The 57,671-nt window shown below is 45.5% G+C and carries 44 protein-coding genes (1 of these 44 running past the window's edge); 14 read left to right on the top strand and 30 right to left on the bottom strand.

Annotation, left to right across the window (positions count from 1 at the left end; genetic code table 11):
* From WCK19_RS10495 to WCK19_RS10485, 3 genes are all read right to left on the bottom strand, one after another.
* Positions 1-363 carry the beginning of an FAD-linked oxidase C-terminal domain-containing protein gene (locus WCK19_RS10495; protein WP_342397328.1) on the bottom strand. Its footprint begins 1,089 nt before the window's first position, so 363 of the gene's 1,452 nt are visible here — the first part of the coding sequence; the start codon lies at positions 361-363; its stop codon lies beyond the left edge, outside the window.
* A 182-nt stretch (positions 364-545) separates the two neighbouring features.
* The gene (locus tag WCK19_RS10490; RefSeq protein ID WP_342397327.1) at positions 546-2,249 is read right to left on the bottom strand and encodes an MFS transporter; all 1,704 of its coding nucleotides are present in this window, start codon (positions 2,247-2,249) and stop codon (positions 546-548) included.
* 42 nt (positions 2,250-2,291) lie between these two features.
* Positions 2,292-2,846, bottom strand: a complete 555-nt coding sequence (locus tag WCK19_RS10485; RefSeq protein WP_342397326.1) for a PadR family transcriptional regulator — start codon at positions 2,844-2,846, stop codon at positions 2,292-2,294.
* A 179-nt stretch (positions 2,847-3,025) separates the two neighbouring features.
* Here WCK19_RS10485 and WCK19_RS10480 point away from each other — a divergent pair, with 179 nt between their 5' ends.
* From WCK19_RS10480 to WCK19_RS10450, 7 genes are all read left to right on the top strand, one after another.
* Entirely contained in the window at positions 3,026-3,325 is a 300-nt protein-coding gene (locus WCK19_RS10480; RefSeq protein ID WP_342397325.1) for an acylphosphatase, read from the top strand.
* A gap of 243 nt (positions 3,326-3,568) precedes the next feature.
* The gene (locus tag WCK19_RS10475) at positions 3,569-6,898 is read left to right on the top strand and encodes a tetratricopeptide repeat protein (protein WP_342397324.1); all 3,330 of its coding nucleotides are present in this window, start codon (positions 3,569-3,571) and stop codon (positions 6,896-6,898) included.
* 52 nt (positions 6,899-6,950) lie between these two features.
* Positions 6,951-7,922, top strand: a complete 972-nt coding sequence (gene cdaA, locus WCK19_RS10470) for a diadenylate cyclase CdaA (RefSeq protein WP_342397323.1) — start codon at positions 6,951-6,953, stop codon at positions 7,920-7,922.
* A gap of 11 nt (positions 7,923-7,933) precedes the next feature.
* Positions 7,934-9,337 carry a CdaR family protein gene (locus WCK19_RS10465; RefSeq protein WP_342397322.1) on the top strand — a complete coding sequence of 468 codons (1,404 nt, stop codon included), beginning with the start codon at positions 7,934-7,936 and terminating at the stop codon, positions 9,335-9,337.
* Between the two features lie 198 nt (positions 9,338-9,535).
* Positions 9,536-10,960 carry a DUF4388 domain-containing protein gene (locus tag WCK19_RS10460; protein WP_342397321.1) on the top strand — a complete coding sequence of 475 codons (1,425 nt, stop codon included), beginning with the start codon at positions 9,536-9,538 and terminating at the stop codon, positions 10,958-10,960.
* Positions 10,961-10,973: 13 nt separating this feature from the next.
* The gene (locus WCK19_RS10455; protein ID WP_342397320.1) at positions 10,974-11,417 is read left to right on the top strand and encodes a cyclic nucleotide-binding domain-containing protein; all 444 of its coding nucleotides are present in this window, start codon (positions 10,974-10,976) and stop codon (positions 11,415-11,417) included.
* A gap of 60 nt (positions 11,418-11,477) precedes the next feature.
* Positions 11,478-12,647 (top strand): histone deacetylase, encoded by a 1,170-nt coding sequence (locus tag WCK19_RS10450; protein ID WP_342397319.1) that lies wholly within the window; start codon positions 11,478-11,480, stop codon positions 12,645-12,647.
* Between the two features lie 3 nt (positions 12,648-12,650).
* Here the strand turns inward: WCK19_RS10450 and WCK19_RS10445 are convergent, their stop codons facing one another.
* From WCK19_RS10445 to WCK19_RS10415, 7 genes are all read right to left on the bottom strand, one after another.
* Complete coding sequence (locus WCK19_RS10445; RefSeq protein ID WP_342397318.1) at positions 12,651-13,742, bottom strand: caspase family protein; 1,092 nt, start codon at positions 13,740-13,742, stop codon at positions 12,651-12,653.
* A gap of 240 nt (positions 13,743-13,982) precedes the next feature.
* Positions 13,983-14,513, bottom strand: coding sequence for a gamma carbonic anhydrase family protein (locus WCK19_RS10440; RefSeq protein WP_342397317.1), 531 nt, complete (start codon positions 14,511-14,513; stop codon positions 13,983-13,985).
* 15 nt (positions 14,514-14,528) lie between these two features.
* The gene (gene plsY / locus WCK19_RS10435; protein WP_342397316.1) at positions 14,529-15,197 is read right to left on the bottom strand and encodes a glycerol-3-phosphate 1-O-acyltransferase PlsY; all 669 of its coding nucleotides are present in this window, start codon (positions 15,195-15,197) and stop codon (positions 14,529-14,531) included.
* Positions 15,198-15,216: 19 nt separating this feature from the next.
* Positions 15,217-16,584, bottom strand: a complete 1,368-nt coding sequence (gene der / locus WCK19_RS10430) for a ribosome biogenesis GTPase Der (RefSeq protein WP_342397315.1) — start codon at positions 16,582-16,584, stop codon at positions 15,217-15,219.
* A 218-nt stretch (positions 16,585-16,802) separates the two neighbouring features.
* Positions 16,803-18,065: an EAL domain-containing protein gene (locus tag WCK19_RS10425; RefSeq protein WP_342397314.1), complete on the bottom strand. Its 1,263-nt coding sequence runs from the start codon at positions 18,063-18,065 to the stop codon at positions 16,803-16,805.
* Between the two features lie 286 nt (positions 18,066-18,351).
* Positions 18,352-20,079, bottom strand: a complete 1,728-nt coding sequence (locus WCK19_RS10420) for an EAL domain-containing protein (protein ID WP_342397313.1) — start codon at positions 20,077-20,079, stop codon at positions 18,352-18,354.
* A 36-nt stretch (positions 20,080-20,115) separates the two neighbouring features.
* Positions 20,116-21,312: a HAMP domain-containing sensor histidine kinase gene (locus tag WCK19_RS10415; protein WP_342397312.1), complete on the bottom strand. Its 1,197-nt coding sequence runs from the start codon at positions 21,310-21,312 to the stop codon at positions 20,116-20,118.
* 372 nt (positions 21,313-21,684) lie between these two features.
* On the opposite strand from WCK19_RS10415, the gene WCK19_RS10410 reads away from it, so the two are divergent.
* Positions 21,685-24,612 (top strand): ADP-ribosylglycohydrolase family protein, encoded by a 2,928-nt coding sequence (locus tag WCK19_RS10410; RefSeq protein WP_342397311.1) that lies wholly within the window; start codon positions 21,685-21,687, stop codon positions 24,610-24,612.
* Positions 24,613-24,658: 46 nt separating this feature from the next.
* A complete protein-coding gene (locus WCK19_RS10405; protein WP_342397310.1) occupies positions 24,659-25,105 on the top strand; it encodes a hypothetical protein in 447 nt (148 codons plus the stop codon).
* 99 nt (positions 25,106-25,204) lie between these two features.
* On the opposite strand, the gene WCK19_RS10400 is transcribed toward WCK19_RS10405, so the two are convergent.
* Genes WCK19_RS10400 through mfd form a run of 3 tightly spaced genes read right to left on the bottom strand, consistent with a single transcriptional unit; the run spans position 25,205 to position 29,925 of the window.
* Positions 25,205-25,990, bottom strand: a complete 786-nt coding sequence (locus WCK19_RS10400) for a hypothetical protein (protein ID WP_342397309.1) — start codon at positions 25,988-25,990, stop codon at positions 25,205-25,207.
* 15 nt (positions 25,991-26,005) lie between these two features.
* On the bottom strand, positions 26,006-26,200 hold the full coding sequence (locus WCK19_RS10395; protein WP_342397308.1) for a hypothetical protein: 195 nt from the start codon (positions 26,198-26,200) through the stop codon (positions 26,006-26,008).
* A 47-nt stretch (positions 26,201-26,247) separates the two neighbouring features.
* Positions 26,248-29,925 carry a transcription-repair coupling factor gene (gene mfd / locus WCK19_RS10390; RefSeq protein ID WP_342397307.1) on the bottom strand — a complete coding sequence of 1,226 codons (3,678 nt, stop codon included), beginning with the start codon at positions 29,923-29,925 and terminating at the stop codon, positions 26,248-26,250.
* A gap of 338 nt (positions 29,926-30,263) precedes the next feature.
* On the opposite strand from mfd, the gene WCK19_RS10385 reads away from it, so the two are divergent.
* Positions 30,264-30,722 (top strand): hypothetical protein, encoded by a 459-nt coding sequence (locus WCK19_RS10385; protein WP_342397306.1) that lies wholly within the window; start codon positions 30,264-30,266, stop codon positions 30,720-30,722.
* A 3-nt stretch (positions 30,723-30,725) separates the two neighbouring features.
* Here the strand turns inward: WCK19_RS10385 and WCK19_RS10380 are convergent, their stop codons facing one another.
* A complete protein-coding gene (locus WCK19_RS10380; RefSeq protein ID WP_342397305.1) occupies positions 30,726-31,250 on the bottom strand; it encodes a hypothetical protein in 525 nt (174 codons plus the stop codon).
* Positions 31,251-31,642: 392 nt separating this feature from the next.
* Positions 31,643-34,375, bottom strand: a complete 2,733-nt coding sequence (locus tag WCK19_RS10375) for a S8 family peptidase (RefSeq protein WP_342397304.1) — start codon at positions 34,373-34,375, stop codon at positions 31,643-31,645.
* A gap of 316 nt (positions 34,376-34,691) precedes the next feature.
* Between WCK19_RS10375 and WCK19_RS10370 the strand changes: the two genes are divergently transcribed.
* From WCK19_RS10370 to WCK19_RS10355, 4 genes are all read left to right on the top strand, one after another.
* On the top strand, positions 34,692-35,168 hold the full coding sequence (locus WCK19_RS10370; RefSeq protein WP_342397303.1) for a CoA-binding protein: 477 nt from the start codon (positions 34,692-34,694) through the stop codon (positions 35,166-35,168).
* 4 nt (positions 35,169-35,172) lie between these two features.
* The gene (locus tag WCK19_RS10365; protein WP_342397302.1) at positions 35,173-37,314 is read left to right on the top strand and encodes a hypothetical protein; all 2,142 of its coding nucleotides are present in this window, start codon (positions 35,173-35,175) and stop codon (positions 37,312-37,314) included.
* A gap of 75 nt (positions 37,315-37,389) precedes the next feature.
* On the top strand, positions 37,390-38,382 hold the full coding sequence (locus WCK19_RS10360; RefSeq protein ID WP_342397301.1) for an alpha/beta fold hydrolase: 993 nt from the start codon (positions 37,390-37,392) through the stop codon (positions 38,380-38,382).
* A gap of 10 nt (positions 38,383-38,392) precedes the next feature.
* On the top strand, positions 38,393-38,833 hold the full coding sequence (locus WCK19_RS10355) for an RpiB/LacA/LacB family sugar-phosphate isomerase (protein WP_342397300.1): 441 nt from the start codon (positions 38,393-38,395) through the stop codon (positions 38,831-38,833).
* On the opposite strand, the gene WCK19_RS10350 is transcribed toward WCK19_RS10355, so the two are convergent.
* The 15 genes from WCK19_RS10350 to WCK19_RS10280 form a co-directional block, all read right to left on the bottom strand.
* Positions 38,830-40,668, bottom strand: a complete 1,839-nt coding sequence (locus WCK19_RS10350; RefSeq protein ID WP_342397299.1) for a hypothetical protein — start codon at positions 40,666-40,668, stop codon at positions 38,830-38,832. The genes WCK19_RS10355 and WCK19_RS10350 overlap by 4 nt on opposite strands.
* Positions 40,669-40,900: 232 nt before the next feature.
* Positions 40,901-42,112, bottom strand: coding sequence for an MFS transporter (locus tag WCK19_RS10345; protein ID WP_342397298.1), 1,212 nt, complete (start codon positions 42,110-42,112; stop codon positions 40,901-40,903).
* Positions 42,113-42,275: 163 nt separating this feature from the next.
* A complete protein-coding gene (gene pth, locus WCK19_RS10340) occupies positions 42,276-42,842 on the bottom strand; it encodes an aminoacyl-tRNA hydrolase (protein ID WP_342397297.1) in 567 nt (188 codons plus the stop codon).
* On the bottom strand, positions 42,839-44,053 hold the full coding sequence (locus WCK19_RS10335) for a glycosyltransferase family 1 protein (RefSeq protein WP_342397296.1): 1,215 nt from the start codon (positions 44,051-44,053) through the stop codon (positions 42,839-42,841). Before WCK19_RS10335 ends, pth begins: the two co-directional genes overlap by 4 nt.
* Positions 44,031-44,954 carry a hypothetical protein gene (locus WCK19_RS10330; RefSeq protein WP_342397295.1) on the bottom strand — a complete coding sequence of 308 codons (924 nt, stop codon included), beginning with the start codon at positions 44,952-44,954 and terminating at the stop codon, positions 44,031-44,033. The genes WCK19_RS10335 and WCK19_RS10330 overlap by 23 nt, the downstream gene beginning before the upstream one ends.
* Positions 44,955-44,957: 3 nt before the next feature.
* Positions 44,958-46,970 (bottom strand): hypothetical protein, encoded by a 2,013-nt coding sequence (locus tag WCK19_RS10325; RefSeq protein ID WP_342397294.1) that lies wholly within the window; start codon positions 46,968-46,970, stop codon positions 44,958-44,960.
* A gap of 42 nt (positions 46,971-47,012) precedes the next feature.
* Positions 47,013-48,167 (bottom strand): cystathionine gamma-synthase, encoded by a 1,155-nt coding sequence (locus WCK19_RS10320; RefSeq protein ID WP_342397293.1) that lies wholly within the window; start codon positions 48,165-48,167, stop codon positions 47,013-47,015.
* Between the two features lie 134 nt (positions 48,168-48,301).
* Positions 48,302-50,992: a hypothetical protein gene (locus WCK19_RS10315; RefSeq protein ID WP_342397292.1), complete on the bottom strand. Its 2,691-nt coding sequence runs from the start codon at positions 50,990-50,992 to the stop codon at positions 48,302-48,304.
* Between the two features lie 94 nt (positions 50,993-51,086).
* A complete protein-coding gene (gene tgt / locus WCK19_RS10310) occupies positions 51,087-52,274 on the bottom strand; it encodes a tRNA guanosine(34) transglycosylase Tgt (RefSeq protein ID WP_342397291.1) in 1,188 nt (395 codons plus the stop codon).
* 12 nt (positions 52,275-52,286) lie between these two features.
* Complete coding sequence (locus WCK19_RS10305) at positions 52,287-53,021, bottom strand: SDR family NAD(P)-dependent oxidoreductase (RefSeq protein ID WP_342397290.1); 735 nt, start codon at positions 53,019-53,021, stop codon at positions 52,287-52,289.
* 7 nt (positions 53,022-53,028) lie between these two features.
* Complete coding sequence (gene queA, locus WCK19_RS10300; protein WP_342397289.1) at positions 53,029-54,093, bottom strand: tRNA preQ1(34) S-adenosylmethionine ribosyltransferase-isomerase QueA; 1,065 nt, start codon at positions 54,091-54,093, stop codon at positions 53,029-53,031.
* 3 nt (positions 54,094-54,096) lie between these two features.
* Entirely contained in the window at positions 54,097-54,597 is a 501-nt protein-coding gene (locus tag WCK19_RS10295; protein ID WP_342397288.1) for a DinB family protein, read from the bottom strand.
* A 95-nt stretch (positions 54,598-54,692) separates the two neighbouring features.
* A complete protein-coding gene (locus WCK19_RS10290) occupies positions 54,693-55,223 on the bottom strand; it encodes a bifunctional nuclease family protein (protein ID WP_342397287.1) in 531 nt (176 codons plus the stop codon).
* Positions 55,224-55,328: 105 nt separating this feature from the next.
* On the bottom strand, positions 55,329-56,138 hold the full coding sequence (gene lepB / locus WCK19_RS10285) for a signal peptidase I (RefSeq protein WP_342397286.1): 810 nt from the start codon (positions 56,136-56,138) through the stop codon (positions 55,329-55,331).
* Positions 56,139-56,296: 158 nt separating this feature from the next.
* Complete coding sequence (locus tag WCK19_RS10280; protein ID WP_342397285.1) at positions 56,297-57,127, bottom strand: class I SAM-dependent methyltransferase; 831 nt, start codon at positions 57,125-57,127, stop codon at positions 56,297-56,299.
* Between the last annotated feature and the right edge of the window lie 544 nt (positions 57,128-57,671).

Raw genomic sequence — 57,671 nt, 5'->3', positions numbered from 1 at the left:
AATTTCGTTGCTCAAATCAATATTAACCATGCCGGGTTCAACTACTGCATAGCGGTTTTTAGGCTCATGTTTTACCAACTTCTTCATACGTGCCAGTGAAACCACTATCCCGCCACGCACCGGAATACTACCGCCATTCAAACCGGTTCCCGCTCCTCGTGGTACCACTGGAATTTTATTTTTTTCGCATAAGTCCATGAGTTGGGAAATCTGTTCGGTGTTGCGGGGCAAAACCACCGCTTCCGGGCGATTGCTGTCAATGGAGAAATCATACTCATACACCATAATATCTTCTACATGGTGCAAGACGCTATCTTCGCCGAAAATCTTGATAAGCTCTTTAACCAGTTGTGCTTTATTCATTGGGTTAAGAGACTCCTTCGTCAGTTTCTATTGCAGAATGAAGGTGAAGTTGTCGTCATTTTACCACAGTACCGATTATTTTAGAAGTGAAAAAAAATCTAACACTTCTATTCTAGCTTTTACAAAGAGCAAAGGTATAGCCCTCGCTACACCCTTGCTCGGAGAAAGGAGAAAAATTATGTTTATGCGCCTGAACTTGCTTCAGGCTTCGCATTTTTTAGGTGTCGAGCGAATGAAGCCGGTATCACGCCTAGCAGGATAAATATACCGCCTAACAGCCAAGTATAACGGAAAGCATCAACGCTGGCTTTATTGAACTCGTTACCAATTTTGGTGTTCAAAACTGCAAGTTGCGGTTGTATTGCTTCCATTCCCGGCATTCCCTTCGACATTGTTACCAAGTCAAAAGCTTGAGATTTACCGCTTTGCATGCTTGCACCGCCTTGTGCGCCCATTTTATCAAATTGTTGAACAATCATAGTACGCGCAATTTCGGGTATAGTAGCATCGCTGCGTATTATTTCTACCACTCTTGCCTTTGCATCAACCATGTTGTCTTTGACCTGTCCGGCAAAGAAACTAATCATAATTGCTACGCCCAACGCAAAGCCGATTTGACGGAAAGTGTTGAACACACCACTCCCCACCCCTGCTTTAGAATGTGGCACTTCCGATAGTACGATATTTGAGAAGGTCATGAAACTGGTGCCAAGCCCGATACCTACCAGTACACCGCGCCATATGACCTGAATATACTCCGAGTTGTAATCCAAGCTAAAGAAGCTCAATAAACCTACACCGGATACTATTAACCCACCCATTGCTACGTAACGCAAGTTGGCTTTACGGCTGAACATCCCAAACACGCCGGAGGTGATGAAGCCTGCAATCGGCATTGGCAAGAGCGCGTAAGCGGCTTCAAGCTCGTTGTAGCCTCTGGAAGTAATAAAGTATAGCACTAGCATTAACATACCGGCTTGAATACCGATGCCAAACAGGAACATTGCAAAGTTAGAGGCAATGAAGCTACGTATCCTGAAAAGGCTAAAATCAATAATAGGGTGTTTTTCCTTTAGCTCCACTATGATGAAAAGAGCCATTGCCAGCACAGAGCCAACGAACATCCCAATAATTCCTGCTGAACCCCAACCCCAACTATTGCCGTTAATGATTGCCAGTACCAAACAGAGCAGAGAGACGCTAAGCAAAATCATACCCGGCAAATCAATTGCACTGGATGTATTAGGGTCACGATTTTCCGGCACATTGCGCCACACCATAAATAATGCCACTATGCACACCGGGATATTGACAAAGAATATAGAACGCCAATCATAATTATCTACCAAGAAGCCGCCAATAATCGGACCTAACGCCATCGCCATACCGGTTATTGCTCCCCATATACCGATAGCCGCACCACGTTTTTCGGGTGGGAACACAATGGTGATAATGGCAAGGCTTATAGGATTTAACGCCGCCGCGCCGATGCCCTGTACTGCCCGGAAGCCGATTAGCCACTCAATGCTAGGAGCAACCGCACAAAGCAATGAACCGATTGTGAACAGCACCATACCGCTCATAAAAACCCGCTTGCGCCCGAATTGGTCGGCAAGTCTGCCCATTGTGACCAATAACACTGCGAAAACGAGATTGTAGGCATTTAATACCCAACTGGTGGTAATAGTATCCGATTTTAGCTCTGTAGAAATGGCGTTGTAAGCGATATTTACGATTGTTCCATCCAGTAACGCCATAAATAGTCCCATTACCAGCGAGACCAACACCAACCAAGGGTTAATTGGTCTGCCGTCTGGGAAGCGCATAACCGCTTGATTTTCTGATTCAGCGCTTGTCACGGGTTTATGCTTATTTGTAACCTGCATTTTAACTCTCCTGCTTTTATTGGGGTAAGCTCAACCCCAGATTCACTGTTCGACTAACTCTTGTTGCTTTAAACTGACACCCCATTCCAATTCGCGTTGCCAATGTACCGCCCGATGTTCAATGGCATGGACAATTGAGTAGCGATGTTGAGGAATTTCTTGGCTAGATAAGCCATGTTTTAATTCCTCACATTTGGCTTTCAAGTAAAGAACATGCGCTTGGCAATAATTGATGTAATGCTCAATCAAAAATAGGCGCTCATCGGGAGAAAGGGTGTCCATCATTGCGGCTTTTAGCCAGAAAATTTTCTGGTAATCTCCGGGATTTGAGGAGGTATCCAGCATTAACCGCCGGAATAGCTGAGACCCCTTAGCGGTTATCCGGTAAGCGTTGGTTTGCCGCCCACTTTCTTTTTGAGTTAAATCCGGCTCAATGGCTTCGATTGCGCCTTCTTTTTCTAATTTAGCCAGTAGCGGGTATAGCCTCCCACTATTTACTTTTGCGTAAGGTCCCAACACATTATTGACTATCTTGGCTATCAGGTAGCCATGTGCCGGGGTTCCTAACAGTATTGAGAGTATTATTAGTTCATACATAGCATCTTATCTCATTCTGATATATCACACTGATATATTATCATGATATATTCTACCACCGATATTTTTTTATTGCATGTATTTTCTACTACAAATTTATAGTTTAAAATGGATAATAAATGTAACCAGTTGCTAGGGGAAATTCTGGCACGATGAATAAATAGCAGGAAGGCAAAAAAATGAATGATGAAACCTCGCAGAAGCGAAATTTGAGAGCGCAAGTGCATGGGCGGGTGCAAGGGGTAGGCTATCGCCAGTTTGTTTTATACCACGCTGCAAAACTTGAACTAACCGGATGGGTTCGCAATAATCGCTTTGACCACACAATGGTAGAGCTTGAAGCAGAAGGATATAAAGCCCACCTTGAGAATCTACTCGATTTGTTGTACACCGGTCCAACTCCCTCCAGAGTACGCGAAATTAGCATTGACTGGAGTGATTTTACTGGAACTTATCACGGTTTTGAAGTGAGATATTGAGCTAACGATGCAACTTTTAAGTTTAATGGAAAGCGGCACAAGCCCTTTGAAGAATCAGGAAAACTATTCTAGAAAGAAGATTTGAAATAACGCTAAAATTTGTGGTGCTTGTGCCTTTTCATGCCTTTACACTTGATGCTATAATTAAATTACTAGAATTATGTTGAGCAGATAATTAATATTGCCCGGATACAATGAAATTTCCGCGCCACACTGCCGCGACTGCAAGGTTGGGATTAAAATATGGCTGAAAACAGGCAAATATTCGATGAAGCTATGTCGCGTGGGCGCGAGTTCCGGGATAAAAACCAATGGGACCAAGCTCTACGCGAATACTATCGTGCTGCTACCGAATTCAAGAAAGATTTGGATGCTCGGTATGGAGTTGCTCTTTCTTTACTACAAATGGGTAGAGTAGAGCAAGCACTGATTCAGTTTGAGCCTCTCGCCAAATTACGGGCGAAAGACCCTAGTATTTTACGAGGCTATGCCGAATCTTTGGCAAAGCTTGAACGCATTGAAGATGCAATAGCTATATTCTTTCGTTTACGTGATATAGCCCGTGAAAATAATCAATCGGTTGTACAGATTGAAGCACTCAGCGATATTATTGCATTAGATGAAAATCGCACTGAAGCTTATTATGACATTATCGAAATCTATGTAAATCAAGGCGATAATCCTTCGGCAGCAGCAGTTGGGGTTGAACTTGCGAAATACTATATTCGCAAAACTGATAATACGCAAGCACTTGAGATACTTAACGATGTTTTAAAGCTTGACTCGAATAACAAGGATGCCCCAACTCTAATAAATCAGCTTGAAGGCGGAAACCGGATAGAAATTAGTACCGCCGACCTGCCCTCATTAGATGACTTGCCTGTGTTTAGCGAGACATTTGAATCTCCTGCGCTTGAACCCATTCCCCCAACTCCGGTTGTACAACCTGAGCCGTCGGTTGAAATAATGCCAGTTTCGGATGCGACCAAACTAATAACAGATGCCGAATTATATCTTGAACGCGGAGAAGCAGGTCTTGCAATCCGCCATTATGAAATGGCTATTGAGGCAGGGGCTGACCGCGCTGATGTTTATTACAGCCTCGGTCAACTTTATATTCAGGAACATCAATTTGAACAAGCCATTCCAAACCTTACCAAAGCTGCCAAAGATTCTGATTATGCTGCATCTGCTTATTTTTCGCTTGGACAGGCTCATGAAGGTATAAATCAATATGACCAAGCGGTTAAAGCTTATGAATTTGCATTAAGCAGCATTGACCTCTCTAATATTGATGAGAACTCCGTTGACGAATTGGTGGACATGTATGAGATTACCGCTGATACTTATGAGAAGAAAGGCGATATACCCGGCGCAACTCTTCTTTACCAGAGGTTGGCAGATTTCATTCGCGAGAATAATTTCAAAACCGAAAAAACTGGGCTTGCCCTTGTCAGAGCGCGTGAACTGAACCCGCCAGTTGCGCCAAAGTTTGTGCCGGAAGAACCGATAGTAAGTAGTACAACCACTACCAATTTGGGGCAAGAAAGCAAATTTGGCGAAGAGTTGCTTGATACTTCCCAAATTCCGGGTTATAGCGCTACAATTACTTTCTCCAAACCTAGCCAGAATCCGGACGAGGAAGATTTTGAAACGTTATCAGATGAGGATAACGAGCCTGCTAAAACTGTTGCTGCAGAAGACTCCGGTAGAAAGCTGCAAATTCTTTCAGTATTCCCTACCGGACTAATAAATCTCGATATAAATCAATATGCGGGTCCATATCTTCGGGCAGCAGAAGAGTTTATGAAGCGGGATTTATTGCAAGCGGCAATAGATGCTTCACATGAGCTTATACGCTATTTCCCGAATTATCTGCCCGCACAAGCCATTCTGGCTGAAATCTTTATTAAAAAGGGTTGGCTTGAACATGCGCGTGTAAAATATCAGTTTATTGTTGATCTCTATAACTTGCGTAACGATTCTGAAAAATCAATCTGGTCATTTCGGCGGTTGGCTACTATCAGCCCACAAAATATGGCACTGCGCGGAAAACTCGCCAACCTCTTGATGACCAATGGTTTTAAGGAGGAAGCCGCAGAATTATTACTCGATAGTATTGAAGGCGCTATCCGTAGTGGACAACTTGATCGCGCCCTCGAAGAATGTCGCAAGTTGCGAAGCCTTGCGCCTAGTAGCGCTCCAATTAGGCTAAAATACGGTGAGTTGCTTAACCAACTTGAGCGACATAATGAAGCTCTTGCCGAATTTAGACGCGCCCTTGAACTAGAGCCGTATAATTTACGAGCTTTATGCTTGCTTAACATAACTATTTTTATTACAGATCAAGGCGATGTTCGTTGGACAAGCTTCAAAAGTGTGCTGGATGTAATTGGGCAGGATAAGACTATCCGCGAAAAAGTGATTGCGGAATATAGGCAAGCCCAAATAGTATTCAACAACCCCGGCATTAGCTATGCCATTGGCTGTTTGTATATTGAATCGCAACTATGGCAACTTGCTATACGTTCATTAGAGGAGACAATACGTTCTTCTTCCGGCTCTCTCTCAAATCGCGATTATGAATTGCTGGCTAGTTGGGAATTGGGGCAAATCTATCTTGATAAAAGCCGATATGCCGATGCAGTAGAAGCTCTTAGCAAGGTGGTTTCTTATATGGATAAAGTGGACGTGCAAAATTTTGCGCCTTCTAATTTCCGATATGGCTCTATACCTTCGCAATCTGTCATTTATCGTAAATTGGCAAAGGCTTTTGGCGCACAAGGACAATCAGAGTATGCAATTAAAGCGTTGCGAACCGTCAAACGTTTGTTGCCTTATGAAAGAGACGTTTATTTTCAACTGGCAGAGCTATTTTTCGAGCAGGGACAATTGCCGGATGCATTAGCAGAATTAGGCGAACTGGCTGACCATTTTGAGAAGCTTAATCAAGTTGAAAATATGATTGATGTACTCAAGGAAATGGAGCGTATTGCCCCTAACCGAATTGAAGTGAGGGACAAGCTTAGCCAAGTATATTTGCAGCGTGGTATGACCGAACAGGGGATGGCTGAACTCGAGGAACTGGCAGAGTTGCAGCGTAAAAACGGGCGTATGAAAGATGCGGTACGCAGCTTGCAAAAAGGTGCTGAAGTTTACATGATGATGAATAATCAGCAAAAAGCTTATGACCTTTATGACCGGATTGTACGCATTGCTCCTGCTGATATTGAAGCTCGCCAGCAATTGGTAAATATTCATATTTTGGCGGGACGGCTCAAAGATGCAATCGAAGAACAGCGCACTATTGCCCAAATTTGCCTTCAAAACGGTAATCCTCAAGAAGCTATCGGCGCACTTCATCAGGTTATTGCGCTAACACCCGATGATACCCGTGCTTACTTTACCTTGGCGGATGTTCTGAAAAATGTAAACAGATTCGGGGAAGCCTACCGCTTATACGGGCAAATATTAAAACGTGAACCGACAAATGAAAGAGCAAAAAATTTACAGGAACAGGCTAAGCAGAAGGCTGTAGAAGTCGGGCAACTTGGGCAAGAACAAGTTAAATGATTCGTTTGATTTTATACTAGCCCGTTCGCTTCGGCTTCGGATTTGAGAATGCATGGACGCACTGTTGGGATTGCTGGCAAGCCTTTTTTCTAGGCTTGACTTGGTGGCAGCCATTGAAATTATAATAGTAGCTCTGTTAATTTATGGGCTGCTATCGCTGCTACAGGGTACACGCGCTCTGGTATTAATGCGAGGAGCGATTATCCTAATAGTTTCTTTATTGATAATCGTCAATATCTGGCCATTTCAGGTATTGCGTTTTTTGGTTATAAATTCCTTACCGGCTATTTTGGTTGCTATTCCGGTAGTTTTTGCCCCTGAAATACGACGCGCCCTTGAGCAAATCGGGCATACCAGTGATTGGTTCAATCGCCCTCTTACCCAACGAACTGAAAACGCCATCCGTCTAATGATTTCGGAAGTGGTCAAAACCTGTTACACTTTAAGTTCGCAACAATGGGGCGGACTATTTGTAATAGAGCGCGGTACCGGTTTACAGGATGTCATAACTAAAAGTCACGGGGTTTTGGTAGAAGGTCTAGTCTCCGAACAACTATTGGTTAATATTTTTGTCCCAAATACTCCTTTGCATGATGGCGCGGTGATTATAAGAGGTGACCAAATTGTGGCAGCAGCCGCGATTTTACCGCTCACCGATAATACCAGTATTCAGCAACATTACGGAACAAGACACCGGGCAGCACTGGGGATTAGCGAAAATAGTGATGCAGTAGCAATAGTTATAAGTGAGGAAACCGGAACTGTTTCGGTGGCTGTTTCTGGCAGACTTCATAGCAACTTGAAGCGGGAAGAGTTAACCGACATGCTAATTGCTTTGCTGGTAGCTAACCGAGGACAAGATAGCAAGCGGCGAATACGTCAGGTTTCCAACTCAACGCTGGCTTCGTTGACACATTTTTTTTCGAAGGAATTAACCGGAGAAGGTGACCCCGAAGCTACGGCTAACACCCCTAACAACATCCAATCCAAAATTGCTTCCAAGACTACAAAAAAAAGCGGGTAATTTCTCTTCCTATGGACTTTCTAACTGGTTTCAAAAATTTCAAACTTGGACGCTTAGCTCTTGCATTGATATTAGCGTTATTTGTATGGGGATATGTAAGTTTGACAGTGTACCCGGAACAGACCAATACTTACGATGGTATTCCTGTGGAAGTTCGCAATCCTTCCGCAACCAACCTTATTGTTCGCAATACTAATATAAAAGAATCTGTTACAGTAACCGTAAGTGGACCACGAGATAAGCTAACCAGTATCACTTCAAGTTCTCTAAAGCCTTTTGTCGATCTTACCAAGCTTACCAAACCAACAACCGACCAGTTCAAAATGGAGTTGCGTGTTCCCGATGGGGTGCGCTACAGTATAAAACCTGAAAAGATTGAAATTCAGGTTGAGGAAATAAAAATCTCGAATCTCAAAGCGGAAGTTCAGCCAGTAGGTGAAGTGTCGCCTGATTATACACTCAGCGATATTAAGATTACGCCAGCAATGATAGAGATATCCGGACCTGACAGTCAGGTAGCACAAGTGAAACGTGCAGTGGCACGTGTAGATGTTTCAAATCGGAACTTATCGTTGGTGGCACGTACCACCGGTATCGTATTGCTCGGCGCAAATGATATAGAATTAAAACTGGATCAGGTAAGAGTTAATCCAGATACGGCAACGGTAGATATAAGAGTAAATCCGAATTTCCAGAATAGAGATGTACCTATCCGGGTAACGACAGTCGGGCAACCCGCTTTGGGTTATGTTGTTGGCTCAGCCTCTCGCGACCCTCAATTTGTAACTATTTTTGGCGAGCCTAATATAATAAGCCAGATTAATTATATCGAAACAGAACCGGTAGATGTGAATGGCGCAAACAGCGATATTGTGCTTGACGTTGCTTTGGTGCAACCAAAGAATGTATTAGTCTCCGCCGATAATAAACGCGCCAAAGTACGGATTGCTATTTTACCGTTAGATTTTTCGACCAGTTTGGAATATCAAGTACAACAAATTAATATTGGTCCCGGCTTGCGCTATGATATTACACCGAGCCTTGTTACTATAACTCTTAGCGGACCTTATAAGGTATTCCAAGACTTACAACAAAAACAATTCAAACTGGAAGAAGTTAAGGTAGAGGTAAATCTGGAAGGTAAGGGAGTTGGAGTATATTCGGATATGCCTGTTAAGATAACTGCGCCGGATGGTCTTAAAGTTATAAACTCTCCCACTGTTACGGTTAGAATAGTACCTCAGCCTACGGCAACGCCTATTCCCACTTTGCCTCCTTTTACACCTACTCCTTCGGTATCTCCAACAACCGAGCCTTCCAAGACTACCGTAATTGCAAGCAGTACAATCGGTACTACTGCTGCTCCCTCACCTACAACCCCGCCTGTTACTCACTCACCTACAACTCGTACTTGAAATACCAATTACAAGTTAAGAAATATTAGTTCTATTAAAAGAGGGGTTTTAATACTCCTTAACTAAGCGGTTCGAGCAGTTCGGTTTATGCAAGCAATGTATCTTGACATATTATTTAGGGTTGCCTACAATTGGGAAGATTTGCTGTGACATTTATATTATGGGTATCCGAGACAGAAAATCAGAAAATCTCATCAAATGTCCGAAACACGTTCCAATTCATTTTCCATAATTGAATTGCTGCAATATATTCTCCGGCATTCCGAATCAGGATGTTTAAGTTTTGAGGAAAACGGCGCGAGTATTGCTGAGCTTTTTTTTAAGCAAGGTCATCTTATACATGCTTCCAATGATAAAGTCACTGGCGATGATGTAGTTTACCAGTTGCTAGGCAATCGTTCGGCACGGATACATTGGGATAAGAAATTAACGCCCGAATCTGAATCCGTAACCAAAACCGATGAGCTTCTCTTATTAGGCGCATTGGGTTTATTAACTGAGGATGATGCTGAAAGTGCCTTACAAGCTGTTAACGAAGAAACTAATCGCTTGATGGCTTATACCTTTGAAGCCGTTGAAGCGAATACCAGCATAGATGAACCAATTACAAATCGAACAAAAATAACACCGCAACCGCAAGTTGTACCTGAATCACCAATTGTAGCGCCATCTCCTCTAAATCCGATATTATCTGCAAATTCACAAGCAATTGAGCAATTGGGGCAACTCCAATTTCTACTCGGTGATGAAGTTTTGCGCCCGCCCCGCTTCAGGAGGTGGAGTGGCTTTCCGCTTCCTTTTGTTAGCGCCTTTGTATTAAAAGATTCGCCGGATTGGCGTGTGGTTCGCAATGTACTTGATTTAGTTTGGCGCGAAAAGTTCTCAGGTTTCTTGACAATAATTACAGCAAACCCACTGATTGAAGCGGTTGTAATCCTATACAAGGGTCGGGTTGTGCATAGCCGTTATGCCGACAATCGCGCGATTCATAAAGATCAAGGAGCTTTGCGCCGTATTGTAGATGTTACAGTTTCTCCGAACGAACGTAACCCTATTTTGCTATACCCGCTTGAAGCTGATTTCATCCATAGCTATACCGCTTTGATAATGGGTGACAAGTTGCTGGATAGCTTTAGCAGCACCAGTATGAAAATAAACAAACTTTTAAATACTCTTGAACATAGCCAGCATACGGGGGTAGTTCATATAACCAATCTTACCGAAAGCGGTTACATATTCCTCAATGGGGGGCAGAAACTCGGCAGTTATTATGAAATGGATGATGTGCTGGAAGAATCAATTGTGCGAGTTTATCAGATTGTTAGCAAACCCGGTAGCATGATTGACGTTATAACCAGCCCACCCGAAAACAAAATGTTTGAAGTATCTAACCGTCCCAAATCTGTGGCAGAAATCAAACAACAGATGATAGCCGTTGCCAACGAAGTTTTGGGCAAACGTGCCAACCGGGTAGTCAATTTACTATCTCAAGCCGAAGATAATACACCAAGCCTCAAAACATATGCCAATCAATCCCGGCTTGTCACCCAAATGTTTATAGACAAAAATCTGGCTGACCAACTTTATGAGCGTTTTTTGTTTTTGATACAAGAGCTAGGTTAGAGCAGGGTAAAATATGGATAATGAATATTTGATAGAGAACCTTAAAAAAGTACCGATTTTGGCGGCATTGAAACATGAACACCTTGATATGTTAGCCAAATTATCTGCCACCCGCAACTTTAAAAAGGGGGAGATAATCATCAAGCAGGGAGACCCCGGTTCAGGTTTGTTTGTGATTTTGAGTGGTTCTGTTTCAGTATCCAACAAAAATCGTCCGGGATTGTCCGATAACATGTTAAATGAATTAGGACGAGGGGATTTTTTTGGGGAGATGTCGTTGATAGATGGTTACCCACGCAGCGCAACTTGCACGGCAGCTATCGAAACTCAGGTGGTGGAATTAAATCGCTGGGTCTTTCTTGATGTTCTAAGGAGAGAGCCTAGTATCGCTGTTGCCATGCTGCCGGTTTTATGCCGCCGTATTCGCACGCTAGAAGAGCAGAAAACCAAACGATAATTTACTTTGTAAGGGCAGGCGTTTAAATTTTCCTGCCCTTTTTATATTACCGGAAAGCAAATGTTACCAGTCGGGTTAGTTTATTCGTCCAGTTTTGAAGCCCACAATCCGGGTTTGATTCGGATTGAAGGCAAGCATTTATACCATGAAGTAGAAGGTCAAAATTATCTAGACCAGTTCTATACTATGGATAAAATCAAATACCCCTATTCCTACCAGAACCCCACCCATCATCCCGAAATGTCATGCCGTGCCACCGCTGCTTATAACGCTCTTGTCAATTCAGGATTAGCCCAACACATGTTATTGCGAGAACCTAGTTCGGCTAATATTGCAGACTTAATTGAAGCACACGATATGAACTATATCAAACAAGTGCAATTAGCAGATGGGTTTTTGGCGGAAGCTACCTACTTAAACCGCGAATCTTATCAAACAGGACTGCTATCGGCGGGCGCTGCTCTAACGGTCAGTGCAGATTTGCTAAACGGTGTGCTAAGTAGCGCTCTATGCCTTAGCCGCCCACCCGGTCATCATGCTGGACGAAAGAATGCCGGAGGATTCTGCCTATTCAATAATGCCGCTATTGCCGCCAAGTATTACTTGAAGCAACTCGGTATAGAGCGGGTGATGATTCTTGATTGGGATTTACATCATGGCAATGGCACTCAAAATATTGTTTCAGACGACTCGCGCATTCTTTTCTGCTCACTTCACCAATTCGGACCGGAACTTTACCCGGAGTCAGGCGATGTCCACGAAATCGGCAAATACGGCAATATCATAAATCTACCTCTGCCAGCCAAAATTACCGATGGTGAATTTCTATCAGTATTTAAGCGGGTTGTACCAATTCTAGTGGAACAATGGTGTCCGCAAATAATAATCGTTAGCGCGGGTTTTGACGGGCATTTTAATGATATTAACCATATATATCTGTATGACCCCGGCGCAGGCTTTAACCTTACACCTCAACTTTATCATACCCTTACCGGAATTGTAGCCTGTACAGCCCAAGATATTGGCGCAAAATACCTGATTTTGCTAGAAGGCGGGTATGATTTGGACAATTTGGGAAATTCCATTTCCAATGTAGCCGCCGCGATGCTGAAGTTGCCGCCTATAGTCTGGCAATCTCTACCGCTAGGGTTGGAATGCTACGAGGGGTTCGAGGTGGAAAGTTATATTGCAGAATTAAACAAATCTCATCAAGGCAAATGGAAATTTTAGAAACTAAACCTGTGCAAGGGCATCTTCCAATGTCATAAAATCAAGTTTGATGCGGCGAAGGTAATCTGAAAGTTCTTGAGCAAGCTCGTTGCGACTGATAATCAAGCCGTGAGTTATTTCCCCCATAGTTTTCAAACGCTCAACCTGATTGGCGAATTGCTGCGCCTGTAATTCGCTCCAAGCCACCTTTCCATTATCCAGCGCCAATACTTCAATAACCGCACGAGTGAAAGCTACAGTTATTTCTGCACGCAACCTCCCGGTTTTTTGTTCAAAGCGATTTGTATTATTAAACCTATAACCATTGCGTTGCAAGGCTATTTTCACCTCACGAGTAAATTCTTCCGATTCGGACGCTACCCGTATTAAAGGCAAGTCATCCATCAATTCGCTAAGATAATTTAACATCTGGCTGTGTTCTGCCCAATATGTATCCAGCAGTTCTCGCAACTGGTTAGTTACATAGCTTTGAATTGTGCTTACCCTTAACCAACCATCCGATTCTGGGGGTTGCTTCAATGCTTTGAACAGGCTGTAGCTAAAAGGACTATGATTTAGCATATGCAATTGGTCAATAATCTCGCTGCTGATAATCGAACCGATAGTAAAATAGTTGGGGCTTTCCGACAATTTTACCCGGCGCACCAAGGCACTACGCTCTCCGCTGTACGCCATATCAAGAGCCAGTACCAGATTATGTGTATAACTACCGGAAAAATATGCAGCAATATTATCAAGGCGAAGCATACTGGCAAGGTCTGGAATACCCCAATGATTGATACGACCATCGCTAGGAATTAGAAAGAGGCGATCTTGTGGGTCAAGTCCACAATGACCAGCAAAATAAAGTAAAACCAAGTCATCTGGTTCGGGCTTTATATCATAGAAAAGACGCTTAAGCGCGTCTATTAGACCGGAAAGAGTAGTTTGTGCGGGTTTGGTTAGAAGTTCAACCTTATCAAACGCTCCATGCACGGTGTCGAGAAGGATTTCAGACATGGCACGGGCATCTGCGCTGGCAAATTCCAGCGAATTCCAGCCTTCCGGTAAGTTATCGTAATCATCTATACCGACGCAAATTGCGTAGCGACCCATCGTAAAACCTAACCTTGTGAGTCAAATGTCCCAATTACTAATACCCAACCTGTTAGCGACTCACTAAAATCGTTAATAAGCGTGATTATAACACAGCTATTTCAATCATCAAATATAAATCTATGAATTTATTGATTTGCAAATTCGGAAAGTGGGTACAGTCGGAAAGTCTGACGGGGCTTTTATCCCTTTCCTTTTAGAGGTCTTCTAAATATGTCCGATGCCAAAAAAAGTGAGTTATTAGGAAATTCTATCAATACCTTTAGCTAAATATGCGTCTCTTAAATGGGTGTATTCTTTCCAGTTTTCTTCAACTTGCTTCCTACTCTGACCACTCAGTTCTTTTTTGACCTGAGCCGGAATTCCAGCAGCCAGATTCCATGCTGGGATTTTTGAACCAATTGTCACCACAGAATTTGCCGCTACCATAGCACCTTCACCAACCACTGCTTTACTTAGCACGGTAGCATTCATACCAATAACTGCATTCTTCTCAATAATACAGCCTTCTAGCACCGCGCTATGCCCGATAGTTACACATGCGCCAATAGTAGTGGGCGGGTCGTCATCGTTGGTATGCACCACCGTGTTATCCTGAACATTCGCATTTTCCCCGATGATGATGCGGTTATTATCAGCACGTAGCACCACACCAAACCAGATACTTGCCCCATTTTCAATCACTACATCCCCGATTAAGGTAGCGTTTGGAGCAATAAAAACATTTTCGCCTATCTGTGGACGATTGCCGTTGTACTCAATTAACCACATATTCAGACCTCTTTATTAATGGGTAGGATTCTGTTCAGAAGATGATTTTACATTGGAGGCTTTATCTCCAAGTTTACGCTCGGTACCGTTTAGCAATCTGCTAATATTATCGCGGTGCATCCAGATAACCAAGGCGGCTGAAACAATAGAAAAACCTAAATAGCGAGAATCTAAGTTGACCGCAAATATTGCTACCACTGTGAATATAACGGCGAAAATTGAGCCTACAATCGAACCTAAAGAGACATAGCGGGTAATAAGGATTGTAGGAAAGGTGACAAGGAATGTCAATATCCAGATAAACGGAGATACTACCAACAATTCGCCAACGCCTACAGCCACGCCACGCCCACCCTTGAAGCCAATCCAGACGGGGAAATCATGCCCCAACATACAAGCTAAAGCCGCCAGCATGCGTACCCACGGCAACCAATTGTTGGGCGCATCGGTGAAATACAATACCGGTAGCCATACCGCAATTCCACCTTTGAGGGCATCAATGAGAAATACAGAGAGGGAGATTTTCCAACCAAGCGTTCGCAAAGTATTGGTCGCGCCAGTTTTGCCGCTACCAAACTGACGCACATCTATATTTTTCAACCACCTGCCTAATATTAATCCGGTGGGAATAGAACCGAGCAGGTATCCCACCAGCAAAAAAAGCAAAAAAAGCAGCCAATCCATAATGCACTAACCTGTGGTGTTAATCATCTGAGTCATCGCGACCACGGAAAATCATTTTAAGAGGAGTGCCTTCAAAGCCAAATGCTTCACGAATTTTATTTTCAAGATAACGCTGGTACGAGAAATGCACCTGTTTAGCGTCATTTACCGAAAATACAAATGTAGGTGGGTCAACTTCCACCTGTGTCACATATAATAGCTTTAGCCATTTTCCGGGCTTAGAAGCGGGACTATGCGCCGCTATTGCATCTCGCACCACCTTATTCAGGGTAGCGGTAGGGATTCGCTTGTGTCGTTCTTCCGCCACTGTAAGGGCAGCATCTAGAACTTTGTTGACACGTTGCCCAAATTTTGCGCTGATAAAAAGCATAGGGACGTATGACATGAAATCCAGTTGTTCACGTATTTTGGTAACATACTGGTTCATGGTAGTGTTATCCTTCTCAATTTTATCCCATTTGTTCACTACCAGCACGATTCCTTTACTTTCCTCAAGGGCATAACCGGCGATGTGGGCATCTTGCGCGGTAATTCCTTCACTGGCATCAACCACCAGCAGTACCACGTTCGAGCGGTTAATGGCGCGAAGAGTTCGCATTACGCTCCATTTCTCCACACCAATATCTATGCGACCGGGGCGGCGAATACCGGCAGTATCAATCAAGGTTACTGTCTTATCGCCAACTATAATTTCTGTATCAATGGCATCACGGGTTGTACCCGGCACATCCGAAACTATAACCCGTTCTTGTCCAAGCAACGAATTGAGCAAGCGGCTTTTTCCAACATTAGGACGACCTATTATGGCAATTCTAATTTGGGATTGTTCGATAGTCTCAGGTATCGGAGGTAGATTTTCAGCAATTGCATCGAGCAAATCGCCAGTGTTAGTGCCATGATAACTGCTAACCGGAATGGGGTCGCCGAGTCCAAGTTCGTAAAATTCGACTGAGTTCTGGCGACGCTCTTCACTATCGGCTCGATTAGCTGCGAGAATCACGGGCTTTTTGGTTCTTCTAAGAATATCGGCAATATCGCGGTCGGTAGAAGTCAAGCCAGTTTTTGCATCTACCATGAACACAATAACATCGGCTTCTTCAATTGCCACAGTTGCCTGAGCGCGGGTCTGACGTGCTATTTCACGAATAGAGTCTTCCCCTTTGGTTTCACTTTCCCTTTTTTGTTCATCTTCGGTTTCAAATTCGAGACCGCCGGTATCAATCAAGGTGAAATAACGCCCATTCCATTCACCGTCACCATAGAGTCGGTCACGGGTAGTGCCGGGTAAATCTTCAACAATTGCCAGTTTTTCGCCAATTACCCGGTTAAAAAAAGTGGATTTACCAACATTGGGGCGACCAACGATGGCAACGAGTGGTTTTGTCATTCTAGCTATTCTGCCACATGTGAGTTTTTCGATAATGTTCGTTAAAATAAGCCATTTATATTACGGCTTATTATGCCTTTAGCCAAAATTAAAGTCAAGTCAGCTAGAAATATTTATGAAAAATGGCATTGAGAATTGAGAGGGGTATTTACCATTGTTAGTTAAGAAACCTGTGCCATTATTTTCTGATAATTAGGCTTTGAATTAACTGTTTATATTTACCCCAGCACCTCTAAATCTGTGATTTTTGAACTTAGTGAATGTTTGCACTCTATATAATCTTCAATATATTTGCGGAAACTAGCGGAAGACATCGGCTTACCTAAGTAATAACCCTGTGCAATATCGCAACCCAACTGCTCAAGTAAAGTCAATTGTTCTTCAGTTTCGACTCCTTCCGCAACTGTATGCATACCCAATTGATGGGAAAGCTTTATAATAGAAGCGGTTATCGCTGCATTTTTAGATTCGGTGGTGATTTCCGAGACAAATGAGCGATCAATCTTAAGCTCATTAAAGGGGAAATATTTCAAATAACTTAGGGAGGAATAACCGGTACCAAAATCATCCATAGATAAGCCTACTCCGAGTGCAACCAAGGAACGCATGATTGCCAGCGAGCTTTCCACATTTTTAATTACAATGCTTTCAGTTATTTCAAGTTCAAGGTTTTCAGCGGGTAAGCTGTTACGATCTAACGCTTCTTGCACGACTTGATTTAGGCGGGCATGATTAAATTGGGAAGCAGAGACATTGACGGCGATTTTTAGTGATAATTTGTATTTGGACAGCCATTCCCGATTTTCTTGACAAGCCGCATTCAAAGTCCAACGCCAAATCGGCTCAATCAAGCCGGAAGCTTCCGCAACCGGTATAAATTGATCTGGCATTATTAACCCGCGATAGGGATGGTGCCATCTAAGTAAGGCTTCCGCGCCAACTAAATTTCCAGCCTTTATATTTACTTGAGGCTGGTAATATAATTCAAGTTCTTTTCGTTCAAGCGCACCACTTAATTCGGTGCGTAAAGAGAGAAATTGATTATCTCTTACACCCAATTCTTCATTTTTTAAAATGGTTTCCAGATTTTCTTTTTTGGAAAGGCGGGATTCAACCGCTGATAGTAATTCTGCTTTGGTAAAGGGCTTGGTAATAAAATCATCGGCTCCCAGATTCATTCCTTTTCTAAAGCTATTACGATCAGAGATGCAGGTTAAAAAAATGAAAGGGATTGACGAGGTTAAGGGGTTTTCCATCAGTTGTTCAAGTACGGTGAAGCCATCCATGTTGGGCATATTAATATCGCTTATGATTAGGTCGGGCAGCATTACCTGCGCCGTCTCCAACCCTGTCACCCCATTATCTGATTCCAAAACTTCGTAGTTACTATATTTTAAATAGGTTGCAATAATATAACGAATGTCATTTTCGTCTTCAATAATCAGTATTTTCTTTTTCGGCAGTTTGATACTATTGTTCATCCAGTAACACCTTTTTAAATATTCCCCACGATTTTTAATTATATCAATATAAACATTACGTAGCCGTTACGAATTTGCCTAAAAATTAGTGATTTTGTTTACTATATAAAATTAGAGTGGAAATTTCAATTCATGTAGGGAAGATTTTTAGATAATGGGTTTAAGAAAGTTGTCTCTAAGCTAGGTTCATTCTTTCTGCCTCAAGCGGAAATCCTATATATGTATAGAAATTTTTTGCAAATGGGGACTTTCAACTGAGGTATCGAAAGTCCTAGGATTTTTACCATTAATCAGATAAAGTTAGAGTTTTTTCGGTTTTCAATAATATCTCGAAAGCTAAGGCAGTAACGGGACGGCTGAACAGATAGCCTTGCATCTCATCACAGTTTTGTTGGGACAAGAAGCGTGCTTCAGATTCGTTTTCGACACCTTCAGCTATAATTTTTAGCCCTAGGTTATGTCCCAATTGGATAATTGATTTAGCTATAGATTGAGCCTCAAGGTCTTGCGATATATGTATTACGAAGGAACGATCAATTTTGAGTATATCGAAAGGCAATTGCCTCAAGTAGGAAAGAGAGGAATAACCGGTTCCAAAATCATCAATTGCAAGCATTATACCCAAAGTTTTAAGCTCATTCAGTGTTCGACTTACCGTGCCAAAATCCTTAACCAGAATAGTTTCGGTTAATTCCAACTCAAGATTATGAGGGTTGAGGGAACTCTCATTAAGGGTAGCTCTAATTTTCTGGCTCAGTAGAGGATCAGAAAATTGGCGGGCTGATATATTGACTGCAATTCGAAAATTAGCGGAATATTTGTCACACCATTCCTTAGCTCTCATACAGGATTCTCGAAAAATAAAATCGCCCAACGGGATAATCAAGCCAGTATCCTCGGCTATAGGTATAAATTTAATTGGTGAAATTATTCCTTCTTCCGGGTGTACCCAGCGAATCAAAGCCTCCGCTCCCACGATTTTACCTGTTTTAAGGTTTATTTGCGGCTGGAAATAAACCTCAAATTCGTTCCTCTCCAACGCCCGATGCATTGAAGCTTCGAGCTTAAGGCTTTCAAGAGATTTATTATGGATAAATGGGCTATAAAACTGGCTTCGATTTGAGCCTAATTTTCTGGCTTCTAATAATGCTTCTTCCGCCCTCCTCAAAACAATATCAAAATCATCGCCATCTTCTGGGTAAAAGGCAAATCCTATATTTGTATTTATATAAACTTCTTGGTCTTTTAGTTGGCATGGTTTGAAAGCTGTTTCGGCAATAATCGCAGAGAACTCCTCCATAAAATCTTTTGGTTGCGACAATGAGCTAAATAAAACCGCAAATTTATCATTATCAACACGGGCAAGAATGTAGCGCTGATCAAGCAAATCCTTCAACCGCTCCACCACAGTTCGAACTATTGTATCACTAGCTTCTTGACCTAAACTACTGTTTATTTCATTCAACCTTTCGATACTTAATACCAAAACCGGTAATGATAGCGTATCAGCATCAGTCAGATTTGCTACAGCATCTCTGAAAAGACTGTACATCTGGCGACTATTGGGTAAACCTGTCAGATTATCGAAAAGCAACAGGCGATCCATTTCTTCTTTTATTTCTGCCTGATATTTTTGTTTTCGGGTTTGTTGCTTCGACAGTTGGGTTCGGATAGCGTCTAGCACTTCTATGCGAGTAAAAGGTTTGGTTAGATAATCCTCTGCGCCTAAGCTCATCCCCTGCCTGAAATCGGCTTTAGAAGCTTTGGCTGTTAGGAAAAGGAAAGGTATTGTATCTGTAATAGCATCATTTCTAAGAGTGGCTAAAACCCCATAACCGTCCAATTCAGGCATCATAACATCACAAATTATCAAATCAGGCATTACTTGCTTGGCTTTTTCAACTCCGAGTTGCCCGTTTTCAGCATCAAACGCCTCGTATCCTTCGGCAAGCAGAAGTTCAACGAGGTTTGCTCGTACATGTTTTTCATCCTCTATTATCAGAATTTTAACCATAATTATCTTTTAAACCTTGTTAACCTGTGCTATAGCTTAATGTAAAGGAATAATGACTTGTATATTAGTTCCAACCCCTTCGATACTGGAAATAGTAATATCTCCTGAATGACGGTCAACGCAACGTTTGACAATAGCCAACCCTAAACCCGTACCGGGAATATTACCCACATTTTTGCCTCGATGGAAAGGCTCAAACAAGCGGGAATAATCATTTTGCGGGATACCAATACCCTGATCTTTGATATTGAAAATAATTTTATCCGACTCACATTTTAACTCAAAATCAACTATAGTGCCTTGTGCAGAATATTTTGTAGCATTGGTCAACAGGTTCCAGAGTATATTGCGTATTAATTTCCAATCTGCATATATATTAAAATCTGAACCTACCTGATTGAATTTTATCTTATGGTTTGACCCATCTACAAATTGCACATCTTCAATAAGCTTTAAGCCAAAAGCTGAAATATCGAATTCATAAGGGTCAAAACTTAGTTTATCTGATTCTGCTTTCCCAATAATCAATATATCATTAAGCAGGGTCGTCATGCTTGTTACACTTAACTTGATAAATCCAATATGTTTTAAGACTTTCTCCCACGTCCACTTTTCTCCATAAAATTCCATTAATTCGGCTGAAGATAAAATAGTGGTCAGGGGAGTGCGAAATTCATGCGAAACCAGCGAAATAAACCTGTTTCTAAGTTCAGTAAGCTCTTTCTCAGTTTCCTGTAACGAGTTTGAATCTTCAAATGTTTTATGCTCTATTTCCTTATAAATAAATTCAATAATCCCAAGCTGGTAGCCTGATTGATTCAACAATGGGATAAGTTTCATTATATAAGATTTATTCTCATATTGGAATTCTATTATCGATTCTTTTCTGATAAATATTTCTGATAAATACGGCTCTATTTTGGAATAAATTTCTGAAGGTAAAGCGTCTTTAATTTGCTTTCCAACTACATGCAACTCGCCTAAAGGTTTATTTAGAGTAATAAGCCTACCTTCGACCATCGTATAATTCAGATTATTATCCAGTAACGCCACCAGTTCAAAAGGCATATGCTGAATCAGATTTTTATATTGATTTGCCTGTACCTTTAAAGCCTCTTCTAACCTCTCATTTTCAAGGAGCGCACTTTGCAAAAGCACCCTTGTTTCATCCAAATTCTCCGATGTTGCTTTAGCAGCACAATTTATATTTTTTTCCTGCTCGAAATAGCTCATCACTTAGCCCTCAATGTATCGGTTCCGATGTGGCAAAGCAATAATCCGAATTTTACCAGACTCATAATTAATGCTTTCAGGTATAATTTTACTACATTTCTCGATTAATTAAATCGGTAATTTTTTAATTCTTTGCCTTACATAGAATCGATATATTTGCCGCCAAACACAGTTAGAAGCAATCAAAAAAAAACAAAAGCGATAGAAATAGCTATAGAATGTTTGGTAAAATGGTAATGTAAATTAAATATTTGGTTATGCAAAATCTGAAATGATATAGTAAAATCTATTTTTACAAAATATGTTTGCAATTCTTCAGCACATTAACTATCTTTCCACGAAAATTCAATGAAACGTTAATACGAGGACAACATGACAATATTGTTCTACCACAATGACGCTCCTTTCTACTGTTTCGCCAATTTTTCAAACTATGGCTTCGAGTTAGACGGACACTATTGGCAAACCAGCGAGCATTATTTCCAAGCTCAAAAATTTGTAGGTACTACATTATATGATGAGGTTCGCAATGTTGCTACCCCCAGACAAGCTTATAACGTTGCTCAGGAAAATAAGGACAAAATTCGACAAGACTGGGGAAATGTCCGGGATAATGTGATGCGAAAAGCGGTTAGACGCAAGTTTGAGGTAAATCCTGAAATCCGGGCTACCTTGCTAGGTACACAGGATGAGGAATTGATTGAAGCCAGCCCAAAAGATGATTACTGGGGTTGGGGCGCACAAGGTATTGGTCAGAACAAACTCGGCAAAATTCTGATGGAAGTTCGCGAGGAACTACGTTCAAACAGCCCTGCTAAATTTGCTGAAATTCCGATTCCCGCTTCTTATTGGGTTAAAGCAGGTCAATTTCTAGCAGGAGAATATCCGGGCGCAAAAAACAAGGAAGAAGCTAGAGCAAAGCTCCAAAATTTCCTGAAAGCAGGTATCAACTATTTCCTTGACCTAACCGAAGAAAAAGAACAGTTATCCCCCTATTCTACCTTGCTAAATAAAGAAGCCTCCAAGCTAGGCATAGCGGTAGAGTACAAGCGTTTACCCGTTAAGGATGTCAGCATACCCACTCACGAGTTTATGGTCACTATACTGGATACGCTCGATGCCGCTCTTCAAGCTGGAAAAAAGGTATATGTGCATTGCTGGGGAGGGATAGGACGCACCGGCACGGTAGTAGGCTGTTATCTGGCGCGACATGGCATGTCGGGGGATGAGGCGCTCGCCGAAGTGCGGAGGCTTTTTAAGACCACCTCGAAAAGTCACAAGGACAGCCCGGAGATAGACGCGCAGCGCAAGATGGTACGTACATGGCAGGAGCATGTCCCAACAATAGTTGCTGCTACCAATCCTACCAAAGAAGAAAAAGCGTTGGGTTGCTTGCTCGGTCTGATTTGTGGAGATGCGCTGGGAAGCACTGTGGAATTCACCACCCCAGAGCAAATAATCGCAAAATACGGACCAAAGGGACAAACCGAAATGCGAGGGGGCGGGGCGTTTAATTGGCAAGTAGGCGACTATACCGATGACGGGCAAATGATGTTAATGTTGCTGGAAAATTTGGTAGCCACCAATAATACGGATTACTTCTATAGGGTTGACACTAGCGATTTAGCCACTCGCTTTGTGGCATGGCTAGACTCGCACCCTAAAGATATAGGAAACACTACCTATGACGGTATAAGCCGTTTGAAAAAAGGTGTCCCCCCAGAAGAGGCTGGCGATGATAATCCCGATTCACAGGCAAACGGGGCGGTGATGCGTAGCGCTCCGGTAGCGGTGTTGTGGCACAAACCAGAATATCGTGATTTTTTGGTGGAAGGCTCGCTTTTGCAGTCGTACCCTACCCATCGCTCACGGGTAGCAGCAGGAGCAGCGGTAGTAGCCAATGTGATGATGGCAGAGTTTATCAACGGTTCTGACTTCGACACCGCGCTTGCTGCTGCAAAGAAATCTGCCAATGCGGAATGGAAAAAATATCTGGAGGAATGGGACAAGAACGGCAGACCACATCGCGGTAACAGCGGATGGGCAGTTTCAACCGTTCTGACCGCCCTTCACTGTATCCATACTACCGCAAGTTTTGAGGAAGCGTTGGTAAAAGCGGTCAATGGGGGTAGCGATGCCGATACCGTTGGCGCAGTCGCGGGCGCAATTGCGGGGGCGCTTTATGGAATAAACGCCATTCCTGACCGATGGAAAAGTGTTTTGAAGGACAGGGACAAAATTTTCCAACTTGGCAAAACCCTATTTAATATTGGAGAGAATGCACTTCCGGGTATTTACGGACGTATGGATGGTAGGTGGTTGCCTGATACTACAAAGCCCACGCTAGATTCCCGCTATCGGGGGGCATTACTAGGGGTTGCCAGCGGGGATGCCGTTGGCACAGGGGTTAATTATAACGCTCCAAACAACGTTACTGAAATGCTAGGCGGAGGTCCCTTTGATTTGAAGCCCGGTGAGTGGACAGACGATACCTCTATGACACTGTGCCTAGCAGAAAGCCTGCTTGAGTGCAAAGGTTTTGACCTGCACAATCAGATTAAATACTATCTACGTTGGTTTGATGAGGGCTATAACTCCTGTAAGGAGTATGCTTTTGACCGGGGCGGTACTATTAAGCTATCCTTCAAGCATTACAAAGAGAATCCCAATGCTTATGAGCCACATCCCGGCGCAGGCAATGGCAGCCTAATGAGAATTGCTCCAATCCCCTTGCTATATCGCAACAACGCGCTGCTAGCAGTTGAAATGGCTGGCGCGATGTCTCGCACCACGCATGGACTGGAGCAAGCCACCGACGCTTGTCGTTATTATGCTGGTCTTATCTTTGCAGCGTTAAACGGCGTTGACAAAGAAGAACTGCTAAGCGCGAATTATTGCCCTGTGCCGGGTCTTTGGGAAAAGCAACCTTTGCACCCTGAAATCGCGGCTATAGCGGAGGGAGAATTCAAACAAGTTGCGCCTCCTCCCATAAAGAACAATGGCTATGTAACAACCTCTCTGAAAACTGCGCTATGGGGCTTCTATCACGGCAAAGATTTCAAGGACGGGTTATTGAAGGTGGTGAATATCGGCGGAGATACCGATAGCACCGGGGCAATTTACGGGTCGTTAGCGGGGGCATTTTACGGAGAGGAATCTATTCCCGAAAACTGGCGGCAGAAATTGGCAATGAAAGATAAAATCCAGAAGCTGTCAGAAGACCTTTACCAACTTGCCGCGCAGAAGGGCGCTTATCTTACGAAAGCGGAAACTCTTTTTTTGGATAATTTTGTAAGTTGAGCTTGAAACAAACGAATTAACTGCCTTCAAAATTGGAGTTATTTCTATGCTTGGAAAACAATCTAATGATAAAACTGAAATTATTCTATGCCTATGGTATGTGCGTGATGAAGAAGGTCTGATCTATTCGCTACGCGCTCGCTTATATGCCTACTCTGGTACGGATCAAGAGAAGTTGGCTTTTCTGCAAGAACGCGCACTGCTAGATTATTTGGTAGCAGATCCATTTGAAATACCTAAGCGATTTCATGTTACTATCCATTCTCCGGAAGGGCAGAAATGCTATCCGGTTGCCTATGTTGCTATGGTAACTGATCCAGATAGCCCACTTATTCTTTTTGAAGACGCTCTCAAAGAGTTGGATAAGCGTCTTCCATCTCAAACTACTCTACCTATTCCAGAAGACCCTTTATTTTGCATGACACCTTTGATGCAAAATCGGCAGGGCGTTCTTAAGCCGCATATTGAGGGATACCAAAAGTTTACGCTATAGAAGTGTTAGTATTTTTAGAACTCTTGAACGATGCAAAATGTTATTAATTTGTAAGTTGAGCTTGAAACAAACGAATTAACTGCTGTTTAGATATGCTGTTCACTGCATTTTGCCTTCCAGCGCGTCCATATCCGCCATAATCTCGTTGAGCATCATGCGCTGTGGGCTGCTGAGATTGACTTCCGCTTGTCCATGCAACTCTGCGATTAACTTCTCTTGCGCTTTTATTTCTTCCGGCTGAATCACACCGTCTGCAATAGCGGCTTGCCAAGTGGGCATGCGCGAATAGGTGGCGAAGAAAACCTGATGCGCCGATTCCGGGTCAAACCAACTTGAGCGAGGAGGAATGAAGCCCGGTTCGGGCCATTGCGCCGAGGGCAACCCCTGTGGCGCATACCCTGTCTGGTAATAGTTGCTGGGTGGCGGAGGTGGTGGAATTGCCATGCCTTGATTTTGCCATAACGGAATGGCGGGGGCGTAGGTAGGAAACCGTCCCGTTCGCTGATAAATATAGGTGTTCAGGAAAGAGCTTGCATCGTCATCCAATTTGCTTTGCTGCCATGCACCCACAATAGCAGTAACCAGCAGCGGTTGGAAGAATAAAAGCCCAACCGCGCCGCTGACAAGTTTATCACCCCAGATACCGCCGCCGAACTCCACCAACATTTGCCCTTCTTGAGGCTGACTAAAGGCAACTGTAAGAGCCAGCGAAAGCCCGAAAATGCTGCGCCCTAGGCTTTCCTTGTGCGCGTCCACAAAAATACGCCCGATTGGGTCAGTATATACGTAGGTGCTAAAACCCTGCGACTGAAACCACTGAGCGGCAACGCCAGCCAATTCGGGTACTGGAAGCCCGTTTGTGCCAAAAAAACATGCCTGAGCCATTTTTTGCGCCTCCCTTTATGCTTGACTCGGTCTGTCGCTAGTGGCGGCAGGGGTATTGGGATAGGTTCGCATCGCAGTTAATACGCCACGTTCGGCAAACAAGCGAGTCAGCAATTCATGTTGTTGGTCGTTCAAAGTCAATTCAAGCTCGCGCAACTCCCGATTTATTTTTTCTACCAGCGCGGTATATTCGCTCTGTTCTTCATTCATTAGGATTCTCCCTTCATATTTTTCACTGCTTTATGCCCCATCGCTTTTTATCCGGTCAGTTCTTCTAAAAGCTCTTTCAAACGAGTTTGCCAACTATTTTTAAGAATACGGGTATTCAACCGCATCTGATTCGGGCTAATCCGCAACGCCTCGCCAAATTCTTTCATCAGGCGGCGCGAGTCAACGTTAGCGCGTCCGGTGGGATGTGGCTTTGTACTTGCCTGTGATTGTTTTGACACTTTCCGGCGCATTTCTGTTTCAAGAGTTGGGGCAAACCAGCGCAAGAAAATTTCGCCTTCTTGCTCGATAATGCTTTCGATGCCAGCCCTGATTGCCAACACCTTGATGTCGAGTAAGTAGATGAGGTTTCGGGCGGGTTCGGGCAACGCGCCGAAACGCTCTTCCATTTCGCGCATAAGCTCGCGAATCTGGGTTGCAGATTTGAGCGGCGCTGCCAATTTACGATACATATCAAGGCGAATCGCTTGATCTTGCACGTAATCTTCGGGGAGGAAAGCAGGAAGCGGCAATACCAGCGAAACGGTGGGCGCATCCACCAGCGCCTCGATTGGACGCACTTCTGCCCCTTTCGCCTCCTCAATTGCTTCTTCCAGCAAACGCACGTAAAGCTCGAAACCTACCGCACTGATATGACCGCTCTGTTCTGCGCCGAGCAGGTTGCCCGCACCCCGTATTTCAAGGTCGCGCATGGCGATTTTGAAACCTGCACCTAGTTCTTGCGTTTCCAGCATGGTATCAAGCCGCTTCTGTGCCTCTTCGGTCATAACCGTACCGGGTTTGTAGAGAAAGTAAGCATAACCCCGATTCGCGCCACGCCCCACGCGTCCTCTAAGCTGGTAAAGCTGGGCAAGACCGTACATGATGGCGTTATCAATTATGAGGGTATTGGCGTTCGGGATGTCTAGCCCCGATTCAATGATAGTGGTACAGACCAGCACATCCGCTTCTCCGTCGGTAAAATCTAGCATCATGCGCTCAAGTTCATGCTCTTCCATCTGCCCGTGACCCACGATGATACGGGCGTTAGGCACCAGTTCCTTGAGATGGTGTGCTACTTGCGCGATGGATTGCACCCGATTATGCACGAAAAAGACCTGCCCCCCGCGTTCGAGTTCGCGCAAAATTACTTCGCGTACTATTGAATCGTTATAAGCGGTGACGTAGGTTTTTACGGGCAGTCGCGCTTCGGGGGGCGTTTCAATGACGCTCATATCGCGAACGCCCGTGAGAGACATATAAAGGGTGCGCGGAATCGGCGTAGCGGAGAGGGTCAACACATCCACTTCTTGCTTGAGTTGCTTGAGCCGTTCCTTATGCTTAACACCGAAACGCTGCTCCTCGTCTATTACCAGCAAACCAAGATTTTTAATAGAGATGTCTTTTTGCAATAGGCGATGTGTGCCGATTACGATGTCCACTTCGCCGCGCCGCAACCGTTCCACCACCGCTTCTTGCTCTTTTTTGCTACGAAAGCGCGAAAGTACCTCAATGTTGGTGGGAAATCCGGCAAGGCGTTGTTTGAAAGTTTGGTAGTGCTGTTGCGCCAGAATAGTAGTAGGCACTAGCACCGCCACCTGTTTACCGTCCACTACCGCCTTGAACGCGCCTCGCAAAGCTACCTCCGTTTTGCCGTAGCCGACATCCCCGCAGATGAGGCGATCCATCGGATGCTCGGATTCCATGTCCGATTTCATATCGTTAATAGCGCGTAATTGGTCGGGCGTTTCGGTATAAGGGAAAGCATCCTCCATCTCGCGCTGCCACGAATTATCGTTGGAATAAGGGGTGCGCTGGCGGATGGCGCGTTGGCTGTAGAGTACCAGCAATTCTTTGGCAATGTCCTCAACTGCGCTGCGAACCTTGCGCTTGGTGCGTGTCCACTCACCGCTACCCAAACGGTGCAAAGTGGGGTGCGCCAAACCGGGTGAGCTAAAGGGCAAAACCCGGTCAACCTGCTCGATTGGGACATAAAGTTTATCGTTTTCGGCATATTTCAGGAACAAAAACTCGCGCTCCACCGCGCCGGGTTGTCCGCCTTCCGGCTTGAAAGTAACCAACCCTTCGTAACGGGCGATGCCATGCTCAACATGTACCACGTAATCGCCGGGCTTGAGTTCACGCAGGAAGGCTTCGCGTTGACTCTGGGTGCGCCGTGTTCCTTCGGCTCTTTCGGTGCCGCGCCGAACCTGCTTACTCCAGCCGTATATCTCGCGGTCGGTCAGTATCACCGCTCCCAATTCAGGCGCACGCCAACCTGATAGCAAACCGCCCGCCAGCAAATTAAAAGAGCCGGGCGAGGGCAGATTGGCGAGGGTATTTGCGCTACCTTTCTTTTGCAGCACCGGAAACATGTCATTATCCTCGAATTGTTCCAATAAGCGTTCGGCTTGCTGACTTACGATAACCACGCGCTGCCCGGTTTTGAGATATTCGGCGGTATCTTCTAATAAACGTTCGGTTTGTCCGGCATATTCAGGCGGATTGCGAAAAAATTCCAAATTGGTTGAATAAGCGCTAGGAGCGGGCGTGTAAGAGGGACGCGCCACTTCAAAAAGACGGTCATCCGCTTCATCGTCACGCTCTACGTTTAGTTGGGTGAAAGCTGACACGCAACTTTCCAGTTCGGCGCGATTAAAGTAAGGACGCAATAACCCGGTGGGCATTTCACCTTGCCGCTCGAACTCGGCGCGTAAAGATTCTGCTTGTCCGGCAAGTTCTTCCACCGCAAACTCAAATTGAGCCGCGCCGTCCATTATTACTAACGTACCGTTCGGAAGATGCTGCGCCAAATTGCTCAACTGCTCGTTCTCGCCGAAATAGGGCATAAACTGTTCGATACCTTCGAAATAGTCGCCCGAATCGAGACGGTTAAGGATGCGCTGCCATTCCTCTTTTACTTCGCTGCGTAGCTCGCCGGTTTCAATATTCGCAAGCTGCGCGAGGACCGAAGCCGAACGCCACAGCGGTACTTCACCGGGTGGAGTTACGCCAAATTGTTCAATCTGTTCTCGGCTGCGTTGGCTGGCGGTATCAAACAAGCGCATACTTTCAAGCTCATCACCGAAAAGCTCAAGCCGCACCGGGTCGGCGGCAGCGCTGGGAAAAAGGTCGAGGATGCCACCCCGTTTCGAGAATTGTCCGGGACGTTCCACCAATGACTCGGCGCTATAGCCTATGCGTACCAGTTGCCGCAATAGCTGATTGAGTTCTATGCGCTGCCCTTTTTTGAGAGTAAAACTAGCGCTTCGGAAATCGGCAGGTGAAATCGTAGGCAGCATCAGGGCTTTGGCGCTACTAACCACTACAAACTGCGCGAGTTCTTGCATGGTAGCGTAATGCAAGGCAGATAGGGTAGAGAGCCTACCCGCGCTAATATCAGGGTCAAGCCCGATGCGCTCGTAGGGCATTGTATCGGGCGTGTGCCAATTTAAAACGCTTTTAGGAGTTTGGCTGTAAAGTGAAATCTGCTCTGCCAGCACACGCGCTTGCGCCGGACGTGCCGCTATTACCAGCAACGGGCGTTTGAGATATGCTTGGAGGGCGGCATAGAAAAAGGGGCGTGCTGCCATACTAAGCCCGCCCACTTTTACCCGCGCATTTTCAGTGGATAATTCGGCAACAAGACGCTTGAACGAGGCTGTATCGGTAATTAAGGGTAAAAGACCCGCCAGATTTAGTGACACTTTGAGCCTTTCAAAACTCACGATTCCAGAGCTATTCCCGATTAAAGATTATAGCATGGCTTATTCTAGTAATCTTACCTGTGCCTGCGCCTTACTTCTCATAACAGGGTAGTTGCAAGTTCGGAAAGGTGGTGCAGGCGAATTACCTTTTCCGAAATCCTCTCAAACTGTCGAGGGGGTAAAAATGCGGTTTGTGATAGAATAACACAGCCAGTAAATAGCAGAAAATAAGCCTTAAGTAAAGAGAAACCCTGCGCTGCAAATAGTATTATTTTTTTGTCACTTTACCGGCACTTTTTGAACTGATACGCGAAAACGTCATTTGCAATAAAATTAACAACAGAAGGAATTATAACCCGATGGATCCTTTAACAAAACTGATGGGTAGAACTGCGCTCCTATATCTGGCTTCTGGATTTGTTCTGGGGGCTGTGTTAATGATAGGCGAAACTCAGGGGGCAAGTTGGTACGGGGCTTGGACTGTAACACACGCCCATATTCTTTTTGTCGGGTGGTTTGTTCAATTTGCGGTAGGAATAGCTTTTTGGCTGTTGCCTCGCCGTAAAACACCAAAACAACCGCTTGGTTATAATGAGCGGTTAGGTTATTTAGCCTATGGCTTGGTCAACATCGGTATAATACTCAGAGTTATTTTCGAGCCACTATTTCGACTTGGCAAACTAGAGGAAGGCTTGGCTACTGTTGGCATGGCTGCCAGTGGAATATCAATGGCTTTCGCTGGATTAATTTGGGCAAGCCAATTGTGGGGACGGTTCTATAGGCGTTATTCCGCAACAAACCAAGCGGTCAAGGAGTAATCCCTAATAGGCATAAATTCTACTGGAATCAATCAACGGCACATCCAACCAGTTACATAACCTGTTTGTACCCGAAGAGACGACTTCTCGTAGGTGTTGTACATATAGCGTTAAAGACTCACAATTTAGAATCACAGGTTCTGTTATATCAAAAACCTTCCCGGATAATTCTGAAAAAAGTCTGATTTTTCCGGTTACGAGTGGATATTGAGCTTCTAATTGTACTGTCAGTTTTGACTCCATAACCAGAATAACCGCAGCTTGCTCCAAATATTGAAGATTGATGGGCAATGTTTCATAGGCTGTCAGATCCAATCCATAATTCTTCATTATATATTCAGCCACACAGGGCAGTAATTTTTTGTGAGAAGCGTGCTTAAGTCCGGTGGTAATCAGGTTTATCCGCTCTTTCAGTTTATTCCGCTCTATCATATCCTGAAGGAAATTACCTGCCAACATTGAACATGAAAATGTGGAATTACATACCACTAATACAATTTTTGAAAATTGGTTATTTTCTAATCCCATAATTTTTTATAGGTACTTATGTGGCTTAAATACCAACGACTCCCCCAACAAGCCCTTGCATTGAATCGGCAAATAAGTACATCTGGCTTTTTTAAAAGCTGATGAATAAAGGATATTTAAATAATATGTTGCAACTTATCCAAGTGTGGGATATATCAATGCAGCATTATAAAAGATATAGTATTTTTTACAACGTAAACTTTCTTTCTCTCTATATCTATTATAGTTCTTATTTTAGTAAAAATAAAGTAGTAATATGAGGGGTTTATATTAAAAATAATTTATTAATTTCATCCAAGATATACAAATAATCTACACATGTTATACATATGTGGAAAATAAAAAAACCGAATCCTGTACGGACTCGGCTTTTTTGTTATATCAACTTTTGATTAGGAACGGATACCGGGTGGCAAGTTGAAGAATTGGTTTGTAGCAACCGCTCGCACCGCTGCATATGCGTTGACTGTGCCATAACCATATTGGTAATCAAATTCTCCAACGCCTCTACCGGGAGCAGGTACTGCAGTAGCTATTAAAATAGCTTTTACCTGATCGCGGGTAAGCGTAGGGTTAACCGCCAACATCAAGGTTACTACCCCCGCTATGATTGGCGCACTGAAAGAAGTTCCATCTTCACAACCGAAATTGTTCAGGCGAATAGTGCTACAGATACCAACACCCGGCGCAGTTATGGTTATAGCACTGCCATAGCTGCTAAAGTAAGCTGGAGTGCCGAGCTTGCCTACCGCCGCAACAGATATTACACCCGGATAAGCTGCCGGATAATTGGGGTTATCATTGCCGCTATTACCGGATGAGGCAATTACAATTACGCCTTTATCAATGGCATATTGCACGGCTTCACGCAACACTTTTGAGTCGGTGGAACCGCCGAGGCTCATATTGATAATTCTAGCACCGTTGTCGGCAGCAGACCTGATTCCTTTGGCAATATCTTCATTGCGTCCTGACCCGTTAGCGCCCATTACCCGAACTGCCAGTAACTTACTCTTCCAAGCTACTCCAGCCCCGAATTGTCCGTTATTTCCTGTCGCAGTAATAATGCCAGAAACAACCGTACCATGACCATTAGGGTCAGCTTTAGGAGAACTGCCGTCAACAAAATCGAAAGTTCCGGCAATATTCGGGGCAAGGTCAGGATGGATAGTATCAACGCCACTATCCAAAACCGCAACAGTAACATCGCCGCCAGTGGAAATACTCCAAGCTCGTGGTACTTTTATAGCTTTAAGATTATATTGCTGGTTGTAACCGGCATCGTTTGGCGCAACCACCGCATCAGTATAGTAGTAATAAGCTGGTTCGGCATATATAACGCGAGGGTCGGCATTCAAACGTTCTAGCGCACCCGGCACTGCTGCGGGGTCAAGCTTTATTGTCGTCCAAATATCGCCCTGAGCAACATCCGACAAAGCATAACCACTCATAAAATCGCTTTGGATTGCTTGGACAGATATTTGAGGTTCCTTAAATTTCACTACCACTTCACCGGGCGCAGCCAATGGTCTAGTATATAGCGAGACCTTTTGGTACAAAGAGGTTGTATCATCTGCACCGATTGAGCTTGGCACAAATTGATTTCTGGCTAACGGACTCGAAACCGATAATCCGGTATAGGGTATTGCGCCCTGTGGAGGGTCAATCGCAATCGGTTGATTGTAATTTAGGTAGCTCAACGCCTCAGTGCTGGTAGCATTACCGAGCTTTGATACCGTATTCCGTTGCAATAAAACGCCTGTAACCGCCGAAATAAGGCGAGTACGCTCCTGTTGAGACCCATCCAACTGGATGCCGGTATTAATCAGGGTTTTAGATGCTTCATTGCCAACTTTAGTATCCTGCCCAATCTTGAAATCAAATGAGTTATCATTCAAACTTAATTGCGGATAATTGGGCCACCTTAACGGCGCTATCAAATCTACATATTGCCAAGTCCCAAGCTGCTTGTTGTTAACAAACAAATTGAAATATATTCGACTTTCAATCTGAATATCCAATTCATAGGCTGGTTGACCCTGATAAGTACCATATATAGTAGTACGCTGTTTATTTGGTTTAACAAATTCGTCAACCTGTGTTAGCTGATTATTAACCCGTCGTTCTAACCTTAACGACCTGACCGAATTCATACTTCGGGTATATTGATTGTAAAGTTGCAAGCCGGGGGTATCTTGAGGAGCTTCCGGTAACGGGTCAGCCGCAGGTACAGGTTGCGCCGCGCTATACCGCCACTGAAAGTAGGCGCGTCCTAGATTTCCCATCTCAACCTGAAATTCGGGCGGATTGTTGGGAGTATAGGTAAGCAAGCGGCGTTCAAAAGCCTGTATCAATACCGATTGCTCTTTGCCTGCTACCGTTACTTTCACCCAGTAAGCTTCAGAGATAGGATGTCCAAATACATAAAGCGGATTGTAGAGTGGCGCTGTAACTGTCTTTCCGTTTACCACTACCTGCCCGCTGCTATCCATAAATTTCTGGAACACATCCGCGATATTATGCCCGGTGGCATTGTCATATTGTACATATTTTACTTGGCTGAATGGCGCGAGGCTATTATCAACCTGCCCGCCCTTTTTAAGGGTAGCGCCCGCCACCTTTCCGGTCATATCGTTGGATTTCCAACTGCCATCGAAACTAACTAACTCTTTTAAGGAAGCATATGTAGGCGAATCGGCAATAAGCGGGGGATTATCTCCTGCCAGCACAACATCAGCAGGCTCACGTGCTTGTAAATCTGAATCGCCAAGCTGAGTTTGCCCGGTAATTAATTCGCGTACCAACAAACCGCTGGTGGCATAAAAATCATTATTGGGGTCGGTAGCGGGATTATTAATCTCAAGCCGCCCTTTATCAAAATAAAAAACCTGTCTAGCTCCACCTGGAGACTCTTTATATGGTTCGGACTTAGTCTCAAAATAATTGCCCCATGTCCAGCTTCGCTTTACAGCCCCGCTCGCAACTAGCGCATCGGTTCGATCAACTATTTTCTGCACAGGAACAGAGAGATTGGGTAATTCGGCATAACTAGCGGTGGGGAAAAGCGTGGTAAAGATACTGAGCATCATAATGACTACCCAAGAGAGAGACAATTTCTTAATCATAAAGACCAAATCCTTTCTGGCGGAGGTGGCTTGAAACCGGAAAGAAGTGTTACACAACAAAACTTATACGGTGGAGATATTATATTATTGCTTCAGGTTCAACTGAATTATAGTTCCTCCACTAAAATTATAGCACAATACACCAATTAGAATTATTTTTTGATTAGAAAATTTAGAGTATTTGCTTAACTGAGCCTTCGATTGTTGTTGGAGTAAAAATATAGTGAATTGTAAATGAAATCATGAGATTTGACATCTCTATTGGGGCGTGCTAGTCTAACTCAGTCTATAAGGAACACCACTATGGGAGTAATAGATGCTTCAATTGGTAGTACCCACTGCATATGATCGCTTGCGAATCCTGACAAAATATCACAGCATTGCGATGGTAGGGCTTTCTGCAAACCAGTATCGCCCCAGCCACTTTGCGGCAATATATATGCTATCCGAGGGCTATAACATTATTCCGGTCAATCCGGCTTACCCGGAAATTCTGGAAAGAAAATGCTATCCGCGCCTGAAAGATGTGCCAGAAAAAATCGAAGTGGTGGATATTTTCAGGAATAGCGCGGATGTGCCGCCAATCGTTGACGAAGCGATTGAGATAGGCGCAAAGGTCATTTGGATGCAATTAGGGGTAATCAATGAAGCCGCTGCCCTTAAAGCGCAAGAAGCCGGTCTAGAAGTAGTGATGGATCGTTGCGTAAAGATAGAGCATGCGCGTTTCTTCGGAGGCTTAAACCTCATCGGGTTAAATACCGGCGTAATTACCTCACGCCGCCGTATTATATAGAACAATGTCCCAAGCGCAAAGCCCTAGCCTCACGTATAAAAATAGTGTGCTGACTTTATTGCATGATGAGTTTGCCTATCTCAAGCGGGGACTAGGCTCATGGGTGTTGCATGCGCTGCTACTTTTTTCCGCAACTCTCTTTACCCTTGCCTATCAGATTCCACAAGTCTTTGAGTTCGCGCTTGGCATCACCAGCGCCGGCGATAATTTGTATGCTCAGTCTTTTAACCAACCTGAGTCAAATAATGAATTTTCCTTCCGGTGGTCAAGCGATGAAAGCCGATTAAGATTTTATGGCTATGGACGTGTCCCTTCCGCCACCTTGATTATAACTATGGCAGTGGGGGGTCGCCCGGCGGCTCTTGCTCCTGCAAAAGTGCAGGTGTGGCATGAACAGACCTTGCTAGGGGAAGTCAAAGTTGGTCCCGGCAACAACCCCTACCGCTTTGACTATAGCTCGAACGGCAGCAAACTTGAAGGCGACCTGATTTTTACCTTGCGTACCCTTAACCCTTTTCCCGACAAAACTCATAATCTGCCGCTTGGCGTAGTAGTCAGCAAAGTAAGGCTGGAAGCAACCCCAACGAATGGGCGCCCCATAATCCCAAGTTTGCCGCACCTTGCAATGTTGCTGACAATACTTTCCCTCGTATTTTTATGGGGGGTCAGAGCGGGATGGTCAGAGCGAGCGGCGGGGTTTTGGGGCGCAGGTTTAGCCCTTGCACTGGCTATTGCGCTCGGTTTCTATCGCCCCTATCTTATGCCGCCTCTCACGGAATTATGGCTTAATATCTTGCTGGCTTATCCCTTGCTGGTTCTGGGGTTACGAGTAACCGCACGCTGGATAGGTGAAGTGATTCCCACAGCGCAAGCCCGTTGGTTAGGGTTGCTGTTTTGCGCCGTATTCGTAATAAAAGCGGCAGGTTTGAACCATCCGGCTTTTTCAACCATTGACCATTGGTTTCGGATTCATCAGATTTTACGTTTCTGGGAAAATCCCGGCGATTTCTGGAACCAATATTTCAATATTACTGCCGGAAAGAGTGTGACAGGCGCGGAGTCAGGTTCTGCGGTGTTGGGGCAATGGGGCATAAACTTTACCTTGCCCTATTCACCTTTGTTCTATCTTTTTGCCGCGCCACTTGCGCTAATCTTTCCGGGACATAACCCGGATTTATATGCTGCGGTAAATTGCCTCGCGGCGTGGCTAGAAGCCTCCCAACTTTTCCTAATATACATCATAGCAAGGCAAGCCTATGGCAAGGATTTCGGCGGTAGGGCAGGGGTTATTGCTGCCGGATTACTGGGATTCTATCCGCTCAGTTATTTGCTGTTCAGCGATGGCGGGTATAATTCTATGCTCGCGCACTGGCTGACGCTCATCTTCTTCGCGCTTTTGCTCAGCGCAATTAATTCAGACAAAGTTTCCAATAAGAAAAGCATTGTGGCGGGTTTGGCATTGGGCTTCGCTTTGCTGGCTCATACCAGCACCTTTTTGTTACTAGGTACATTGGTTATAGCGTTATTTTTCTGGTGGCTTGCGCGACCTGAAACACGCAATGCCGCCTTCCGACTCGCCATAATCGGTTCAATTGGTTTTGGGTTGGCATTAGCGTTGTACTACGGTTTTTATCTGTTTTCTTTCTTGACGGTATCACTCCCGGCTTTGTTAGAAAAGCTAGGAAGCTCAGGCTCAATCGGTCAAACTAAAGCATTATTGGGCAAAGAGCTTCTAAGCGGCTTTTTTCCACAGCTATGGGTGCATTTCCGATTAATACCGTTTTTGTTGGCGTTAGTAGGTATCGTTACTCTATTACCCTACCGTAAAAAAGAAGCTACCCCATTCCAAAAAGCGGTTTACGGTTTGTGGGCAGCATGGCTGGCAATATTTTTACTGTTCGCGCTGGTTGATTTGCGGGTAAACCTGCTCCAAAAGCATATGCTCTTTGCCGCTCCTTTGCTCTGCTTGTTGAGCGGCTTTGCGCTGGTAAAACTCTCCGATTTCCTCAATTCAAAAAACCGCGCAATATTGCGTATAGTTGTACCAACCCTCTCCATAATTCTGGTAGTTTATTTAGCATGGGAAGGGCTGGTAATATGGTACTCCCGTGTTTTTTACTACATCCTACCGCCCGGTTCGGGTTGAAACTTGCGCTAATTCTGCTCGTATAATTTAATAAGTAGCGATTACTCATTCTGTAAATTTAGGGGTTTGTAGCGTATGCTAAAAATGCGTCTTGCGGCTATAGCTGCTACTATCGGGGTCAGCCTGAGCTTTAGACAGCTTTTGCATAAATATGCGGTTAAGCGTCTTTGTTATCCGCCACGACAATTGGATAACCAAACTCCGGCAATACTTGGTCTTGAATTTGAAGAATTTACCTTTCTCACACGAGATAAATTAAAGTTGCAGGGCTGGTTTATTCCTGCTGAAAACTCAAAAGCTACTATTATTATAGCGCATGGTTACGCCGGTTCAAAAGTGCCGGATATTCAGCATGCAGAGTGGTTGCGCCAAGGCGGCTACAATGTTTTTATGTTTGATTTTCGGGGACACGGGCGCAGCGAAGGCTCAAACGGAACTTCGATGGCATATATTGAGCGCATAGACCTGCATGCGGCGGTGGATTGGCTTTTGAATCGTGGTGAAAGAAGGATTGGTGTTATTGGCTTTTCTATGGGCGCAGCCGCAGCCATAATAGCGGCGGCAGAAAACCCTCACATCGCGGCAGTTGTAGCCGATAGCCCTTTTTCTGAGTTATGGCGTTCTATTACAACTGAAATAAATCGTCAGTTTAAGCTTCCGGAGTCTTTGGCAACCTTCCTTGCCAAATACGCCTATGCTCAAATGGCAATGCACCATCGCTTCCTTGCAAAAAAATCCCACCCCTCAAGTTTTGTGCGCCGTATTGCGCCCCGCCCCCTATTTCTAATTCATGGCGGTTCCGATACCTTAACCCCGTTAGAAAATAGCCGAATACTTTACGCGCTGGCGAAAGAGCCGAAAACCCTTTGGATTGACCCAGAATCAGGGCATGTAGAAATATTTGGCAGAATACCAAAAGAATATAAAAAGCGAGCGTTGGCGTTCTTTGACGCGGTAAACTGGCAAGCCTCTTTGCAACAAGCTGAATCAAAACGCTGGCAGCCTCAATTCGCGGCGCACCCGGTTATTACCATAGATGAACGGCTTAAAATATCCCCGCAAAATTGAGAGGCAAATATTGAAACTAATTATTGGCAGTGACGAGCGTTCCCATCTGACCGATTTCCTGATAGAAGAGTTGCAAAAAAGAGGGCATGAGGTTCACCCGATTGGTACGCTTAATCCTGACGGTAGCCCGGAGGAACACGCTCAACAATGGGCTGAAGTAGGCAAGAGAGTGGGCGAAGGCGTGGCAAAAGGCATTTATCAGCAAGGTATAGCATGTTGTTGGACTGGCACAGGCGTGAGCATTGCTGCCAACAAAGTGCCGGGGGTACGCGCCGCGCTTTGCACCGACCCCGCAACAGCAGAGGGCGCACGCAAATGGAACGATGCAAATGTACTGGCGCTTAGTTTGCGCTTGGTTTCTGAGCAAATAGCAAAAGAAATTCTAGAAGCATGGTTCAGCGCGACATTTGAAGAATCAGAACGACATAATGTTGCTGCGCTGGAAAGCTAATGTACCCACCCCCGTTGCCTGAGTATCTGGAAACCTAACAAGCCAAGTTGCACCTCATATTTCGTTCCGGTAAATTCCGGGTGGTATTCAAAACGCGCTCTCTGGAAATATTGCACCACATAGCTTTTACCATCAGTACCAGCTTCAGAGAATGCCTCACTCACCGGATAGCCAAAAATTGAAAGACCGCCGTGTTGCTGCCAGTAACCCTTAAACCCAAAGCCCAGATAGTGTCCCGTTTCAGGAAAATAAAAACGGTCTGCGGGTAGCGGGATTGTTGGAGCAGCGGCGCGGGGGAAAGAGCGGCAAGCCGAAGCTAATATGTCATTACCCAACAACCCTAACAAAACCTCGTAGGGTGTTCCGGTAAATTCGGGATGATATTCAAAGCGTTCCCGCTGGAAATATTGAACCAGATATTTCTTGCCGTCAGTTCGGCTCTCTTCTTGAAACGGTTCGGTGAGCGGAAAGCCGAACAAATCCAACCCGCCGTATTTTATCCAGTATTTCAAGAAAGCGCCGCTCAAAGTATGACCTGTTTCAGAAAAATAGAATGAGCCATCCGGGTTAGAGGGCGAATACTGATTGGCGGGAGGGGCGACCTTATCAATTGGTAAGCCGAGAATGCCGGGGTCAGGGTTAGCTAAATTTTGGTAGGCATAATAACCCGCTTTCAAATATACAGCCCTACCGCTCACTTTATACCCATTTTTATTATCCGTATCCAGCTTTACCAGACCCCACGCATGTGTTGTATCGCCTTCATAGAAATCCTCATATTTAAACCAAAAGATAGTTTGAACTTTATCCAAGTCATTTGCCAATATCGTACTGTAATAGCGCGTCAAGAAATCCGATTGGTCTGCTTCTTCGGCGGTAGCCCCACAACCGTTAGCATTTAGCTGAGCAGGTCGCCCTACCTCCGTAATCCACAACTTGCTGAAATTATCACCCGCCTGTCGCATACGCGCTGCCGCATCTCTAGTGCTGGCAATAGAAGCATTTACATTTTCCAGAAAATAGGGGTGCCAGCCGATTCCATCCCACGGGAAAGGGTTATTATTCGCATATTGCTTGCTATAATTATAATCCTGTACCGCCGGAGAGCGATAAATCGCGCTCAAATAGCCGAGCGGGTCAGAACCGGGCGCACCGGGAGCAATCACCGCGCCAGTAATAAAACGCGAATTGGGATGGTCAGGCTTGAGAGTTCGATAAGTATAGGACATCAACGCGCCAATACTATCGGGATTTGCAGCAATACCGTACCATATATTTGGCTCATTCAATATTTCATAAGCCTGTACTGCATCACCGTAATGGTCTGTTATTTCTTTGGCGCGTGCTGCAAAAACCCTAATCCAATTGTTAGTACGGTCAGAACGGTCGGCAGGGTCATTCAGACGCGGATAAAATAAATCAGGGTCACTGGCGCTCTTACTGGTAATAGTATCCGCCCCCAATAATGCCAGTATCTTTAAATGGTAGCGAGGCGCAATATTGAAGATAAAATCATCATATTTCTGATAATTAAAAACGCCTCCGCGTATCCCTCCTGCAACATCGGCACGAAATTCTATACGCACCCACCGCACGCCCATTAACGCCATTTGGCGAGCCATATTATCCATAAACTCATAGTTCATAGTATTAGGAGAGTTGGGGTTAGTATTCCACTCGTACCACGGGTCACGCCCTACCAGCCCAAATAATTCGGCATTTTGGTCGGTAGCAGCGCCTGCTTCGGGTAATTTCAAACCGCCACTGGCAAAGCTAGTTATAAAAATTCCTGATAGAATTATTGATAAGGTTAATAATATTACTTTGCGAGGCATATCCAGTATCGCCCTTTCCAGAAGCGTAAAAAGGTAGGGTAGGTGAATAAATTCTACTTTACATATTATAGCAAAATTCAAATTAATGAAAATAAGGGAATTAGGCGGTCAGGGCGGTTGCAGGAATGGCATTGCTCAATACAAAGAAGGGGTTTTGGGAAGTGTGGCTACAAAAACAATTTTCTGATTTTGCAACTACCCTATAATAAAGCGCAAACAAAGCAAATTCGTGTTAACGGCAAACCCACACGACAGCGAGGAATCCGGCAACCAACGCGGCAAGACATCCACATATTAAGGGTAGCCAACCGCCACTCTGCCATAACAAACCGGGAACAATGCCGCCAATAGTACCGCCCAGATAGAAAAACATCTGATAGAGCGCTACCGCACTACCGCGCCCCTGATTTTCCTGAATATTGTCGCCAACATAAGCGTTGGTAGTGGATTGCACCGTGAACATACCGAAACATAAAAATAGCAACCCCGCGAAAACCGATAACAGCCATGGAGTCAGGGTTAGGGCAATACCAAACATCATTATCAATAACCCTATCCCTATAACCGCCCGGCGGCTATACCTATCGCTTAATCTGCCTGCGATGGGCGCGGAAAAAGTGCCGATTAGATACACCACGAAGATAAAGCTAACCAACAAGGTGGAGAGATTGAAAGGAGGTTTGGTAAGATAATAAGGCAAGTAGGTAAACAAGCCGATAAAAGGGAAAAATATTGCAGGACCTACCAGAAATGCGCCCACCAGATTGCGATTTTTGAAGGCAATAATAAAACTGTTTAAGCTGTGTCCTTTGCTGCGATTGGTAGCATTGCGCGAGGAATGATGCGATTCTGGCAGGTAGCGGCGCATTATCAAATAGGCTACCAGATTAAAAAGAGCAAACCCTACAAATGCGGTTCTCCAGTTTACAAATTCGGTCAGCAACCCGCCAATTACGCGCCCTGAAAAGCCCCCAAAGATAGTTGAGGCGGTGTACCAACCGATTGCCATTCCGCGCCTACTGGAAAATTCCTCGTGAATATAGGCAAGTACCCCGGCAATAAAACCCGGAATTAAGAGTCCTTGTGCGACACGGGACAGCAATAGGAATTGGAAAAAAGGCGAAACGGCACACATCAAGGTAGGAAAGACCAATGCCAGCGTACTTGCTACCATCACTCGGCGAGGTCCAAAACGATCTATCAGGAATCCGAAAAATACCGCGCTACAACCTACCGCTAGTACCAATGCACTAACAGTCATACCTGCTTCGCTAGGCTTCAAGCCAAATTCTTCACCGATAATCGGTAATATCGGCTGCGTAGCATACATATTTGAAAATACTGCTACCGTAGAACCGCCCAACACCCATAAAATTGTGCTTTGCGAAACCGCTTTATGTTGTGTATCTATTCTAGTGAACAAGAACGCTTCACAAATCGACATTTGAAAATGATTTCCCCGTATTATAAAAATGATTTCCGCACATAAATATTACCTGTTATAATTTATGCCGTCCAATTCATACTTAGCAATAAATCATTGCGTACAGGACATTATTCAAATGGAACTGCAACAATTAAAATACTTTCGGTTGGCTTCAAGGTCTTTATGGCAAGTTATTATAAAGATTCATAGCTTTGGCGATTCCTTGTGTTATCCATGTTTCGATGGCTTCAGAAGCTTTCTCCAACGCATCGGTAATTATAGGAACCTGTTCAGCGGAAAAATCGTTCAGAACATAATCATGGGGCTTGCCGTAATGTGGTCGTCCGATACCTATTCGCATGCGCTGGATTTCCTGAGTACCAAACACTTCAAAGATATTCTTCAAGCCATTTTGACCACCGCTACTACCGTTGGTACGCAATCGGATTTTCCCTGTGGGTAGGTCAAGGTCATCCGATATAGCCAATAAATCCTCTCGTGGGTTTATCTTGTAGAAGTTCGCAAGTTGTAGCACGCTGGTTCCGCTCAGGTTCATGAAGGTTTGAGGCTTTACCAGAGCCACCTCTTGACCCCCGATACTAGTTTTAGTCCAGAAGGCATGCATACTCTTTTTATCAAATCTAATACTATGCTGGACAGCAAAAAAATCAAGGCATTGAAAGCCTACGTTATGACGGTTCTTTTCGTATTGAAAGCCGGGATTGCCCAGCCCTACCACCAGTTTCATGTTTTGTACGCTTCCAGATAAATTTCAAGGGTTTCTTGAGCCGCTTTGCGCCATGAAAAGCGGGCTGCCTGCGCCGCGCCTTTTTCCAGAGTTTCTCGCTTGCGTAGCACCCGATTTTGCCACAATTCCAGCAAGGCATCTTTCCAAACGAGCGGTTCTTGGGACGGCAAAATTACACCCGCTGCTCCTACCACTTCCGGCAAGCTACTGGTATCCGCCACCAACGCCGGAGTTCCGCAAGCCAACGCTTCGAGAGGCGGTAACCCAAAGCCTTCATATAGGCTAGGCATTGCCAGACAAGCCGCTCTATTATACAACCACAAAAGCTCTTCGGTTGAAACGCCCCCCAACCAAATAAGTTTGTCCCCAAGCCCCAAATCCAAAGCCTCATGATAAATGTCGCGGAACAGCCAACCCTCGCGCCCTGCCAGCGCCAAGCGCGGCGCGTTCTCACCCAATTGATCCACTATGCCCCGATATGCCTGTAACAGAGTGGGCAGATTTTTGCGCGGTTCGATGGTACTGACAAACAAGATGAATTGTTCATCCTCACGCACGCCCTTATTGCGTAGCTTTTCGGCAACAACATGCGCCCCGTATTTGCCGAGTTTTTCCATTTCAGGGGGAGTAAGGGGGCAATACAGCGGGTGGGCAGCCTCGTACACCACTCGCACCTTTTCAGTCGAGGCTTTCAGATAGTTTATCACATCCTTTGCGGTGTTTTGCGATACCGCAATGATACGCTGTGCGTTTTGGGCGGCACGCTCGACCTGCCCATAATAACGGGCGCTTTCTTCGGTTAGTAGATGCGGGAATTGCTTAAACGCTAGGTCGTGGATGGTAATAACAGAAGCGGCACGCGCAGGAAGGATTCCGCGCCGAATCGGACGAAAAAAGGGTTGGATAAAATCTGGGCTATGCAAAACCTGTGGGCTACCCAGCGCAATTTCAAAGGGTAGCGCATATTGCTCATAGCGGTGGTGCGGGGGTGTCCACAACTTCCGCGAGTGCATTTCATAGCCGAGCCATTGCTGCGGTGGGGATTTCTCCTTGCGGCTCTGGTACACGGTCAGGTGAAAACGCGGGTCACGCAACTGTGCCATTTCCCGCAGCAAGTTCAGGATATATTGTCCAATACCTGCCTGACGGTAAAAAACCATGCGGGCATCGAACCCGATATTCAAAGGCTTAGCTGGATTGATTACCGCCATCCTCAAGCCTTTCCGCCGCACTAGCGCGGTCAGCCACCCTGATTTTCTTGTCCTGCTCGTAGTTCAGCCCATTGTATAGGGCGGTTTCGGCTTTTGCCAGTTCGGCACCCAGATAAGCGGCATGCTCCATCTGAGAGAGTAGCTTCTCTGCAATTACGGTGTGGTACAGCACATCGGCAGCACGCCCCCGAATAACATGAGTTAGTCGCTTATCGGTAGTATAACGCTCCAACGCCAGTTCGTGCTGCTCCCAATCTATATGGATAAAGAAATAGCCGGAGGGGTCAAATTCAAGCCATTGGCGGCGGTGCGCTTGCATGGTGATATAGCTGTTCTCATTATCAGGGCGCACGAAAAGACCTTGCGGGGCATAAGGGGGAGCGTTAAGCGCGAAATATTCGGCAAGTACCTTGTCCACCTTCTTCGGGTTCACCTCGTCAATTAGGTTAATCAGTTTGAATTGATTGCGGAAAGTTTCCAGCATTTCAGGCGACAAGTTGGGAAGTTCTGCCATTGCGCCACTCGCCCCGATAATTTTGCCATGCTCGTCTAGCCCATTCTCGAATATTTTTATTGTTGCCTCACCTACCTTGAACACGGGCGACTCGCGCCCACACAGCACCAGATAGCGCAAACGGGGGTTAGAAACCACATTGATAATCATGCGCTCTATACCCAGATTTGGGGTATAAACTCGCCCGATTATAGCAGCATAATGCGGGTTCAGTTGATCAATCAACGCTGTGCTACTAAGCGTGCAAACTGCCACAGCGCTTTCCGCGTTCCCAACCACAAAGCGACCCGGCGATGGTGGCCAATCCACCACACGCCCCACGCTGCGCCGCCACATAATGCCGCTTTTCTCGCGTGTTTTCCAATAAATATCTGATAATTTACTCATTGTTTATTTCAATAACTCCAACATCTGCTGCCAATTTTCCCCTTCCAATTTGTTAAAACCCAATTGTGTCCAACTATATATTAACACTCCCAACAACGCCACAGGAGCGATATAGTAGGCAATTTTTGACTCCAACACACGCGCATAAGGAGCTATTAGCACAAAAGGAAAAGCCGGAAGGGAGTAGCGCAAAATATCATCGTGTAACATAAATAAAGTTGGCACGAAAAACACCAGACCAAGCCAAAATAGGTCGTACAGCTTGCGTCTCCAGAGAAGCGCTAAACCCGCTGCTTCGATTATATAATAATAGAAATTTCCTTCGCTGCGCGAGGCTGTGACAGCCAACGAGAGTAATGGAATGGGGTAAACATGCTTCACGTCTTCCGGGATTTTTATATAAGCAAAGAAATCGCCATAACGCGAGGCGTATAAGCTGAAAACCGCCACCAATGCCAGCGGCATCAGCGATAAGCCCGCCACTGCTCGCCAGTTTATCGCCACAATAAAGCCTGAAATTCGTGCCAATACGGGTTTAGGCTGTGCCATTTTAAGCCCTATACGGGCTTCCCACAACAAGTATAACCCGTATCCGCCCAGCATAAAAATTCCATTGGCGCGAGTCACCACCAGACCCGCTCCCCATAGCCCTGCCCACCACCATTGCCGCTTTTTGAAAGCATAGAAAGACAGAACAATGAACATCAACGCCATGCCTTCGCTCGCCCCCACGCTATGGTATAGCAACCAGCGCAACGGCAAGAAAAGAAACAACACCGACAACCATAACGGTTTGGTAGAATAGCCGAAATCTTTTAGTAAGCGATAGAGAGTTACGCCAAAAATAATGGTCGCCACATAGTTGATTATAAACATCGGGGCGATATAGCCGAATAACGGGGATAATGCCCGGATGAGCAACACATAACCGGGAAAATGTGCCGACCAATAAATGTTGGAATATTTGGAGAAACCGGGCAATGCCAGCATAGAATCGTGAGGGTCGTAGAATGTTTTTGCAGCTAATAAATAACCGGGACCATCCCAATAACGCGCTAACTCAGCCCAACCCCCGTTAGTAACCAGCGGAACACTATAGAGTAATATCATTAACCCGGTATTGGCAGCAATTAATACAAGAGTGGCAGCAGCAGTAGGCTTGTATATCTGCAAATTATCCCAGCGAGTTTTTAAAATTGGATACAGCGCTACCGAATCCCCATTATTCCACAGAACAGGGGCAGTGACTAAACTGTGGATTAGCCCAAACATTGCCAGATACAGAGCAGAAACAATTAGAAGCCAAAACACCCCAGCATTTAATTCGCCGCTAAATCCTGCCGTCAGCGTCTGTCCGGCAAGAGTAAAACTTATACCCGACAAGCTCAACCCTATCGCCAACATAAAGATACCGGCTATAGGGGTTTTTAATCGATGCGGCAATAAGCTAAAAACCAACAATACGACCAATAAACCGCACACTAATGCCGATAAATAAGTCGAATCTGACAAGAACGGTTGCCACTGATTGGAAAAATCGAGGGTAGCATTGGAAATTTGAGCCGCTCCAGTAAAACTCAAAACAATAAAAAGCCCGCCGTCGTTATCCAAACTAGCGGGCGTAAATTCCAATTGATATTCCTTAAAAGCGGCAGTAACCGGTAACGTGGAAAGTGATTGTCCATTTGCTTTAACCTGTAAAGAACCGCCCTGATAACCAAGCTTGAGTCTAACCGGATGATAGCTGAAAGCGGCAAGGCGAACGGTGGCAGGAGTATCAATGGCTATGCGCTGGAATGTCTTTCCACTGGATTCGTCACTTTGCAAAGAAGAAAAGCCGGTACGCTCGATTAGCACAAAACGATTTAAACCTTGCAAGTTATCTTTTGAACCATTGCCCAGCAAAGATACTTCTAGTTCCGGGCGAAGTGTAGCAAGCGCAAGCAAAGCCATAAATGCCAACAACCACAATATAGGCATTACCGTTTGGTATATTTGCCTTCCAGTTTGCTTCATTTCTATTTCAGCATCCTTAGTGTTTGCCGCCATCTTCGCGAATTAGCCCAACGCCTGTTCAAGGTCGCTCAGCAAATCTTCGGTAGATTCAATGCCCACTGATAGCCGCACCAACGCCGGGTTCATCTCAATGGGGCTGCCAGCCAAGCTCGCATGGGTCATTGCGCCGGGATGCTCTATCAAGGATTCCACTCCACCGAGGCTTTCCGCCAGCGTAAAGATTTTGGTACGCGCTACGATAGCACGCGCCTCCGCCTCTCCACCCTTCGCGCTAAAGGAGAGCATCCCGCCAAAGCCGTCCATTTGCCGTTTCGCCAGTTCGTGCTGTGGATGGCTAGGCAAGCCCGGATACATTACTTGTTCAACTTTTGGGTGCTGTTCCAAGAAATGACCAATCGCCAGCGCGTTTTCTTGATGCGCCCGCATGCGTATCGGCAGCGTTTTGATGCCTCGCATAATCAGCCAACTATCGAAGGGACCCGGCACCGCTCCTGCCGCATTTTGGAAAAAGGCGATGCGGTCACGCAATTCCTTATCGTGCATTACCAGCAAACCGCCCACCGCATCACTATGTCCGCCTAAATACTTGGTGCTGCTATGTAAAACTACGTCCGCGCCAAATTCCAAAGGGCGTTGCAAATAAGGCGAAGCGAAGGTGTTATCCACCACCAGCAACGAACCGGCGTTATGCGCCATCTCCGCCACCGAAGCAATGTCTATAACCTTGAGCCATGGGTTGGTTGGCGTTTCCAGCCAAACCAATTTAGTGGCACTACGCATCTTCCCTGCAGCACGTTCAAGGTCGGTCAGGTCGGCAAGGTCGAATTGGATACCATGTTGGCTTAAAACCCGCGCAAATAGACGGTAAGTGCCACCATAAACGTCATCGCTGAGCAAAACATGGTCGCCGGAGCGCAAACTAAGCAACAGAGTTGTCTCTGCGCCCAAACCGCTGGCAAAGGCAAGGGCATGCGCGTTCTCTCCGCCCTCCAGCGAAGCAACGCACAATTCCAGTGCGGTACGGGTGGGATTATGGGTGCGCGAATATTCGTAGCCTTTATGCTTGCCAACTTCTTCCTGTGCATAGGTAGAAGTTTGATAAATTGGCACGGATACCGCTCCGGTTTGAGGGTCGGCAGGTTGCCCGGCATGGATAGCGCGAGTTTCAAATCCGGCTTTATTATAATCACCCTTCATTTTTTTAATTCTACTTTCTTACTGAAAATTACCTGAAATTTTCCAAACTCGCCCTATTTTACCATAGCCCACGCCGTAATTATAAAAAAACAGGCGGCACAGCCTATCTATGGGGTCTAAGCGTTTTCGGGGAATCAGTTCTGGATTACAGTAGGTTCCGGCGCAGACATTAGGCGTGGGCGTTTACCTCTAAGCCAGCGATAAAGGCTATAGCCGCCAACTCCCGCCAACGTTAACATAGTGAGCCAATTTCCGACTAAACGGTCAGGGGTATCCTGCAACTTAACTGTAATCCGCTGGACTCCGGCGGGAAGATTAAGCTGCACAAAAGGAGCTTCCACACCCTGAGTCACAGAATAAGTTTGCCCCTGCACATCCTTTGCAAACCACCAGCCCGGATAAAAAATTAATGGTACGGTCACGCTTCCGGGTTTACTTAGGGTTGCCTCCAACTGATAGCTATCACTTCCGGTGATATTCCAAGAGAGCGTATCGGCTGGACTAGAAGGGCGTTGGTCATCAAATTGTGGGGTGCGATAATGGTCGAAATTACGAAGATTGCTCCAGCCTTTCGGTAGATACATGGGGTCAGCACTTCTCACCTGCTCGGTCAAGATTTTCACGCTAATCGCGCCATCAAATTTGAAAGGCAGGTAAGTGGGGTTAAAACTGTAGAAACAGGCATATAGCGTCAGAACCACCGCCAGCAGAGAACTGATAAGCGTTAATAGACGACCCGGCAGGGTTTTACGACGAATCGCTAATCCAGCGATAAGAGGAGCCAGCAACGCTGCCAAAGCATACATCAGGCGGCTGGCATATTGTACAGTTGAGCTTAATGGATAAAGCTGCCAGATAAATTTAGAGGGCGGGTATTGCAGGAAAATGACGAAAGCGGTAATGGAAGCAAGCAAAATCACTAGAGGGCGATTAACCCGGCGAGAGGTAAGAAGGAATAACAAGCCTACTCCCCCAAGCCAGAAATGCAAGGTGCCAAATACTCGAAAATCATCTATGTAAATTTTGATAGGTCGCCATAGGGCGAAACTTTCGGAAGAATCTGAAAAGAAGTTGAAGTGTGCGCCTGTTTCCGCAAGGTTATTCTGGTTCAAATCTTGGCTGAGCAAGCCGTTTTCAACAGCGGTGGGTATCAAATAAAACGCGCTTAAGCCAAAAGCAACTGCACCTGCTACCATCAGACCTAGCAGGGTTTGGCGAACTACCAGTTTGTCATGCTTCCATTGCAAACCGAGCAAGCCCACCAGAAAGATAACTGCTATGGGGGCAAAGCACAGAACGGCAGGCACATTACTTAGCGCCAGCAGGGCTGCGCTAAAACCTAGCCAAAACCAGTAGCGTTGCTTTGTGGGATGTCGGACAAGCAGTAGCATCAGCCAGAGTATGTAAGGAGTCACTGCTCCGGCTAACTGGAAAGCCAGCGTCCCTCCCGTGTACATATCGGCAAGGCGGTAAGGAAAATAGCAATATATAAAAGCGCCAAGTAACGCAGCCTGTTTATCTTTGATTATTTCCACACACAGAAAATATGCCCCAAAGATTCCAGCCACTATAATTGCGAACTGAGTCGCCATTGTGCTGTTGTTGACAGTCATACCCAGTAAATGAAAGGCTTCCGTAAGGTAGCGCCCAAATGGTGGGTAAAAGTTGAAAATAGAGCCGCCTAGTTGGTAATTGAAAATAGGCGACCAACGGGGGTAGAGGTTACCCAACTTGATAAGCCTATCAAGTTCGTTTACCCAATAGAGATGAAATATTATAGTATCTTGCTCGTAGGGAATTCGACCTTGCCAGAAGCCCCAACCGGAAGCTACGCTGCCTGAAACCAGCAAACTACAGTTCTCCAGATTCCCACTAAAGCGCCCTTTCCAAGCATAGCTCAGCAGGATAAGTCCAGAAACCGCCAGCAACGCGCCTACAAATACCGCCCCCACCAGATTGTAGAAAGCCAGCGTTACTCCGAATAGTTGCAACGCTAGTAAGCCCCAAGCAGGGCGTTGAAACAGGAAGATTCTCCCTAGTAGCGACCAACGCGAAAGGGACAGGAAGAGCAACGGCAGCAAAGCTCCCCAAGCAAGGTTCGCCCCGTACACTAAGTAGGGGGTGGGTAGCAAAATGCGCCCCAAGATACCAGCCATTAATGCCAAGGCGGTAAAGCTATATTGTCTCAGAAATTGAGCCGAAAAGCTTTTGCCCTTTTGTGGAGTGTAGCTAAGGTTTATGAAAACAAGCGTTACCAACAAACTCCAACCTAGCCATAGTGAAAGCGGTGGAAGTACCAAACCAAAACTGTTAGGAGTGGTTTTTACATAAACCAGACTGACCACAATTCCCAACGAACGAGGGTCATTTTTAGGCTGAAACAGGGGACTGGCTATATATACTTGCTGAGGCAAAAGACGGAAAGCCGGGCTTGCGCCGGAAGCCTCGAAGGTAAGGCGACCTTTAGAGTCTGGTGGTAAGCTGGCAGCAGTAGGGGCAAACAGGAATGAAGTAATTACCCCTTCGGCAGAAATAGTGGTTTTGGGCTGGGAATTGTCGGGGCGAGGTGCGACTCCAACCAATCCGATACGACTGGGCGAACCAACGTCTGGCAGCCTTAGTTCAGCTTTTTCGTCAATAGTCCAGCGAAACGAGAAATTCTCGTTATTCTCGCGCTCACCAAAGCCCTGTATAACCTGCCACTCGTCCTGAAGGTCGCCAATCTGGAGGGAGTAAGTATAGGGCATTTGAAAAGGTATAAGTAGCGTTAGGAAGCTGAATAAAAATATGGCAAAGGGTAGTAATTTTTGAAGACGTAAGCTCATTTATTATCTTGCAAGTTTTTCAATAACAAAGTTGGAATTTTCAAGGCATATAATAGCACAAACACCCTAACTAGTTCTAAGAGCTATGGCGAGATTAATTCTTCTTTTTATGGCTGGCAGCACGCGCCTCACGGTTCTTCTCACGAATCTCATGCGGAATGATGCGGAAATTTGCCAGAAATTGTTCACGGAAGTCCTCAAAGCGGTCTGCAAAAATAGACTCACGCGCCTGTTGCATCATATCCACCAGAAAATGAACATTATGGATGGTTGCCAACTGTAAGCCCAAAACCTCCTCGCAGCGAAAGAGGTGTCGCAAATAGGCACGACTGTGATTCTGGCAAGTATAGCAACCGCAGCCCTCCTGAATGGGGCGTTCATCGCGAGAGTTACCCGCATTTCGCAGGTTCAAACGCCCGTCCTTCACAATACATGCGCCATTCCGGGCAATGCGAGTTGGCAGCACGCAATCGAACATATCCACCCCATGCAAAATACCTTCCAGCAAATCTTCAGGCGAACCCACGCCCATAACATAAAGCGGTTTGTGGCGAGGCATGAGCGGCGCAGTAGAAGCCATCATTTCATAGAAGATTTCCTTTGGTTCGCCCACGCTTAAACCCCCAAGCGCATAGCCCGGAAAATCCAGTTCTTGCGTCAAGTAGCGTGCGCTTTCATGGCGCAGTTCGTGGTAAAAACCGCCCTGCACAATTCCGAACAACGCTTGTGTAGCGGGTGTGCCGTTGCGATGATATTCTTCCAAGCAACGCGCCGCCCAACGATGAGTACGCTCCATAGCAGCGCGGGTATATTCCGGGTTACTCGGATAGGGGGCGCACTCGTCAAAAGCCATGATAATATCTGCGCCGATGTCACGCTCGATATTCATCACCACTTCGGGGGTAAAGCGATGGCTACTGCCGTCAATGTGCGACTTGAAGGTCACGCCTTCCTCATCAATCTTACGGAGTGGTCCAAGGCTGAACACCTGAAAACCGCCGCTATCGGTTAAAATGGGGCGTTTCCAGTTCATGAAACGGTGCAGACCGCCCATCTCGCGAATCAACTCATGACCGGGACGCAGATACAGGTGGTAAGTATTACCCAGAATAATCTTCGCATCCAGTTCATAAAGATTGGCGTTACTGAGAGTTTTAACGGTTGCTTGCGTACCCACCGGCATAAATACGGGCGTTGGAATATCGCCATGAAGGGTATGCAAAATGCCCGCCCTTGCCGCGCTATTAGCTGAACGTTTCAGTTCTTCGTACTCGACCGCCACTTTGCCCCCATCCTAAAGATAAATAATATGCCCAGATTCTACTTCCGGCTTTTTCAGAAATGAAAGAGTCGCTTCTGCCACCGTCTCCGGCGAAATCATGCGCCCTTCTTCGGTTTCTTGCGACAGAACCTCACGATGGCGCAACTTTATCACCGCAAATGCGCCGGTATCACTGACTAAAGGTGCAACCACCACGCCCATCCCCACCCCGCTTTGCGCCAATTCTGGAACAAGCGACAGCAAAGCATCTTCGGCGGCGCGTTTGGTGATTGCTACCGACAGATAAAACGATGGTGGCTCAATCTTCGGATAATCATGCGCCCATGTACTGGTAATGAAAATTGCCCACGCCCTCTTACCCAACAAGCCCATTTCTCGCGCCCCATTCAACAGCCATAGATTCGCATCGCGGTTAAAGCGCATCGCGTAGTTTGCATCTTTGTCTGCTTCAAGCCCCCCCGCCGCGTTCAATATCAGCCCGTCTATTTTCCCGAAAGCTTGTTTGGTTTCTTGCAGACAGTGACTAATTCGACTCCCATCGGTTATGTCAAGTTGTAATAATAAGACTTGCGCCCCGCTCTTTTCCAACTCATGTTTAGCTTGCATAGCGCGGCGCATTTTAGCAGGGTCGCGATAGGTAATTGCTATCTGTGCGCCTTGCTGCGCCGCCATTAGCGCAATAGCTTTGCCGATGCCGCGAGTGCCGCCCGTGATAAAAATTGTTTTTCCGCTTAAAATTTGGCTCATCCTCAACCTATAGTATCAGCATAGCATCTCCAAAACTGAAAAAGCGATAGCTCAACCTCACCGCCTCATTGTAAGCCTTCAGCATAAACTCGCGTCCGGCGAATGCGCTCACCAGCAATAGCAAGGTGCTGCGAGGCAGATGGAAATTAGTCACCAGCGCATCAATCGAGCGCAACTGCTTGCCGGGATAGAGATAAATCCGGGTGTCGCCTGAATAGCTTGCCAACTTGCCGCTATTCTGGTCAAAGGCGGTTTCAAGAGTGCGAACGGTGGTAGTGCCAACCGCAATTATGCGCCCACCCTGCGCCCTGACCTGATTCAACCGCTCCGCCACTTCGGCTTCAAGCTGACACCATTCACTGTGCATTTTATGTTCTAGCGCGTTCTCCTCCTTGACGGGTTGGAAGGTATCCAAACCAACATGCAGCAACACGCGCTCAAAACTGACTCCTTTATTGGCAAGTCGCTCAAGTAATTGGGGGGTAAAATGCAACCCGGCGGTAGGGGCAGCCGCGCTACCCGGTGCGGTAGCATACACCGTCTGGTAACGATTGGGGTCGGCAGGTTGGGCATGAATATAGGGCGGTAACGGCAGTTGCCCGAATTTGTTCAAGAAGGGTAGGGGCGGTTCGTTAAACCGTATTATCCGTTCGCCGGTAGGGGTTATTTCCAACACCTCCGCTTCAAATTGCCCCTCGCCGAAAACAAAAATTGCCCCTACACGCGCCCCTCTGCCGGGACGCACCAGCGTTTCCCAGATGACCGCTTCGAGAATATTCGGGCAATGGTCGGCAGGGCGCAGCAACAAAAGCTCGATTTGACCGCCGCTTGCCGCTTTGCGCCCAAACAACCGCGCCGGTATAACCTTGCTCTCATTCACCACCAACGCATCACCGGGCTTGAGATAATCCACAATATCGCGAAAAGCCGGAAGATGCCCAATTTGCTGCTCCCGGCGGTTTAGTAGCATCAAGCGCGAACTATCGCGAGGCTCGGCAGCCTGTTGTGCGATGAGTTCAAACGGTAAGTGATACTCGAAATCGGCGATATTTATAGCTTCAGTTCCGCTCATCCATTATTTTCCGGAAGCAACCAACGCCTCCTTGATATTCTCAGTATGCTCGCGCTCGTGCCGATAAATCACCACATACAACCCGTATAGGTCAATTTCACCGGCGGCAGGGTGCTGCCCGCGCAAATTCAACTGTTCATCGGTAGCCCTATCCAACAACGCCAACATACGGATGCGGCTCTGGTTTAGTTCTTCTATCATCTCTACAACAACCTTGCCCTGCCGCTTTTTCACTTGTCCAGCATTAAACCGATTTATATCAAAACCCTCGACCATTGTTTGCTCACCCGCCAGTATGCGCTGTGCAATAATTTCCATGCCGGGTTCTGCCCCACAAATATGGCAAATCATATCGTAAATAGTCCAACCGGGATTAACGCTAGGCAAATTGAGTTGGGCATCGGTCAGGTTCTTGATAGTATCCACCAACTCGCGGCGGGCTTCCTCCATCTTATATTTCAGACGGGTTTTTCGATCACTCAAATCAGGCTGTGCATTGGTCATATAAACATCTCCTCGTTGAGAAAATTTCAAAAAAAGAGGGTGAAACAGAGTTCACCCCGAAAAAAAGATAGAATTTCAGGATTCAACTAACAGGACTACTCGTCCTTGCCCTTGCCTAAATCATCAAGGTCAAGGCTGTTTATGAAATCACGGAAGACCGCCAGTTTTTCATCGTCCACCTTATCGGCTTTAGGATTTTCAACTTTAGTCTGTTCTTTACCCTGCCCGTCTAGCAATACGCCGGCTTTATTCATCACCACTTCATCAACATAAATTTGAGAGCCAACCCGCACTGCTAGAGCCAGCGCATCGCTGGGGCGAGAATCGACCTCAACATGCCGCCCGCCTACATCCATAATGATACGCGCATAGAAAGTATCATCGTGCAAATCGTTGATTAGAATACTGGTAACTTTTGCGCCAAGCTCACCAATAACAGAACGTAACAGGTCGTGGGTTAAAGGACGTGAAACAGATACATCCTGCAACTCAACTGCAATTGCATCCGCTTCATAAGCGCCAATCCAGATTGGTAGATAACGCTCGGCATTAACTTCCTTGAGGATGACAACTCTATGCTGAGTCACAAGACTCATTCTTATGCTAAGAATTTTGGCTTCAATCATGATGGCTCTCCCTGAAAAAGCTAGAACCGAAAACCCTGAGCGAGGCTTTCTTATCCCGTAGTATAGCATGTTTTAAATGCTGTGGAAAAATCTCTCAGAGTAATATTACTTATAACCAACTTCATTTACCAAGCCCCAACCTTTACCGAAGGGCCAATAAGCAATCATAGCTTTTCCGATTATCCGATCAATCGGCAGAAAACCCCATGCTCGCGAATCACTACTACCGTTTCGATTATCACCAAGTACAAAAAAAGTCCCATCAGGCACAACCATTGGTCCATAGGGAGAAAGCGCTGCATCCTTTATATAAGGTTCTACTAAAGGCTGGTCATTTACATATACCACACCGGCACGCACTTCTATTTTTTCACCCGGAAAACCTATAACTCGTTTTATATAATCCTGACTAGGGTCGCGAGGGTATTCAAAAACCACTACATCCCCACGTTTTGGGCCACCAAAGACCCACCAATTGCTCGAACCTTCCGCCTTAACCCCCGGAATCAAGCGTAGCCATGGGCTAACATCAAAATGGAAATATGCTGCCTTATTGACCATCAATAATTGGTCGGTATGAAAAGTTGGCTCCATACTACTGCCCTGTATCCGAAAAGGCTGAATAAGAGATTGCGCTAGAAAGAAAATTAGTATTGTCAGAATAACAGTTTCCAGCACCTCTCTCCAGAAAGATTTATGCAGTTTAGCAGATACCGCGCTTGCTGAAGTAGCAGTAAGGATTTGTTTTTCCTCAGAAACTAACTGACCATCCCCCGCTTCAATAGAAGCGTCACCGGCAGAAGTGTGATAATTATAAGGCTCAGCCCCCGCTTCAGAAATGGGCGGAGGCATAGTTATAGGTTCAATAGCATGAGGCAAGGTTGGATGAGGTTTGTTATTATTTTCTTCGGACACCGCGATAAAAGCTCCTTAAAATCCATGCTTTTTAATGACCTTTAAATTATAGCATAATAAGCCAATAGCAGTTAGCCCTATTTTTGATACAGGGAGAACTTTGCCTACCTGATTTGCTACGCTTATGTAAGGTGAAATAGATAGGAGGTAGCTTGAAATTAAAAGATTACGCTCAAGGGTACTTTTGGTTTTCTAGCACGCCAGATTGTAGTGGAAGGTATCATCGAAACCTTATACCAAGGCACATTAGACCATGTACTCTCTCTCCAACGTTCACGTTGCGGCTCAAGCTCAATAATATCTGTTAAAAGCAAATCCGCGGCATTGATAGCACGTTGCCAATCGCCATAGGTATGATGAAACTGCACATAAAGCGTGTGAACCCCATCTTTCCAGCCACTTTCAGCGGTCATGGGGCTGCGGTCAAAATAGCTACGCACAATCTCAAGTTGGTTTTCACCCTCATCGGCAAAACAATCGAAAAGGGGGTTGACCCAGCTAAAAGCAAAAAGCCCACCCTTTTTTAGTACGCGCCCCACCTCTTTGAAACTACGCTCTATATCTACAAAACCAACTGCTCCGAAATTGCTGAAAACAATATCAAAGGATTCGTTCTGCCATTCGCTTAAATCTTCTGCATTGCCCTGTACAAATTCCAGCTTTGCATTTTCAGGTATTTCAAGCCTATTGAAGGCGTGTCGCGCAAATTCTACCTGATTATCACTAATGTCTTGCCCAATAACACGTGCGCCCTGTTTTGCCAGTCTCGCCGACCATTGCCCACCCCCACAGCCTAGCTCAAGCGCCTCTTTACCGACCACATCTCCCAATATCTGGAGTTCGCTCTCTCTTGGCACGCCAAATATAGGACCCCACAGACCATTTGCGCCCACCAAATTATCCTTGTGTTGCTCTTGGTAACGTTCCGTCTCCCGATTCCAATCTTCCCGATTGAGTTCAATATAGCGATTTATATTAAAATTGCTCATAGCATCCTCTATTCCAACAAATTGTGCGCCAATTAACAGGCATTAAGGCTCAAATTATAGTGGGCAAAATATCCATCTCATTTTACAACCCTCCGCTTTATTTTGCAGTATTCAAAGCGCATTACACCGCTCTCCAACTCTTCAGTAGAGTTTGAAATATATCCCAACAATCCACTTCCTGACTAGTTCTAGCGTGCAAACTTACATACCACTTTCTTACCCTCTGACTAGCTTCCAGTTCGGTTGGATTGTTGTGTAAAAATATTTCAGGATGTTTTAGAACCATCAAAAGTCCGCATTGCTGGGATTGGTGTGATAGGCTGACAATTCAAATCAGGCGGCTCAACTCCGCCGCATTCTTATCTAGGAGAAAAACCTGAGTTGCTCCTCCATTTAAAGCCTACAAAGCGCTGAGTCGATCTCTTTGGGGCAAGATACAATAGAACCTGAATTTTATCTTCGCTCATATTGAGCCAAAAATGGGGGCTTCATCGTGGGAGTGGAGAAAGAGGAAGGAGCTATAAAACGAAAAAGCCGCAGCGAC

The sequence above is a fragment of the Candidatus Chlorohelix sp. genome (assembly GCF_037138995.1).
GTDB lineage: Bacteria > Chloroflexota > Chloroflexia > Chloroheliales > Chloroheliaceae > Chlorohelix.
Note: the sequence above shows the minus strand (reverse complement) of the source record. Positions and strands in the feature narration are given on the sequence as shown.

Coding starts and splice junctions, on each gene's coding strand:
- WCK19_RS10400 (WP_342397309.1), bottom strand. CDS start 25,990: ATGGCTCAGGCATGTTTTTTTGGCACAAACGGGCTTCCAGTACCCGAA.
- WCK19_RS10280 (WP_342397285.1), bottom strand. CDS start 57,127: ATGAGCAATTTTAATATAAATCGCTATATTGAACTCAATCGGGAAGAT.
- WCK19_RS10450 (WP_342397319.1), top strand. CDS start 11,478: ATGTTACCAGTCGGGTTAGTTTATTCGTCCAGTTTTGAAGCCCACAAT.
- WCK19_RS10405 (WP_342397310.1), top strand. CDS start 24,659: ATGCTTGGAAAACAATCTAATGATAAAACTGAAATTATTCTATGCCTA.
- WCK19_RS10380 (WP_342397305.1), bottom strand. CDS start 31,250: ATGGGATTAGAAAATAACCAATTTTCAAAAATTGTATTAGTGGTATGT.
- WCK19_RS10335 (WP_342397296.1), bottom strand. CDS start 44,053: ATGGCGGTAATCAATCCAGCTAAGCCTTTGAATATCGGGTTCGATGCC.
- WCK19_RS10445 (WP_342397318.1), bottom strand. CDS start 13,742: ATGGGTCGCTACGCAATTTGCGTCGGTATAGATGATTACGATAACTTA.
- plsY (WP_342397316.1), bottom strand. CDS start 15,197: ATGGATTGGCTGCTTTTTTTGCTTTTTTTGCTGGTGGGATACCTGCTC.
- WCK19_RS10480 (WP_342397325.1), top strand. CDS start 3,026: ATGAATGATGAAACCTCGCAGAAGCGAAATTTGAGAGCGCAAGTGCAT.
- WCK19_RS10385 (WP_342397306.1), top strand. CDS start 30,264: ATGGATCCTTTAACAAAACTGATGGGTAGAACTGCGCTCCTATATCTG.
- WCK19_RS10305 (WP_342397290.1), bottom strand. CDS start 53,021: ATGAGCCAAATTTTAAGCGGAAAAACAATTTTTATCACGGGCGGCACT.
- der (WP_342397315.1), bottom strand. CDS start 16,584: ATGACAAAACCACTCGTTGCCATCGTTGGTCGCCCCAATGTTGGTAAA.
- WCK19_RS10485 (WP_342397326.1), bottom strand. CDS start 2,846: ATGTATGAACTAATAATACTCTCAATACTGTTAGGAACCCCGGCACAT.
- cdaA (WP_342397323.1), top strand. CDS start 6,951: ATGGACGCACTGTTGGGATTGCTGGCAAGCCTTTTTTCTAGGCTTGAC.
- WCK19_RS10295 (WP_342397288.1), bottom strand. CDS start 54,597: ATGACCAATGCACAGCCTGATTTGAGTGATCGAAAAACCCGTCTGAAA.
- WCK19_RS10365 (WP_342397302.1), top strand. CDS start 35,173: ATGTCCCAAGCGCAAAGCCCTAGCCTCACGTATAAAAATAGTGTGCTG.
- queA (WP_342397289.1), bottom strand. CDS start 54,093: ATGAGCGGAACTGAAGCTATAAATATCGCCGATTTCGAGTATCACTTA.
- WCK19_RS10330 (WP_342397295.1), bottom strand. CDS start 44,954: ATGAGTAAATTATCAGATATTTATTGGAAAACACGCGAGAAAAGCGGC.
- WCK19_RS10375 (WP_342397304.1), bottom strand. CDS start 34,375: ATGATTAAGAAATTGTCTCTCTCTTGGGTAGTCATTATGATGCTCAGT.
- WCK19_RS10455 (WP_342397320.1), top strand. CDS start 10,974: ATGGATAATGAATATTTGATAGAGAACCTTAAAAAAGTACCGATTTTG.
- WCK19_RS10440 (WP_342397317.1), bottom strand. CDS start 14,513: ATGTGGTTAATTGAGTACAACGGCAATCGTCCACAGATAGGCGAAAAT.
- WCK19_RS10370 (WP_342397303.1), top strand. CDS start 34,692: ATGCTTCAATTGGTAGTACCCACTGCATATGATCGCTTGCGAATCCTG.
- WCK19_RS10345 (WP_342397298.1), bottom strand. CDS start 42,112: ATGTCGATTTGTGAAGCGTTCTTGTTCACTAGAATAGATACACAACAT.
- WCK19_RS10360 (WP_342397301.1), top strand. CDS start 37,390: ATGCTAAAAATGCGTCTTGCGGCTATAGCTGCTACTATCGGGGTCAGC.
- WCK19_RS10325 (WP_342397294.1), bottom strand. CDS start 46,970: ATGAAGCAAACTGGAAGGCAAATATACCAAACGGTAATGCCTATATTG.
- WCK19_RS10415 (WP_342397312.1), bottom strand. CDS start 21,312: ATGAGCTATTTCGAGCAGGAAAAAAATATAAATTGTGCTGCTAAAGCA.
- WCK19_RS10315 (WP_342397292.1), bottom strand. CDS start 50,992: ATGAGCTTACGTCTTCAAAAATTACTACCCTTTGCCATATTTTTATTC.
- WCK19_RS10460 (WP_342397321.1), top strand. CDS start 9,536: ATGTCCGAAACACGTTCCAATTCATTTTCCATAATTGAATTGCTGCAA.
- WCK19_RS10420 (WP_342397313.1), bottom strand. CDS start 20,079: ATGGTTAAAATTCTGATAATAGAGGATGAAAAACATGTACGAGCAAAC.
- WCK19_RS10350 (WP_342397299.1), bottom strand. CDS start 40,668: ATGCCTCGCAAAGTAATATTATTAACCTTATCAATAATTCTATCAGGA.
- WCK19_RS10290 (WP_342397287.1), bottom strand. CDS start 55,223: ATGATTGAAGCCAAAATTCTTAGCATAAGAATGAGTCTTGTGACTCAG.
- WCK19_RS10475 (WP_342397324.1), top strand. CDS start 3,569: ATGGCTGAAAACAGGCAAATATTCGATGAAGCTATGTCGCGTGGGCGC.
- WCK19_RS10410 (WP_342397311.1), top strand. CDS start 21,685: ATGACAATATTGTTCTACCACAATGACGCTCCTTTCTACTGTTTCGCC.
- WCK19_RS10395 (WP_342397308.1), bottom strand. CDS start 26,200: ATGAATGAAGAACAGAGCGAATATACCGCGCTGGTAGAAAAAATAAAT.
- WCK19_RS10490 (WP_342397327.1), bottom strand. CDS start 2,249: ATGCAGGTTACAAATAAGCATAAACCCGTGACAAGCGCTGAATCAGAA.
- WCK19_RS10465 (WP_342397322.1), top strand. CDS start 7,934: ATGGACTTTCTAACTGGTTTCAAAAATTTCAAACTTGGACGCTTAGCT.
- pth (WP_342397297.1), bottom strand. CDS start 42,842: ATGAAACTGGTGGTAGGGCTGGGCAATCCCGGCTTTCAATACGAAAAG.
- WCK19_RS10320 (WP_342397293.1), bottom strand. CDS start 48,167: ATGAAGGGTGATTATAATAAAGCCGGATTTGAAACTCGCGCTATCCAT.
- WCK19_RS10425 (WP_342397314.1), bottom strand. CDS start 18,065: ATGAACAATAGTATCAAACTGCCGAAAAAGAAAATACTGATTATTGAA.